The organism is Candidatus Zixiibacteriota bacterium, from assembly GCA_034003725.1.
GTDB lineage: Bacteria > Zixibacteria > MSB-5A5 > GN15 > FEB-12 > WJMS01.
In genome coordinates this window covers 343,758-394,630 of sequence record JAVEYB010000001.1, presented here as the reverse complement: position 1 = coordinate 394,630, position 50,873 = coordinate 343,758, and the positions used below count along the sequence as shown (strand labels likewise).

The window sequence follows — 50,873 nt, the reverse complement described above, 5'->3', positions numbered from 1 at the left end:
TGACACGCCTGCGGCGTGTCGCCAAGAAGTCGATCCGGATGGCACGGGACTGACACGCCTGCGGCGTGTCGCCAAGAAGTCGATCCGGATGGCACGGGACTGACACGCCTGCGGCGTGTCGCCAAGAAGTCGATCCGGATGGCACGGGACTGACACGCCTGCGGCGTGTCGCCAAGAAGTCGATCCGGATGGTACGGGAATGACGCGCCTGCGGCGTGTCGCCAAGAAGTCGATCCGGATGGCACGGGACTGACACGCCTGCGGCGTGTCGCCAAGAAGTCGATCCGGATGGCACGGGAATGAAACGTCTGCGGCGTGTCGCCAAGAAGTCGATCCGGATGGCACGGGACTGACACGCCTGCGGCGTGTCCTGGCTGGATACGGCGGGCGGCAGTCAATCACTCCTCAATCGAATCACGTTTGGTCCGCCGCACACAAAAAAAGGCGTGATGCCGGACCACTCGTCCGACATCACACCCGTTTTCGTTCCATTGGTAGGCGCTACGCGGCCACTTCGGCTTCGAGCCGGTAGCGCTTGTAGATCTTCGCGTACAAGCCTTCCTGCGCCATCAGCTCGGCGTGGGTGCCGGTCTCGACAATCCGGCCTTCGTCGAGCACGTAGATCATGTTCGCCTGCTCGAGCGTGTCGGGGCGGTGCGTGATCAGGATCGCAGTCAACTCCGGCATGACCTCGTGCAGGCGGTCCCACAGGGCGGCCTCGGTGCGTGAGTCGAGCGCCGACGTGCAGTCGTCGAGAATGAGGACTTTCGGTTTGCCGACCAGCGCGCGCGCCAGCGCGAGCCGCTGTTTCTGGCCGCCGGATATCGACATCCCGCGCGTGCCGATCATCGTGTCCATCCCTTTCGGGAAAGTCGCGATCTCTTCGGACAACTGCGCGACATCGACCGCCCACGTCAGCAGCTCCTCGGAGACGTTGTCGCGCCCGAACAGGATGTTGTTGCGGACGGAGTCCGAAAACAGCACCGGTTCCTGCGGAACGTAGCCGATCGAATGCCGAAGGTCTTCGAGCTTGTACTCGGTCAGGTTGTGGCCGTCGAGCGTGATGCCGCCGTCGGTCGGATCGACCAGCCGCGGAATCATGTTGACCAGCCAGCTCTTGCCGGAACCGACCCGTCCGACGACCGCGATCGTGTGCCCCGGCTTGATGTCGAGTGTGACCCGGTCGATAATCTGCCGCTGCAGCTCGGGGAACGTGAAGGCAACATCATCGTAGCCGATACTCGGTTTCATGCTGCCGTTGCCGTCGCGCGAACCGCGCTCGGTGACCATCGGCGGCACGAGTTCGAGTTCGGTCAGCCGGTGAATCGACACCGCCGACTGACGGCCCTTCACGAGGAACTGCCCGATATCAAACATCGGGAAGACCAGCCAGGTCGCATAGTAGATGAACGTGGCCAGGTCGCCGATCGACATGGTCGCGTTGAGAACCGCGTAGCCGCCGGCGATCAGCACGATCACGACCGCAAACTGCCATATATAATGGTACATCGAGTCGACCAGGGTGGTCACCCGGACGGCGTCGATTTCGGCCTGGCGCCGGTCGCGCGCGGCGTCGTCGAATTTCACTTTCTGCGCCTTCTCCTGCACGTAGGCGCGCACCACGCGAATGCCGGAGAAGCACGCTTCCATGACGTCGTTGAACCGCGAGATGCGCGACTGCAGATGGTCGTAACGCGTATCCAGCAGCGACGACGTCTTGAAAAAGACCAGAATCAAAAGCGGCAGCGGCCCGGCCGTGAACAAGGTCAGTTTCGGCGAGATCGAGAGCATCATGATCACAACGAAGATGATGTTCAACGACGCTTCGTAAAACCGAAAGATCCCCGAGCAGGCGAACCACGACAGCTTCTCGGCGACATCGTCGGTCAGCCGCGTTACCAGATCGCCGGTCCGGAACCGGTTGAAGAAGTCGGGGCCCTTCGTGGTGATCTTGTTGAACGCTTCCTGCCGGAAGAGAAACTCGAGACGGCAGTTCATCCAGGCACGGGTCGACTGGAACCAGGCATAAAGCGCCGCGGATACGAATCCGAACGCGATAAACGCAACGGCGAACGATACGACCGGCGACAGCCCCCAGCCCGCACCGATCTCGGTGAGGCTTTCGGCAAGCCAGTGCGACGGGGTCTGCCCGGACTTGAGTGTATCGATCGTGAAGCCTATCAGTCGTGGTATCATCACGGCGATCGCGGCCTGGACCGGGGTGGCCAGCACCAGCACCGCCAGCACCTTCTTGTGCTGTCGGTAATACTGCCAGATCCACGAGACTATATTACGCATGAGCGGTAACTCCGTTTTTGTTCTTGAACTGCAGGTGGAACAGGCGGCTGTAATACCCATCCTGCAGGATCAGCTCGGTGTGACTGCCGCGTTCGACAATTTCACCGCGCTTGATAACCAGAATCTGGTCGACATCGAGAATCGTCGACAACCGGTGCGCGATAATCAGCGACGTGCGCCCGGCCATCAGCTTCTTGAGCGAGGCCTGGATCGTGCGTTCGGTTTCCGGGTCGACCGAGGAGGTCGCCTCGTCGAGGATCAGCACGTCGGGATTGACCGCCAGCGCCCGCGCGAACGAGAGCAACTGGCGTTCGCCCCGGCTGAAGTTCGATCCTTTTTCCGAGACCTCGGTGTCGAAGCCGTTCGGCAGGCGCTTGATGAAGCGGTCGGCCGCAACCGTAGCCGCGGCATCGGCAATCGCCTCGCGGCTCACCGATTCAACTTCGAGGCCGATATTGTCGGCCACCGAGCCGGGGAACAGGATGATATCCTGCAGGACGAGCGCGAACCGTTTGCGCAGGTCCGCGGTGCTGATCGTGCGGATATCGATCCCATCGACCAGAATCCGTCCTTTTTGCGGATCGTACAGCCGCAGCAGCAGGCCGATAACGGTCGACTTGCCGCCGCCGGTGACGCCGGCGAGGGCGAATCGTTTGCCGGCCGGGATCTCGAAATCGACATCCTTGAGCACCCAGTTTTCGTCGTCGGTGTACGAGAACCAGACGTGTTCGAACCGGATCGAGTGCGTGAGGCCGTCCCACGGTACGGGGTTTGCGGGTTCCGTGAGTTTCGGCTTCAGGTCAAGCAGGCCAAAAATCCGACGGGCGCCGGCCATTCCTTTCTGGAAGCTGCCGAGCTGTTCGGAGGTACGGGCGATCGGCTCGAACTCTTTCCAGATCAGCAGGATGAACGTCACGATCGTACCCGCCGAGATGCCCCACAGCGAGCCGAGCAGCAACACCAGCCCGACTTTTACGAATTCGATATAGTGCAGGACGTTGAAAAACAACGTCACGGCGACATTGACAAACCGATCCTCCTTGAATTTCGCTTCGTTGACCTTCAGCACACGGTCGCGGGCGTAGTCGCCACGGTGGAAGATCTGCACGATCGACATGCCGTGCAGAAATTCCGTAATGGTGGCCGTGACCTCGGCCGCCTTCTTGCGAAGCGCCAGGAAGCGATGCGTGGTCAGCCGGTGGAAGAAGTAGCCCATGACGAACAGCGCGGGAATGGCCGCGAAGATCACCACGGCGAGCTTCCACTCGTACCACATCATGATCCCGTAGATGCCGAGTATCAGCATGAGGTCGCCGACCACGAGCACCACCGTATTGGTGAACAGCAGACGGAGCGATTCGCAGTCGGATTCGATCCGGGCCATGAGGCGACCCACCGGATGTTCATCGAAAAACGACGTATCCAGCGAGAGGATGTGATCGAACAGCTTTCGCTTCAGGTCCAGCATGATGTTTTGGCCGATGGTTTCGAGTTTGACGCGCTGGACAAACTGGAAGACAAGGGTCAACAGCTGGATCACGACTATTGCGCCCGCGATGTACATGAGGGGTGCGAAATCGCGCTGGTCGGCCGGCAGGCCGAGTTGTTCGACCAGTCGGTAGTCGATGGCGCGCTGGATCAGCACGGGCCATATCAACGACAGGCCGGTGATCGAAACCAGAAGTCCCAGACACAACAAAAGACCCCATTTATGGCGGGCGAGGAACGGCATGAGCCGTTTAAAGGCGGTCCCGACGCCGATTTCATGTTCCTTCGGCAGGACGATGTCGTCATCAAACATTTCGTGAGTCATCTTAATGCCTCATAGTACGTTACGTCACACGGAACTGGGTTGATCATGGTCCGGTCGACGGAACGAAAAAACCCGTCGAACCGAGGTGGTGCGACGGGTTGAGTACATTTATATGTGAACGAAGTCACAATCTGCGTAAACGCCTCCCGTCGCAGGTGCGGCCATTGGGTCGCTGAGCGAGATTGATGCCGATTTTGTTGCTCATCAAACGCTTCTCCTCGACAGGTTTACTGGATCATTCCATCACTATACGGCAGTCAAGGCCGCAAGTTTCGATAATATGACGCGAAATTGTCAGGTGTCAAACACTTTTTTCGCTCCGCCGGCAACTTTGAGTCCGAACTGCCGCCTGCAATCCGTCTACGGGTTAGATTCCTGATGGCGGTTTTCCGGTCCGCCGGGGTATCGAGGGAATGACAGACGACCCCGAGGTCCTGATTACGACTGCCGGGAAGTGTTGCACCCGGAGAGAAAATCCATTAGTTTCCGGTGAGCCACGTTGGGTCTTGGCTGTGAGCTGCAACTGCGAGTCGACAGGACAAGACATCAGGCGAGCGGAACGTCCGGGTGCCATAACACCTCAACGATGGGGGCCGCGCGTGAAGGTTCTTGTTATCGACGACGAGGAAATGATCCGGTCGCTGGCCGAAAAGATTCTGCGACGCGGGGGGTACGAAGTTCTATCGGCAGTAACCGGGGAAGAGGCGATTGAGGCGTTTTCCCGCGCCGAGGACATTGACGGCGTCCTGCTTGATATGAGCATGCCGGGGATGTCGGGCCTTGAAACGCTGCGACGACTGCGCGCAATACGTGAGGATATACCCTGCGTGTTGTCGTCGGGCCAGCCCGAGAGCAACGTGTCTATCGATGACACCCTGCGGAACCGGACCTCGTACCTCGAGAAGCCGTACCGGGCCCAGGCGCTGATCAAGGCGATTGATGAACTCCTGAAGTAGTGCAGCGGGCCGGGCGGCAGGCGACGGCACGACCAATCCCGGCCCGGAAACCTGCGCCGCTCACCCGCGAGCGTAGAATCGGGTTGACATCATCAGAGCCCCCGGCGTACCGTACACAGGTATGCCGTTTCATAAGAATATGCCCGGCCACTTCCGGCGACTCGTCTCTCGGGCGCTCGCGGTAATCTGCGTCTGCGTCTTTTCTTTGTCGACCGGCGCCGGCGCCGCCGCGGTGCGTCTCGGCGTGGTACAGGCGGGTGACTATGCGGGCCATGTCGCCATGCGGGGGGCGGTCCTGAACGAACTGCGGGCGATGCTTCCCGATTCCTTCCGTGTCGAGACCCCTCCTGACGCCTACGTGAACGCAGAATGGGATCGCGCCGGCTGTCGCGAGAGAATACGGAAGCTGGTTGACGACGACCACGCAGACGTCATCCTGGCCATGGGGCCGTGGGTCGTCGAAGATCTGTTGGAAGCGGGATTCCGCAAACCTGTAGTCGCGGCTTATCGGTTCGATCCGATCGCGGAAGGTCTGGTGGACAGCACGGGCCGCCCGATTGCAGAGAATCTGACCGTCACCCTGTATCCGGATCGGTATTCTCGCGATTTCTCGGCGCTTAGTTCACTGTTCGCGATAGACACGGTTGCGGTAATCTGCTTTGACTCCAACGGCGAAACGGAGCGTCTGCTCGAACGCATGCGGCAGTCAATCGGAGGGCAGAAGATTGAACTAGTCGTCTCGTCCGGATACACGCCGCGCGGTGAGTTCGCATTTTTCAATGCATATCAGAAGGTTCCTCCGGGGGCCGACGCCGTCTACATCTCGCCGCTGTGGGGCGTGCAGCCCGATGCAATCCGCCCGTTTTTCGAACGAAGCAACTCCGTCCGTCGTCCCGTCTTTGCATCCGATGGCGCTTATCCGGTGGGGCGCGGGGCGCTGGCGTCCGATGCGGGTCGAACGATGATGGCTGAAGCGGTGATCACGGCCTGGAAACTGAAACGGATAGTCGAGGGGATATCGCCGGCCGATCTGCCAACCGCATACGAGCAGGCCAGAGGGCTGACGGTGAACGCCGATGTTGCGGCCTCATGCGGAGTCGCGCTGGACGGTTCAGTTGCCGACGTTCTGACGATTCGCCCGGCCGCGGACAGGGGTGAGTTCTACGATTATACGGCGGCACTGGCGACCGCCTATTCACGTCGATCCCACGCAGCTTCGCCGCCGGATCGGATAGCTCTGGAGGCGGACGTCAGTGAGGCCTATCTGAGCCTGGCACACGCGCTCGAAACGGTCCGGATCGACGCCGAGGTACTGGCGGTTATCGACGTTTTCCGGGAGCGGGCCCACGGTGCGGCACAGGTCGGGCTGGCGCAGCCGGAGACTCTCACCCGCCTTCAGGCTCGGCGCGCCTTGTTGGAAGCCGCGCTCATAACGTCTCAGTCATCGAAGCGTACGGCCGCAGCGAGGCTGGCGGAGTCCATGGATTTCCCGCCAACCTATGCCCTGTTCATCGATACGACCGTTTTCTCAGAGCGAGTACAGGCATCCCTGTACGTGAGGTTATCCAGGCTCGTGTCACACGAACAGTTCCGGTCCGGGCTGCTTGAACGGCTCGCCGACGAAGCCGCGCGAACGGCAGCCGCCACGACGGGAGCAGATGATCTTCGAGGCGCAATTTACGCCGCCCTGCTCGAGATCGAACGCACCCTGCTGGCCGGCGTTCCCTTGCGTCGGGCCGAGGATGACAGCCGGAGCTATCTGCAGCGCCTGATAGAAGCGCCTTCGGTCTCGGACCGTGACAAGATCGATGCGCTGGACGCCGGGCGGGCGGCACGTATGGCGGCATTGGACAATCGCATGGCCTTCTTTCGGGCCTGCGCTCGTCTGGCTTACGTGGTCGGCTGGTCGATGAACGAACTCAACACGACTCCGGCGCAGCAGTTGCTCAGATTCATTTCAAGCGGCGAGTCCGGAGGGTAGGCGCCGATGGTCGTGAGCGTGCAGGATCTCGACACACCGTGCCTGCTGATCGATCAGCAACGCCTCGCGGTCAACATCGCGCGCATGCAGGCTCTGGCCGATCGACACGGCGTCAAACTCCGACCGCACATCAAGACGCACAAAATGCCGGTGCTGGCGCTGACCCAGATCGAGGCGGGCGCGATTGGGGTGGCGGTCGCCACGCTGGGTGAGGCCGAAACGATGGCGGCCGCGGGCATCACCAACATCCAGATAGCCTCTCAAGTCGTGGGTGCGGCGAAGTATCATCGCCTCGCCCATCTTCGTCGCCAGATCACCCTGTCCTGCGCGGTGGATTCCATCGATCACGTCCGGGAGTTGTCGGCGTTTTTCGCGACGCAGGGCCTGACGCTGGAGTTGCTCATCGAGGTCGATACCGGCCTGCATCGGTGCGGTGTGGCCGACGTCGATGCCGCGCTGGCGCTCGCCCGCGAGATCGAGCGGCTGCCCGCGCTGCGCTTCCGCGGTGTTATGACACATGCCGGGCACGCGTACGCCGCGGTCGGGCCCGATGACGTCGCGCGGATCGGCCGCGAGGAAGGCGAGCGCATGGTGGCGCTCGCGGAGCAGCTACGCGCGTCGGGGTTGACGGTCGACACCGTCTCGGTCGGTTCGACTCCGACCGCGCGCCACGCGGCGGCCGTGGCGGGCGTGACGGAACTGCGAGTCGGTAACTACATCTTCAACGACATGATGCAGGTCAGCCTCGGCAGCGCCTCCCTTGACCAGTGCGCGATGTCCGTTCTGTCGACCGTCATAAGCACACCGACCGCGGACCGTGCCGTCATCGACGCCGGCGCCAAGGCGCTGGCGCTGGACCGGGGGGCACACGGCAACAGCACACTGCACGGCTACGGTCTCGTACGGGAAAAAGACTGCACGATCTCGCGGCTGTCCGAGGAGCACGGAATAATCGACGAATGCGGCGGTTGCTTCGTTCGTGGTGAGAAAGTGTCGATCATCCCCAACCACGCCTGCGCCGTGGTGAACCTGTTCGACTATGCATATCTGGTCGACGGGGGGACGGTGGTGGATACGCTTCCGGTGACGGCGCGGGGGCGGGCGTAGCGGCTGGGGCGTGAGTCTGGGGCTAGCGGGGCTCTGATTCCGGCGTCCGTTCGTTCTTCCTCTCGTTTTCATACTTCAAAGCCCGTAATCCATAGAAATAGACGACTTCCGAGGCATGGACGAATGCGTAGGTCAGGGTGAGGGCCAGCACGAGGACGGAGATTATTATCGCCATCTGCGTGTATTCGGGAAAAACGGTCATGATAGGGTGAATTGAGAAGTTCAAGCCAATAATGGCTGCGACAAGGAGCAACTCTCCCATAAGATTTGTCAGCAGCTGGTGCTTTAGTGTCGGCCAGGCGTAGCCACGGGTCAGATCGGCACTTGCGCGAGCTGCGCGAATCGGTCCCATCCCGTGCAGCAGCGCGTATTCGTCGGCCCAGAACAGGCGAACGCCGGCGATGATTCCCGGAATGATCAGCATGACGGCGCCGATCAGTACCCCCAGAAGAAAGATGATCCAGGCGCCCAGGGTCCTGAAAAAGCTTCTTGCTACCTGAGAGTAGAGATTTCGTGTTGAACCGCCCGTGTAGATTCTGGAAGTCAGCATATTCATCGCAAAGATAACGAATGCCCAGCAGGCAAGGCACACAAGAGAGAGCAGTGTCCCCTTGAAGCCCGTGGCCTCGTAACTATACTGCCTCGCTGAGAGTCCACCCATCGATGCCAGGAGCGCCACGATGAGCGCAGAGAGAGGCAGTGCCACTTTCTGAATCAGCGGCAGGAAGGAACGAGAGAAGAGCCTGGCGCCGTTGACGAAGGGGTGGCGGAGATTCTCGATTAGCTGCTGGTTGGAGATCGGGGGTCGGTCGGGGGAGCCATATTCTGTTCGGTTCTGCGCAGTATAGCGCTGCAGGCAGGTGTCGGAGCAGAAGTCGAGTTCCCGGGCGATGAGCGAGACGCAGCATTGGTCGCAGACGGCGCGGCCACAGTGGTCGCAGGTGACAGTCGCAGGGATGCCGGGGTGGTTGCTGCACGATACCGGCGCGGCAGGTTTCTGTGACATGGTTCCTCTCCCCTGTGAGACGATAAAGTTCAGCTAGTCCAATAAATATACAACTTGATCACGAAGGCGACAAAGCAAATTCCAGTCGCGATTCTGAGGAGCCATAGCTGCCAGGGGGGGGCCTCTTCTGGTATCTCCTTTTCACTTCTCACTGCGAGAAACACCTGGGCGTAGGAGACAAGCGACCAGGCAATCATGATCAGGGTGGCGATCGTCGTGAGTGTGATGCCGAAATGGAAGCGGATGACATAGGAGCCGAGCAGGAAGGCGAGGATGCCGAAGGTGTATTTTCCGACCAGGTTGGAGGGGAGGGTGATTTTCCGTCCGCGCAGCAGGATCGCCCCGGCGCCCAGAATCAGCAGGTCACGACCCACGACCACGAGCGCCAGCCAGACCGGCAGGTCGCGGTACACCACCAGCAGAACAACGGTCGCCCCGGCGAATATCTTGTCGGCGATTGGATCGAGGGCAATACCCAGAGGGGAGACCTGGTTCAGGCGACGGGCAAGGTAGCCGTCGAGAAAGTCGCTGATCCCCGCCACGACAAACAGCGTGACGCAGATTGCCATCCCCGTGCCGTCATCGCGGGCAAGCCCGTACGCGACCCCGGGCAGAAGCAGCACGCGCAGCATGCTGAAAAAGTTCGGCCATGTGACAACGCCATGACTCATCGGATACCGTCGCTCCACGTTTCGATCCACTCGGATGAGCCGAAGGTACGCAGCGGTGCGCCCGGCGGCAAGGCTGCAGATACGGCAAACTTCGGCAGGTGTGTCGCGCGCAGCGCGTACACACGCGACGGTGGGATGGTGTGGAATCGGTCGGGAGGAAAAGCAGATTTTGCGTTGAGGACGAGATCGTTCATGGCCGAATGATTTGAGCGGTTGGGCCGGATGCGGGGCTCGCACACCGTTGCGACTGTGATACAGCCGGTTAGGTGGAAATATTTTCCATGCGGACCTAAACCACATGGGGGAATTGTCCGATACATCAAGTACGAGGATGTCTCCATTTGCAGGCGTGTGAAAAAGAGTTAAACGTTGACCGGGGATATTCTTGTTGACAGCTTAATTCCTTGGCGTGTCTATTTAGTGGATAAAAAAGGTATAGAAGTACATATGTCGATCGCAGAGAGGAGGTCAGTGCGTATAGGACATTTGGTAAGGAACGGTCAGATTTGTGGACTCCCCCGACTACAAGTACTACCAACCGTAATCTCGAGGATTGAGGAAGTATGAAGCTAAAACGTCTCTTTGCAGCGGTCGCTCTGATCTGCCTGCTGGTGACGGGATCCGCCTGGTCAGCGGTTACCGGTTCGATCACGGGTGTCGTTACGGACGCCCAGACGAACGAGCCGTTGATCGGCGTGTCCGTTGCCGTTGTTGGCACGAATCTCGGAGCGGTTACCGACGAAAACGGTAAGTACAAAATAATCAACGTGCCGGTCGGCACCTATACTTTGCGGATGACGGCGGTGGGCTTCGGCGCACTCGAAGTTTCCAACGTGCATGTCTCTGCGGACCTCGCGACCTATCAGGACCAGTCGCTGAGTTCTCAGGCTGCCGACCTGAATAAAACCATCCAGGTCACGGCCGAGGCCCCCCTGGTCGTCAAGGACAAGACGACGTCGGTGGAAGTGGTCTCGCGCGAAGAGCTGCTGGCGCTGCCCACCCGCGGATTCGAGCAGGTGGTCGGTATCCAGAACAGCGTGGTCCGGATGAACTCCAACGTGGATACGCGCCAGCGCGGCAATCGCGAGTCGCTCGCCCAGGGAACCGAAATCAACCTGCGCGGCGGCCGTCCGTCCGAGGTGGCGTATTACGTGGACGGGTTCTCGCAGCAGGATCCGCTCTCCGGTATCTCGACTGCGAATATCAATAACAACGCCATCAAGGAAGTCTCGGTGACCTCGGGCGCCTTCTCGGCCGAATACGGCCACGTCGCCTCCGGTATCGTCAACGTGACGACCAACTCCGGAACCGATGAATTCCACGGCAACTTCGAGGCGGTCTCGGACAATGTCGCCAGCCCCTTCGGCTACGACAGCTTCGATCAGAACTGGTACTCGGGCGACCTGAGCGGCCCGATTCCCGGACTGGAGAAGGGATACTTCTTCGTTTCCGGCGAGCGGCGCTACATGGGCGACAGGGAACCGTCGATCAAGACGAAAGACGTCTACGAAGAGTTCGGCATCAACGAGGGAGACGACAACCTGCAGCGGCTGCCGTACAACTCGCTGAAGGGCTGGTCGTACCAGGGTAAGATCGACTACAACTTCACGCCGAACTTCAAGCTGCAGCTGTCGGGCAACGGTTCGATCGACCGGTGGCAGGAATACCGCCACTATTTCTACAACCCGACGTTCCAGCAGCAGGTGAAACACTCGCCGTTGTACGAGGACAAGAACCTCGGATTGAACGCCAAGGTGACGCATACGCTGAACGCCGAGACGTTCTACAACCTGAGCTTGTCCTACTTCGACACGCAGCGCAAGCGCGGTGACGGCGTGGTGTTCGACGACATCGCCGCCTACGAGCGGGCGCTCCCGAACCCGGAATACGATAACTTCAACCTGTTCCGCGAGGGCAACGCGGTGATCGACACGGCCACCGGTGACACCGTCGGCTATGTCGAGTCCTACTGGACGAACTACTTCGACCGCCGGTCGTCGTATATCGGCCTGAAGGGCGATCTCACCAGCCAGCTCAGCGCCAGCCACACCACCAAGGTCGGGTTCGACTTCCAGCGCCACACCGTGCGCTATTACGAGAACCTCAACCCGACCCAGGGATTCTCGACCGACCGCGTGAACCGCTACGGATTCGACGAGGACGGCGAGGTCAGCGACGACGAAACGTACGTCAACGATACCAAGCACCCGATTAACCTCGGCCTTTACGTGCAGGATCGTTTCGAGTGGCGGGGACTCATTATCAACGCCGGTCTGCGCTTCGACTACTTCGATTACAAAGCGCTTCGGCTGATCGACGAGACCGCGCCGTTCGGCGATGACAACAGCTCGCTGGACCGCGCCGATCTCACGGATTCAGAGAAGTTCACGCGCCTGTCGCCGCGCCTGGGTATTTCGTTCCCGGTCAGCGACAAGACGCAGATGCATATCAACTACGGTATTTTCTATCAGCGTCCCGACCTGCGGCGGCTGTACAACGGCTATGACTTCCTCGAGACCCGTGTCACGGCCGGTTCGTACTACCCGTTCGCCAACCCGAATCTGGAGCCGGAGACGATTACCCAGTACGAGGTTGGTATCACGCAGCAGCTCGGTGACAATACGGCGTTCGATATCACCGCCTATTATAAGGACGTGAAGGATCTGACCCAGATCTTCCACCAGGCGGCGCTGCCGACCGCGTATGACTTCTATGACAACACCGACTACGGGACGGTGAAGGGCGTTGATTTCAACCTGTCCATGCGCCGGACCCGTAACCTCAGTATCGACCTGCGGTATTCGCTCAGCTACGCGACCGGTACGGGCTCGTACGCCAACAGCCAGTACAACATCGCGTGGAAGAACCCGAACGGAGCTCCGAAGTCGACCAACCCGCTGGATTACGACCAGCGTCACAGCCTCATCGGAATCTTCGACGTGCGTACCGGCAAGGGCGAGGGCCCGATGATCGGCAACTTCCGTCCGTTCGAGAACTTCGGATGGAACACCGTGGTCCAGCTGGCCAGCGGTTTGCCGTACACGCCGACGTTGATCTACGACGCCGTGACGCCGAACGCCGCGGTGACCCAGGAGCCGACCGGCGGCATCAACTCCGCCCGCATGCCCTGGCAGTTCACGATCGATATGAAGCTCGAACGCAGCTTCCGGATCGGCGGCAACCAGCTCGTGCCGTACGTGTGGATTCAGAACCTGCTGAATCGTGAAAACGTGGTGGCGGTGTACGAAGGCACCGGCAAGCCGAACACGTCGGGCTACCTCGAGACCGAGGAAGGCCAGGTTCGCGCTTCGTCGACCAGCGAATCCGCCCCCGGCGATGAGTTCGCGTACCGGTACGACTACGCCCAGAACAACCCCAAGAACTACGCCAATCCGCGTATGATCCTGGTCGGGTTGCGTCTGTCATTCTGAGGGAGAAGGGGTAACGTGTTATGAAATTGAAACTTTTGAGTGTTGTGCTGGTCCTGCTCGTGGCGCTGCCATTGATGGCGGCCCCGAGGCTTGACCAGACCCGAAATGCCGCGACATCGTCGATGCAGGTTGACAATACGACGTTTATCGACGCCAACCGCATCCTGATGTTCGTGACGAACCACGGTAACTTCGGTCGCGACCTTGCCGACTTCTTCGGCAACGACTACGGCACCTACTGGCCGTACACGTCGCTGGACGAGATCTTCAGCGGCGCCAACGTCCGCTCGCCTTTGTATGCCGGCGGTCTGTGGGTCGGGGCTACCGACGCCACGACCGGCGACACGCTGATTATCATCTCCGAGTACAGCGATGAGTACGTGCCGGGCCCGATGCAGAACGAAACGTTCATGCCGGACGTGCCAGAATTCCGCGTGTACAAGCTGGAACGGGAATTTCTGGGCCATCCAAACCCGATCTATAATGACTCCGATGTCACACCGGGTACGGCGGACACCCTGATTTTCTCTCCCAATCAGGAGTGGCAGGACTACATGGACTACGCCGTCGCGATGCAGGGAGCTCCTGAGCCATGGCGTATTGACACGACCTATCAAGAGGACAGCGTAACAATAGCGCATATTGATACGATTCCCTCGATCCTCGGTGATCAGCAACTCTGGTCGGTGTTTAACGACGCCGATCCGGCGCAGCACTCCAACGACGCGGGCGAAACGGATCCGCTCGGCCTGGAAGTGCAGATGACCGCATTCGGCTTCAACCGGGAGAACCCGCTCGGGAATATCGTCTTCATGCGCTTCCAGGTCTTTAACAATGGGCCGCGGACGCTGGAGAACTGCTATTTCGCGATCTGGAACGACCCGGATCTGGGCGGCGCGGGCGACGACCTCGTCGGCTGCGACACCAACCTGTCGCTTGGCTTCACCTATAACGCCAACAACAACGACCAGTACTACGGGACGACACCGCCGGCTTACGGCGTGGACTTCTTCCAGGGCCCGCTCGAGTTCACCGGCGATCCCGCCGATACTGCGAAGGCCTGGGGACAGTTGTGGCCCGAATATCGCAATCAGGCCATGTCGTCATTTAATAAGTATATCAACGGTACGGACCCGAACGACTACGTCGAGACGTATCGCTACATGAACGGTCTCACGAACGACGGCAACGACTATACTTACAACGGTGTCGTTTCGAAGTTCGTGCATACCGGCGACCCGGTAACGGGCGAGGGCGACCTCGACGTGGCGCCGGCCGACCGCCGGTTCATGATGTCGACCGGTCCGGTCACCTTCCAGCCGGGCGACTCGACCGAGATCCTCTGCGCGCTGATCGTCGGCCAGGGCGGTGACCGGCTGTCATCGATCTCCGTGCTGAAGTACTACGATGAATTCGCCCAGTCCGCGTACGACATCGACTTCGATATTCCCGAGCCGCCGGCGGCGCCGGTGGTTACGGTGAAGGAATTCGACGAACAGGTCGTACTCACCTGGACGAACGCGTCAGAAGTTGACCCCGGCGACTATCCGTTCCAGGGCTACACCGTGTACCAGGGCGCCTCGCCCAACGGTCCGTGGACCCAGATCGGCAACTTCGACGTCACCGACGGTATCGCGCAGATTCAGGACGCCGTGCTCGATCCGCTGACCGGATCGCTCGAAACCCGTTTGGTCAAAAACGGCAATGACGGCGGCCTCCAGCGGTACTTTGTCGTCAATCAGGATTACCTGCAGGGCGGCAATCTGCGGAATATCACGCAGTATTACTTCCGTGTCGAAGCGTACAGCTACGATCCGGCGGCCACGCCGGTCACGCTGACGTCGGCCAACCGCACGCCGATCGCGGCCCGTCCGCAGGCGCCGACGCCGAACGTCGATTACCCGTCGTCCGCGTATGACACGCTGGATGTCGAGCAGACCGCCGGCGGCTCCGACGGCGTCATCACTCCGCTGATCGTCAACCCGGCGGAAATGACCGGTGACACCTACGAGGTCCGGTTCGCATACGACACCGCAACCGGTATGTTCACCGATACGATTGTCGAGAACTGCGAGTTTGACACGACGATTACGCTCGATACGGTCATCTCCGGAGACACGACCTATATCATCACGCTTCGGGACATCGATACGGTTCCCGGGACCTGCAGTACCTGGACCGAGGAACACTTCGATACCACCATCACCACGGTGTGGAGTCTGGTCAACGTAACGACCGGAACCACGCTGCTGTCGAACCAGCTCAACCAGACCGGTGACGAGGACTATCTCATCACAGAAGGTCTGATGGTGAAGGTGGCCGGCCCAAATCTGGGCGTCGTGGCCATTCGCGAGGTAGCGACCGCCGCCGGACCGCTCGACCCATCGGACAACGTCATGTACTCGCTGAACTCGACGGGTGACTGGTATGTCGAGTCCGACCAGTTCAACAACTTCGCCCGATTGAACTGGCAGGGCAATATCGGCACCTACGACTGGGAATTCCGATTCACGGCCGCCGGTTCTGGGTACTACGACTGGAACACCGATCTGCCGTTTGCGGGCAGAGCGCCGTTCGAAGTGTGGAACATAGGCATCGGGACCCCGGATGATCCATCCGATGACGTCCAGATCAACTTCTCGATCCTCGACGACGATGGATCGGGTGGCTGGAGCTTTGGTGACCGCATCTATCCGTGGGAAGTTCCGTACGTGGAACCGATCCCGGCCGTCCCGCCATACAGCTTCCCGGCGGACTTCCGGATTGGTCGTATTAAGGTCTCGGACAACTCGGGTGCGCTGACTCAGCCCGAGGAAGGCACGATCATTCGGTTTACGACCGCGAAGATCAACACGGCGGAAGACGTGTTCCAGTTCACTTCGTCGGCCCCGATCGTGGTTTCCAGCGGCGACGAGGCGGACCTGAACGCGATCAAGGCCGTGCCGAACCCGTTCTACCTGTACGGACCATACGATCCGTCGCCGGGTAACAAGCAGATTTACTGGCATCACCTGCCCGAACGGTGCTCCATCACGATTTACAATCTGAGCGGTGAACTGATTCGGACGCTCGACAAAGACGACCCGAGCGCCCTGGCGTACTGGGATCTGCTGTCCGAAAAGGGTTTGCCGGTCGCCTCGGGCATCTATATCTGGGTCGTCGATGCGCCGGGCTTCGGCCAGAAGGTCGGCAAGATGGCGATCTTCATGGAACAAGAAGTTCTGCTAATTTACTAGGCGAGGAGGAGAGTAGTAATGAAACATAAGACGATACTCGTGTTGGTCGTTCTCCTTGCCGTAAGCGTAACGTCCGTTTACGCGGGGAACACACAACGCATCGGCACCGCCGGCGCCCAGGAGCTTCTGATACCGATCGGCTCCCGCGGCACCGCGATGGGTGGCGCCGTTCTTTCCACGACCACCGGTGTGGAGTCCATGTACTGGAATCCGGCCGGGCTTGCGTCGCTGGAGGGCACGGAGGCCATGTTCACCTATCTGCCATATATTGCCGACATCGACGTCAACTGGGTCGGTGTGGCGACCTATATCGAGGGCTTCGGTACCCTCGGCGCCGGGGCGAAAGTCGTTTCGATCGGCGATCTCGAGGAAACCACCGACGCGTTCCCGGACGGAACCGGCCGGGAATTCAGCCCGACGCTGTCAGTCATCAACGTGTCCTACGCGCGCGTGCTGACCGCCAACGTGTCGTTCGGCGTGTCGGGGATGTTCATTCACGAGAGCATTTTCGAAGCATCGGCGACCGGTATGGCGTTTGACGTCGGCTTCCTGTACGACCCGCGCTGGAGTGGCGTGACGCTGGGTCTGTCGATCAAGAACTACGGCCCGGAGATGGAGTTCGACGGTATCGGGTTCGATCGCGACATCGGCGACCGCGCCGGACGGCCGATCTCCTCGTCGTTCGACCTGCCGAGCTCGATCAATATCGGTCTGGCGTACGATTTCGTGGACAACGGTCCGCATTTCTCGAGCCTGTCCGGAAATTTCCGGTCCAACAACTATTCGGACGACTATTTCCAGGGCGGATTCGAGTATATGTACGACGGCCGCTATGCGCTTCGCGCAGGCTATAACTTCTCGGACCAGGATTCGTACATCTACGGGTTGACTCTGGGCGCCGGCCTGAACGTCATGTTCGGCGACACCCGGTTCACCTTCGAGTACTCCTGGGCTGAGACCGACGTATTCGACGACAATCAGTTCTTCACGGTGAAGGCCGCCTTCTAAGGGCGCGCGACCGGAAGGATTCCCAGCCGGGCATCGTTGTGATGCCCGGCTGTTTTTTTGCCTTGACGGCGCACGTCGGCGCGCGTAACCTTGGATAACACCGATACGGTGCCGTCCATGGGGACGGGTAATAGGGAAGGCGGTGGAAATCCGTCGCAGCCCCGCTACTGTAACGGCTACTCGCCGGGCACAACGCCACTTGAGTTGATCAGGGAAGGCGCCCGCTGAGGCCTGAAGCCGGAGCCAGGAAACCTGCCGTATCATCTATCGGTTTTGGTGTGCCATCAGCGCGGGCTGATCGGTCAACGACCACCTACGCCAGTGGCGCTCCATGGAGGTTCCATGCAGCGCTTTTTTCGTACCTTGAGGGATCGAAAGCACGATCCCCCCCGAAGGCGGTACGCCGTCGGCGGCGCCGCCCTCACCCTGCTTCTCTTGTTTTCCGCAATAGCCTATGGAGCGGCATTCCCGGATGGAACCACTACCCCGCTGGTGAGGGTATCCGGCGTGGTTCTTGACGACCGGTCCGGCTCAGCGGTGCCGTCAGCGACCGTGAGCCTTCAGCCGGCCGGTTTCGTGACCGTGACGGCTGCCGACGGCACGTTTGCGTTTCGTCTCGTGCCCGAAGGGCGGTATGAGATCGTCGTGCGGTCAGTAGGTTATGAGCCGCCGCCGCCGACCGGTGTGCAAGTGAGCTCGGATCACCCCGTACAGGTGGAGATCCGGATGACACCGACCGTGTATGATCTCGGCAGCGTGTCGGTTGAGGATGTGCGACGACCGTTAAGTTCGGCGCGCCCGCTGGTGATCGACAAGGAAGCCATCCGCACGAGCCGGGCGGGTTCGCTGACCGATGTGCTGCAAAGGGTCGATGGTCTTTACGTACAGGAGGCGGGAGGCGCCGGGCCGGTGGAGATACGGATGCGGGGGAGTTCATCCAAGCAGGTGCTGGTGCTGATCGACGGCCAGAGGCTCAACGCATCGGGGACCGGAGTCGCCGACCTGAGCGGGATTCCGCTGGAGTTGGTGGAACGGATCGAGGTGCACACGGGCGGGGCGTCGGCCGAGTTCGGCCCGGACGCGCTGGCCGGCGCAATCAACATCGTGACCCGGCCCGAGGCGTACGAACGCGATCGCCTGGTGAACCTGTACTCGTCGATCGGCGCGTACCACGCGCTTGAAGGCGGGGTCGATCTGAATAATCCGATTCTGCTCAATGGCGTGTCGAATCGATTCAACTACAGCCATCGTGAAGCCGACGGAGATTTTGAGTACGCGTATGCGGTCGGCGGCTCCGCTGGAGAGCCGGTCACCTACGAAGGCGTCCGTCAGAACAATGAAGTCCGGACCGAAAACTACTTCGGATCGGGGATGGCGCAGCTTGCCCGGCCGCTGTCGCTTTCGTACTCGGTTCATCATCATCGGACGCGTCGGGGACTGCCGGGTTCGGTGTCGCGTCCGGACACGACCGGACGGGCGCGGGACGACCGGCTGATCGGCACGGCGGCGTTGACGTATGCCGCGATGCCTTTGCACCAGCATGAGCTGTCGTTTGGATTCACGCAATTCGATCAGTCGTTCCGTAATCTCGACCCGGCAATCAGCCCGGCCTATCATTACGACAGCCGTTTCCTCAATGACCAGGTGTCGATCAAGCAGAGCTCTCAGGCACAGATCTGGCGGGGGAATCAGGTTCGCGGTCTGCTGGAGTACCGTCGCGACCGTCTGTTTCACGACGATTATCTTCGGTCCCGGTTTGCGATGGGACTGTCGATCAGGAGGAGCAGAGGCGCGGCGCTGATGGTGTCACAGCGCTTCGATGTCGCTCGTGGCATTCCCGTGGATCGCGTCGCGCTGGATGCCGCCATGCGGTATGACTACGCGCAGACGGAAGCCGATTATGTGACGCTGCTCGATCGCGGGGAGTCGCATGTATCGGAGTCGTGGTCACCGCGCATAGGCGCGGCGATATCGTACGGCCGCCGCTATCACTACACGCTTCGCGCGGGCTACGGCAAGTCGCTGCGGCTGCCGTCCATTAACGCGCTGTTCTGGCGCGGTGATGCGCGGTCGACCGGCAATCCGGACCTTCGACCCGAACACGCCGAACACTCCGACATTTCGCTCGAAATCGCCGGTGACCTGCTGGGCGCCGAGGTAGACGCCCATGTTACTTATTTCCACTCGAACGTGACCGATATGGTGGTCTGGATGGTCAACTTCCAGGACCAGTGGCAGCCGATGAATCTCGGAAGAGCCCGGATCACGGGACACGAGGAGTCTCTCGCCGTGTCGGCGCTGGGGAAGAGGATTCGTCTGGAGTGGCACAACGCCGTCACCGACGCAGTCAACAAGGTGCCCGACCACGCCACCTATAACAAACGACTCGTGTTCTATCCCCGGTATCTGTCGCGGCTGTCCGTGGAAGGGCGGCTTGGTGTTGTGTCGGCACGTTACTCGATCCGCTGGGCCGACAAGACCTACACCAACGACGCCAACACGAAGTACTACGGGGCGTACCGGGTCGATGATCTCGCGCTCGGGGTCGAGTTTTCGCTGGGTGCGCACTGGACAGCCGGCGGGACAGCCCGAATCGATAACCTTCGCGACCGGGACTACGTGCTTCTGGCGAACTATCCGATGCCGGGGAGGACAATCGGCGCCGATATTCGCCTGACTTTCACTCCGGGCAGCGGACGGACGAGTGCGCAGGCGGAACTGGCGGCCGACAATCGGGCGCACTGACGGACGATCCCGTCATCATGCAACGGAAATGGAGCAAACAGTGATACGCACATTGATATATGCACTGGCAGTCTTTTCGGCGTCTGCGGCTTTTGCCGCCGGTCCGTCGGTCTATGTCGTCAACGGTACGGGGGAGACACTGTCCCGGATCGCAGTCGATTCAAACATCGTTCACAACAACATCGTGTCGCTCGGCTCGGATATCAACGCCGCGCCGAACCAGATCGTGATCCGTGACACGCTGGCGTACGTGGTCTGTTCTGCAACCGATGAGATTCAGATGGTCAACCTCCGCACCAACACGACGGCTGGTTATATAGAGCTGCCGTCGGGCTCGAATCCGTACTGGCTGGCATTCTATAATGACAGTCTCGCGTATGTCTCATTGTTGACGGCGAACGCGGTGGCGCGGCTGAACGTCACCACGCATCAGGTGGTCGATCAGTTTCCGGTCGGGAAGACTCCCGAAGGACTCGTGATTGCCGATCACAAGCTGTATGTCGCCAACACGGGGTTTGACTTCAGCACCTTCATGTACGATCCGGGGCGGGTAACCGTGTACGATATCGGTCCGGATACGCTGGTCGCGGATATCGCCGTCGGGCTTAACCCGCAGTTTCTCGATGTCGATCGCGAGGGGCTGGTGCACGTGAGTTGTACCGGCGATTACTTCTCGGTCTTCGGGTCAGCACATATCGTGGATCCGCAAAGCGACACGGTCATAGACTCGGTACTGCCGGGAGGATCTCCGGGACAGATTGCCGTCGGCGTTGACAACATCGTCTATATGGCGGCAGGCGGGTTCACCGAAGACGGGTTCGTGTTCAGCTACGATGCAACCACCGGCGCCGTCTATCACGGCAGCAGCGACCCGCTCGAAGTTGATCAGAACTGCCTTTCGGTAGCGGCCTATTCGGACAGCACGCTGTTTACGGCTAGTTTCACGGATTTCGTCCAGCGCATCGATGCCGACGGGACAGAACTCGGTCGCTGGGCCGTCGGTGACGGTCCGTTTCATATCGTAGTTGACTACCGACCCGGCGACGTCAACGGTGATTTCGAAACCGATCTCTCCGATCTCATCTATATGGTCAACGAGCTCTTTCTGGGTGGCCCACCTGCGGTGTGGCCGACCTGGCGCGCAAATGTCAACGGCGATTTCAACCGCGATCTCTCAGATCTCATTTATATGGTCTCCTTCCTCTACCTCGGTGGTCCGAGACTGACTCCGGGCCCGACCTGGATGCAGTGATCTGCGACGGCAATTGTCGCCGGCCATCCGCTGCCCGGCTCCGCGACCACGGGACCGGGCGGCGTTTCTGTGCTTACCTGTTCGGATGCAAGCAGATGAGATTCGGGGCAGGATTTGGCACCTTCTCGAAACAAGAGTAAAATGGCAGTCCTTGAGAACTTTTTCACTATACCTGTCAGGAATAATGCCGATAAAGTAAGTATAGATTACCTAACGTAAAGGAGTTACGGGGGATAAAAGTCTACAAAATAGTACAATATGCACTGAATAAACCCCTGTTTCCAGAAGAAATCACTTGCGTGATCGACATCCAAGATGTATTTACTCCTGAAGTTGGAACATGACATTAGCATGACAAACGATATAAGTCGGGTGAGGTGTTGTATGGCAAAAACTCCTGGGTTCAGCATACCCACCGCAATCAGAGCAGGGGGCGCGCTTCTCGCAGCGGCGCTCGTGCTGGTTTCGGTCGTGGTATCACAGGAATCCCAGCCGGATGATGAAACCTGTCTCATGTGCCACGAGGGCATGGACGCGGGACTTGCGGCGACGGCTCACCAGCTCAGTGCACAGGTGAACAAGCCGTCTCTCCAGATTTCCTGCGTCAGCTGTCATACCGGCGCCGCCGTGCACGTGGACGATCCCTCGGTCGATAACATCGGCAATCCCGCGCGGATGTCAACGCACGAGCAGAACCTCGTTTGCTCGTCCTGTCATCAGCCGCACAAGGAGCAGGGGACGCTCGGATTCGATCCGCACATCGGACAGGACCTGGCATGTGGTGATTGCCACGGCGTCCATGACGCCGGCGTCTCGCTCTTGCTGGACGATGACGGCGAGTTTTGCGGTCAGTGCCACGTGTCGGTTGTCAACGGGTTCCGTCAGCGGTCCAATCATCCGCTCGTGAGCGGCAACGTATCCTGTATGTCCTGCCATGATTTTACGGGCACGGCCGAGCCCATGTTCGGTCACGGCGGTTCGGCCAACTGTCTTTCCTGCCATCAGGAACTGGCCGGTCCGTTTGTCTACGAGCATGAGGCGGGCAGTTCGTTTACGACCGAGGGCGACGGATGTGTGACGTGTCACGCGCCGCACGGCAGCCCCAACGAACGGCTGCTGAATCAGCCGGCCGCCAGCCTCTGCCAGTCCTGTCATGGCGTGCCCGCCGGGCACCTGACCACCCACAACGGCATCGGCTCGCAGTACACCTGTATGGAGTGTCACAGCGCCGTGCACGGTTCTCACGACAATCGTGGCCTGCTCGACTCGCAGCTCGGCACCAAGATCGGTGACGGCCCCGGCTCCTGCTTCTGCCACAATGTGCTGGATTGAGGAGGGTGGCAATGAAACGAATACTCATACTGCTGGGGTTGTCGGCGCTGTTGTCGGCCGGGACGGTTCTCGCAGCGGACTTCCGCGGCGACGCCAAGGTCGGGTACGTTTACCTCGACCAGGAAGGCAACCAAGCGATGAATCAGCCGACCTTCAACCTGTATGAAGGCGGCGTCCTCTCGCTGGAGAACTTCCGCTACAGCTGGGACAACGGCCTCCGGCTGTTCGGCGATTTTAATAACATCACCATGAACAACCGTAACCTCGCGCTTGGCGTCCAGAAGAGCGGTCTGGGAGGCGTGTCGCTTCGGCACGACAAATACCGCCGGGTGTACAGTTTCGACGGCGAGCGCTATACCCGCCGCGAGCAGACGGCCGGACAGGTTTGGGTCAATCCTGTCGAGCACGTCAAGCTGTTCGGAGGCTACGGGCTGACCCGCAAGGCCGGGCAGATGGTTGACCTCGTGGATCCGGCAGGCTCGGCGGGCCTGAACGACGTCGACTACTCGCAGTCGTACTACAACGCCGGGGCGGAATTCACCTACAATCGCAGCCGTCTCGAAGTGGAGTACCGCGGATCGAGTTACGGTGACGATATCGACGATCTTCGCGACCGCGATACCCGTCGTCTCCGGGCCACTGCCGTGACCCCGCTGCCGCGGTACGAGAATCTGCTGCTCAACGGCGGATTCCAGAATTACCGGGGTCGGCTGGTCAACCGCGACGATACGCTGACCGCCAACACCGCGTGGCTCGGCGCCCGGTGGTTCTACGGCGACGGCTACACCGTCCGCTACAGCTTCGTCTTTGACCGCGCCCGCCGCACGGGTGATCTGACCGCCACCGACAACCTCGTCAACGCCCTCTACGCCGGCAAGACCTGGCGCGGCAAAGGCGGCGTGCAGGCAGGCTACCGCCACCGCATCAACGATGACGTCGCCGACGAAGTCACCGACAACGGCTATGTCCTCTCGGGATGGATCAACGCCACCCCGGACCTGCAGCTTCGCGCCGGCTTCGGATCGGAGACCTCAGAGGTGCAGGAAGGGACCACGCTCACCGGCGATCAGGATCGCACCCGCCTGTGGGGACAGGTTCGCTACCGCCACACATACGGGACGATCCGCCTGAAAGGCGAGAGCCGGTCTACGGAGAACGATGATATCGGCACCAGCGCCGACTTTTTCCGCCTCGGAAGCGACCTGTCGGTCAGCCTGACGAAGTATGGGACCGTGAGCGCGTCGTACGCCTACAGCGACGGTGAATACGAAAATGTGGAGGGCGTCTTCCAGCTGCGCCAGCACGTCTTCAACGGCGACTTCCTGTCGGTCGTATACCGGAAGGCGCAGGTCGGATTCGGCGGCACCTATGTCCGGTCGCAGCGCGACCTCGACGTGGAGAGCTTCTCCGTGCGGATGTCGGGCCGATACGAGTTCATTCCGAAGAACAAGATTGAGGTCATCTATTCGGCGCACAATTTCGACAACTTTGCCGACACCGTCGGCCTTTACACCGAGTATTACACGGCGAACGTGGTTGAGGTCAACCTCATCCATGAGTTTTAGCCGGTTAGGGAAGAGATCACAGCATTATGAAACGCATTATGCATATGGAGCGCAGTCTCCCAATGGAGGTAGCTATGGTACGCATCAAATGGGCCGCGTTCGTGTTCGCCGCAATGGCGCTGGTCATGCTTGCCCTGACCGGATGCGAACGGGAAATCACGGGTGACGTCAAGGCGATCACCGACAACAGCGCGCAGAACTGCTTCAGCTGTCACAGCGGGCAGATGGACGCCCAGCAGGGCGAGTGGGCAAACTCGACGCATGCGTCGGGCAATAACGTCGACTACACCAACCGCGGCGGCAGCGACTGCACGGCCTGCCACGACCATGAAGGTTTCGTGCAGTTCATTACGACCGGAACGCTTCCGAGCGAGCCGTTCTCGACCGTCAGCGCGATCGGCTGCTTCACCTGCCACAATCCGCATGAAAGCGGCGACTTCACGCTGCGCACAGCCGAGCCGTACACGCTGATGAACGGCGTCGTGTTTGACCACTTCTCCGGCAACCTCTGCGTCAACTGCCACCATTCGCGTACCGACGTGCGCACGATCGGCGACAACCAGTCGGTGAACTCCCGTTACGGCCCGCACCACGGCCCGCAGGGTGAAATGGTGCAGGGGACCGGCGGTTACGAGTTCCCGGGCGAAGGGTACACCTTCCCGAGTTCTCCGCACGCCACCCAGGTGCGCGAAGCGTGCGTCGGCTGCCACATGGGCAATCCGCAGGCCCACGACGGTTACAAAATCGGCGGACACAGCTTCAATATGGTTGACGATGAGAGCGGCTACGACCTCTCCGGTGTGTGCGCCAACGCCTCCTGTCACCCCGGCGTGAATACGTTCGACTTCACCGCCGATGCGGATTACGACAACGACGGTTCAATTGAAGGCTATCGGACCGAGACCGAGGGTATGCATGACAGTCTCGGAGTCCTGCTGCAGGCGGCCGGCGTTCTCTCCGGCACCGGCACGCCGTTGAGCGGCACGATCGCCGACGGCAATGTCGCCGGCGCCCTGTACAACTATGTCTTCATCATCGATGATCAGTCCGTCGGCGTGCACAACTTCAGCTACTCGCGCAGTTTGCTGGAGGCGTCGATTGATTATATGAACGGCGTCCTCGCCAGCGGCGCCACGACGAAGACCACCGACGGTCCGGCCGTGGTCAAAATGGTATCCTCGCACTGACCGACATCAGGGTAATCAAAAAAGCCCCTTCCTGCGAAGGGGCTTTTTTGTTTGCGGACCTGCCGCCATCCATGGTAGCACGCGGCCGCTCCAGGGGAGGGAGGGGGCTGTTCAACACGACACACCATCGCTGCGCCTGGCTTCGGCGCCCGGTTCCGGCTGGGAATCGAGGCACCGCGACCAGATACTGTACATCTCTTTTTCGCTCGTACGGGAATTGATTACCGGGTCGGCGGCCCCCTGGCGGATCATGTCGGCGAACCGCTTCAGCAGCATGGGGTCGAACGACGTGCCCGATTCTTTTTCCATCATCTCCAGGGCCTGATCCGGCAGGTAGGCGACGCGGTAGACGCGGTCCGACGTCAGGGCGTCGAACACGTCCGCTATCCCGACAATCCGCGCTCCCAGCGGTATGTCCTCGCCGCGCAGGCCGAGCGGATAGCCGCTGCCGTCGATCTTCTCGTGGTGATACAGAATGATCGGCTTGATGTCCCAGGGAAACTCCCGATCCGCCAGCAGGTCGAGGCCGGCCTGCGCGTGGGTCTTGATCTGGCGAAACTCTTCGTCGGTAAGGCGGCCCGACTTCTTCAACACGGCGTCGTCGATCGTGAGCTTGCCGATATCATGCAGCAGGGCGCCCGCCACGACAGTCTTCAACTGCGACGTGCGAAGTCCCAGTTCCTGACCCAGCAGCAACGCCAGCGAGGCCACCCGGTCGGAATGTCCCTTGGTATACGGGTCCTTCTGGTCGACCTCGACCGCCATGGCGTTGAAAATCTCGAGGTACAACAACTCGATGGAACTGATAGCCTGTTCGGTCTGCTCGCGGCGACCGGTCGCCTTGAGCGATGCGTACAGGTGATACGACGCCTCGAGATCATTCAGCGCGTCGTAGGGTCGGCCGGCGGCCCGGTGCAAAAGGCCGCGCTCCAGCATGACATCGGCCTCGAGAAACCGCGAACCGATCTCATGGCACATCGCCAGCGCTTCGTCAAAGCAGCGCATCGCCGTTTCGTGGTCCCCGCGCGCCGCCGCTATTTTGCCGGCGATCTTGCGGACTTCCACGAGATGGCCGTTGACAACACCGGTCTCCCGGAGCTGCTCGTGCGCCTTGGTGCAGTGCCGATCCGCATCGGCCGCGAACCCTTTCTTCAAATACAGGTCGGCGAGGTTGATATCGACTATCAGGGCAAGCGATGCGTCCTTGATCTGGCCCGCGATCGCGTAGGCCTCCTGGAAGTGATCGAAGGCCTCGTCGTTCAGGCCCCGTTCCAGCAGGGTGATCGCGACGTTGTTGCGCGTGTACGCGGCCTTGCGGATCTCATTGAATTCACTGTAGGTGGTCAGCGACTCGCGGTACAGTTCGAGCGCCCGCCGCCAGTTGCCGCGCATGTTCTGCACCGCCCCGAGGTTGTTCACCAGGTCGGCGCAGAGCATGCGGTTGTCAAGCGTCCGGGCGAGTGTGATGGCTTCCTCCAGCGTCACCTCGGCCTCTTCGAATTCGCCAAGCTCCACGTAAATGACGCCGAGGTTTCTGAGGGCCTTGCAGGTCCCGGTGGTGTCATCGAGCCTGCGGTAGGCGCCGATCGCCCGCTGAAGGTAGCCGAGGGCTCGGTCGTAGTCACCCTGTTTGCCGAGCAACTGGCCGATCTGAGTGAAGGTCTCGGACTTCACCTGCAGGTGACTGGAGTCGCGACAAAACAACAGCACTTTCTGGTACTCTTCGATAGCCTGCTCGATTTTACCCTGTGATGCGAACGCCTTGCCTTTTTCGCGGTGGAGGTCGATTCGCAGGTCCAGCGAGTACTCAGGAATGCCCTTGGAGTCCCAGATGTCTTCGACCGACTGGAGGTAGTCGATCGCTTTGTCGAATTCGAACGATGCGACGGCCTGTTTGGCCAGTCGCATCAGGTTGTCGATGGTCTCCGACCAGTCAGGTCCGGCGGCGGACCGGGTCAACGTATCCGGGGAGCTAGTCGACGGTGTTCGTTGCAGTGTGGTGAAGCCCATGGTGTGTTCCCTTTACCGGTCCGTCCGCCGTTTCAACTGCTCGATAGCCTGGATCGCATCCTGGAAACCCCGGTCCACACCGAGCTGTCGGTATTGGGCAGCCGCGGCGTTATACGTGGCTTCGGCGATGTCGATCCGGCCGGACTCACGGTGCAGGTGTCCCTGTTCGCACAAAAGATCCGCCTGCAGGGCGGCCAGTTTGTGTTCGACAGCCTTGCGGTAGCTTTCTTTGGCCAGCTGTTCGGCGGCGTCGAAATCACCGCTCACGCGAAGGATACGGCACTCGATCAGGGCCAGCTCGACTTCCAGCGCCCGTGAATTGAGCCCCGGCAGGATCTTGCGGGCCGTGTCGATGACCGATCGCGCGAGGACGGTTTCCTTTTGTTCGAGATAACAGCGGGCGATATGCTGGTAGCAGATTTCAACCAGCGTGAGGTCTTTCTCACTCAGCGCGATCGCCAGCGCGTCGTTGAGGCTGTCCACGGCGGCGGTGAAGTCGCGCAGTTCGATTTCGGCCAGCCCGATATTGAGCAGGACATATCCCTGGCGGATCAGGTTTCCGGAGGCCTGGAAATCGGCCAGGCAGAGCTTGAACGACTTTAACGCGCCGCGGTGGTCGCCGGTGGCGGACTTGATCGCAGCCACGGTGTTGAGAATGGTGGCGCGGAGTTCGTGCTGACCGGCGGTCGACGCCCAGCCGAGAGCCTTCTCGCACAACTCTTCGGCGTCGCGGTAACGGCCCTGCTGGAAGCACATGTTGGCGCGGTTGCGGGCGCATTCCGACGCCCCTTTGCAGTCATCCAAATCCAGGAAGAGCCGCTCGGCTTCCACGTAACACCGCTCGGCACCCGTCCAGTCCGATTGCATCATGAGGGCGCGTCCGGTTTCCTTGAGGATTCCGGCCCGGACCGTGCGGTCGTGGTCGGCTTCGGGCGTGTCGAGGGCTGACTTGAGCAACTCAAGTGCGACCACCGGGTTGCCCTGCTTGAGCCAGCCCCGCGCCAAGTCCAGCAGTGCCGCGCCGTCGCGAATGCCCGAGCGGTAGCTCGTTCCGGTTTGTTCTTTCGTCAGCGTTTTCATTGTCTCATCCATCGTTTTGAGTCTGCGTTGACATTCCTATCGTCGTCTCAGTTTCCGCCGCCGGGGTTGTCGGAAATCAGGCCGTACGCAGAGAAATGATCCAGCTGGGCCGTGACCAGCATGTTCACCGGGTCTACCGTGCAAATCATATCTTCCCACTGGCCGGACTGCTCATTGAAGTAGCCGATTCGAATCGACGAGGCGTCGACGCCCGTCAGATCGGCGTCGCGGTAACTCATCGTCACTGTTACCGGCTTATCGAACACCAGGCCGCTGGTTCCGAAGTCGTTGTAGAATTTGCTGAGGTCGGGAATCGAAATACTGAAGAGCGTATCGTTTGGCACGGCGCCGGCAGGTATGTCGAGCACCACATCCAGCAGCACCAGGCGACCACCCTCCGCGGCGGAGATCACGCTGTCGGCATACAGCTCGCCGACCAGACTGGCCGCGGCAAGAGTGCTCGATCCGCGCTGCAGCAGAACCGGTTCCGTGGTTGCCGACGTATCACCGATCGGTGACCGCGAGCATCCCGTTACCAGCAGTGCCCCCGCCAGTACCAGCATTGCCCCCGCAAGCCAGACATTGTGGTTTTTGAATCGTGACATCAGACATCTCCTTCGAGTGGTAGTGGGCCGTGAATTTTCCATCTGCGGAGATACCACGCAAGCCCGATGCCGACGCCGCGACATCCATGCAAGTTATGACATGACCGTTGGTTACGGCAGTCTGCCGACCTACTGATCGATCGGCCGGGAGAGCGTTATCGGCACGAAATGGACCACGCCGAAAACGCCGAAACAGTTCAGGTGAATGAATGACAGGAGATTAGCGTGATTGGGGGAAGACTGGAACGAATCATACCACCGTTACGGTTTCCGCCGATTTTGTTCCAGTCCCGCCCCGTCAATAATCCTGCGCAGACGCGGGCGGGAGATTCGAAGCAGTCGGGCGGTCTCGGACTTGTTCCAGTCGCACATATTAAGGATCTGCTTGACGATATTCTGCTCGATCTCATCGAGGCTGATTCCCTGGTCCGGAAGGTCGACCACGATCTGCCTGCGGTCGGCCGCCGTGATACGACCCGTCCGCAGCGCCACGTTGACGTCGTCGGGACCGATCGCGCCGCTTCGCGTCAGCAGGACGGCCCGCTCTATGACGTTGCAGAGCTGTCGTACGTTTCCGGGCCACCGGCATTGCTGCATCGACTGGACGGCCTCCGGCGTAATCATCAGTCCCGGCTTGCCGTAATTGGTGGCGTAATAGCCGAGGTAATACTCGATCAGTTCGGGAATGTCTTCCGGCCGTTCGCCCAGCGGAGGAATACGGATGGTGAGGAGATTCAGCCGGTAATAAAGGTCTTCGCGGAAAGCGCCGCGCTCGATCGCGCGTTCCAGATCGAGATTGGTTGCCGCCACGACACGAACGTTGATATCCTTCTCATCGACCGTCCCCACTTTGCGCAGCTTCTTGTCTTCGAGAATTTTCAGCAGCTTCGCCTGCGCCGAAGCCGACAGGTTGCCCACCTCGTCGAGAAACAACGTGCCGTTTTCGGCATACTCGAACAGCCCCGCCTTGTCGGACTTGGCGTCGGTGAACGCACCGCGAACATGACCGAACAACTCCGACTCGAACAATTCATCGGGGATGGCGGAACAGTTCACTTCCACGAGATTGTGATCCGCCCGGATACCCGAGTTGTGCAGGACCTTCGAGATGAGACTTTTCCCGGTGCCGGTGTCGCCGAGAATAAGCGCGCTGGGGAAATCCACGTCGGACAGCAGCCTGATCGTCTTGCGAATTTCGGCGATGGCTGCGGAGGAACCGATCAGCGCCTGTGTATTGAATTTGGTGGTCACCTGTTGCTGGCGGCGCGGCGCCTCCTCCAGCTCCTGCAACAACGCCCGCAGTCGTTCCAGGCACTGCGCTTCGGTCAGTATCTCCGACACCCCCAGCTTGGCGACGCGCATGGCGCTTTCGAGCGACGGGCTTTTGGCCTTGCCGATTATTTTCACTTTCTCTCCGGCAGTGGCCACCGAAAGCAGAAAGTCGGCGTCGGCATACAACGGGTTGTCCAGATCGACAAAGACTGTCAGCGGAGCGCTGTCCGCATCAAACAGCGTCAGATCGGAATACCACGTGAGCGTCTCGGCCGCCGGTCCGAAACGTTCACCGATCGATACCTTATCCTTCTCGCTGACGATTTTACCGTAGACGATTGCTCTGCCCGACATGGTCGCTCCTTATAGCGACTGTATCGGAACGATCCAGGCAAAGCTGTAGATGAACAGCGCCGGGAACTTCGTGTTGAAGAGAGGTGAGCCCCGATAGCAGGACAAAAAAATTGGAAAGCTCACTCAATGACAACCAAGATTGAGGAGCTTTCCAATCACTTGGTAGCGGTACGGGGAATCGAACCCCGGTTTGATGGCTGAGAACCATCCGTCCTAACCACTAGACGATACCGCCGATTCAATGCGCAATGCTAATAAGCAACAGCCGGAATATATGAGGGTTTTATATCGTGTCAAGAGAGCTAAGTTCTTGTACGCCAATATAGTCTTGTCGGCGGCCCGGTAATAGTCTGATCGACAGGGGCTTACCAAATCACACATTTTGTCCCTTTTAGCGTATTTTTCTTTCACAATTACAGGCCGATTTGGCATGTCAAAATGACCGTATGCGGCAAAAACACCACTCCACGCTCACAACCCCCCATACGGTAAAAAGTTATCCCGCCCACCAACCCGACCCAACCGCTCCGCCGTTCGACACCAATCCCGAAAAATACTCTGCCGGCTGCGCGGCGCCGCCGACCGTCAGGTGATTACCCATCCGACTTGCATACCCGGTGCACGGCGTCTATATTGCCCGAAACGTTTCCCCGCGCACGGAGGACCGCATGCCTGCCCGCAAGAAAGCTCGTTCATCAATGCCGCGACCACTCTCCTTCAAAGAACTCGATTACTCGATCACATATAAACCCAGAGGTATCCGTTCCAGCGACAGTCTCGACGCGTGCGATGAGATTATCGGACAGGACCGCGCTATCGAGGCCATCCGGCTTGGACTCAATGTCCGCAGTCGCGGATACAACATATTCGTGACCGGTATGCTCGGCACGGGGCGCACCACCACGATCAAACACCTGCTCGAGAAGCTCGACCACGATGACCCGTCGCTGAGCGACGTGTGCTACGTCAACAACTTCAAAAACGAAGACAGTCCGAGGGTGCTGACGTTTAAGGCCGGCGAGGGGAAGCGCTTCAAAAAAGACATGGGCTATCTGATCGACTCGGTGCGCAAGGTGGTTCCGAAAATCTTCATGTCGGAGGACTTCAAGGATCGCAACAGCCGAATCGTCCGCGAGTTCGAAAACCGTCAGAAGGAACTGATCAGCGAGTTCGAGGAGAAACTCACCAACGCCGGTTTTGTCATGGTCCAGATTCAGTCCGGTCTTGGCGTGCGCAACGAAATCCAGCCGCTGATCGACGACGAGCCCAACTCGCTCGAGAAACTGGAACGCCTCGCGAAAGAGGGCAAGTTCCCGCTGGCGCGCCTCGATGAACTGCGCCGCAAATGGGATTCGCTCCGCCGCGATTTCGACACCACCACGATCGAATCGAAAAAGCTCACCTCGAAGCTCGAGGACGCGCTCGACAAACTCCGTCATTCCATGGTGGCGCCGCTGGTATCCGACAAGGTCAACATGCTCAAGAAACGATACCCGGACGACAAGGTGGTGGATTATCTCGACGAGGTTGCCGAGGCGCTGGTCGGCGATCTGGACCGCTTTCGCGAGGCTCAGCCCCGTCGCGGCGAAGAGGAAGCGCCGCCGTTCCGCAAGCGCGAGCCGTTCGAGGAGTTCTCGGTCAATCTCGTGCTGGACAACTCCGAGCAGACACAGGTGCCGATCGTCATCGAAAAATCACCGACCTACAAAAACCTGTTCGGGTCCCTGGAACGCGTGGTCGACCGGTTCGGCTACTGGCGCACCGATTTCACGCGGATTCACTCGGGTTCGCTCTTGAAAGCGTCGGGCGGGTTTCTCGTGCTTAACGCGCTGGACGTGCTCAGCGAACCGGGGGTCTGGTGGCCGTTGAAACGCGCGCTGCGCAACGCCGAGCTGGAGATCGCCGCCTACGACCCGTTTTACATGATGGCCGGTTCCGGTATCAAGCCGGAGCCGATTCCGCTCAACGTCAAGGTGGTCCTGATCGGCGAATCCCGGATCTATCATTTGCTGTACAATCTCGACGAAGACTTCAAGAAGATCTTCAAGGTCAAGGCTGAATTCGACAGCGTGATGGATCTCACCGAGAAAAACATCTTCGAGTACTACCGATTCGTTCGCCACTGCGTGGACATGGATTCGCTGATCTCGTACGATTTGAGCGGCATGCAGGCGGTCGCCGAATACGGCCGCCGCGTGGCGGGACACCGCGAAAAACTCAGCGTCCGTTTCACCGCGATCGCGGACATCGTGCGCGAAGCGGCTTTCTGTTGTCAGCAGCGCGGGGGCAAGACCGTGACCCGGCAGGACGTCCACTCTGCCGTCGCCAACAAGCGGCGGCGCGCCAATTTGGTCGAAGACAAAATTCAGGAGATGTTCGAACAGAAAACGCTGCTGGTGGATACGAAAGGCAGTGCGGTCGGCCAGATAAACGGCCTTGCCGTCTACAGCTCCGGCGGCGAATACATGTTCGGACGGCCGACCCGCATCACGGTCAACACCTCGCTGGGGAAAGCGGGGGTGATCAATATCGAACGCGACGCCGATCTGTCGGGGCCCATCCACAACAAAGGCGTGGGCGTGCTCACCGGCTACCTGCGGCAGATGTTCGCCCAGGATAAACCGCTGGTGATGTCGGCGTCGATCTCGTTCGAGCAGTCCTACAGCGGCGTCGACGGCGACTCGGCCTCGTCAACCGAGATATACGGCATTCTCTCGGCGCTGACCTCAATCCCGATCAGGCAGGGCGTTGCGGTCACGGGTTCGGTCAATCAGAAAGGGGAGATCCAGCCGATCGGCGGCGTCAACGAGAAAATCGAAGGGTTCTACGACGTGTGCGAAGCGCGCGGACTGACCGGCGATCAGGGCGTGATCATTCCTCACCAGAACGTGCAGGACCTGATGCTTCGGCCCGACGTGCTCGAAGCGATCCGCAAGAAGAAGTTTACGATCTGGCCGGTCGCGACGATCAGCGAGGGAATCGCCGTCCTCACGGGCGTACCGGGCGGCGAGCGACTGCCGTCGGGCGGATTCACGAAGGGGTCCGTGCTGGCGCAGGCCGATGAGAAGCTTCGGCAGATGGCGATCGCGCTGCAGGAGTTCGGTCAGAGCAAGAAGGACGACGACAACAACAGCGAGTCGCAGCCGAAGAAGAACTCGAAGAAGAAAGCGCCTTCCCGGTCCCGTCGCAGTCGGACCTGAGGGTGCATGTCGCACGCTCAATGGTGCGGCGGCGATGCAGAATGCACTTGACAGTATTTTGCCTCGCGCGTTAATTGCATTGTTTGCGATTGGTTCAATGCGCAAGGCTAATTAGCAAACGATTTCAACGCGGTCGATCCCTCGGCCGCGTTGCTTTTTCCCCGCACAACGAAAAAGCGGGTGGCACGCCACCCGCCGTCACACGCCGCTGCGGACGTGTCACTGTCTAGAAGTCTGCGCCGAATGAGAAGTACGATGTCGGTCGGTCGGAGACGGTGGCGAAATCGGTCGACCACGCCAGGTCGTAGCGCAGCAGGATAAACCAGAGATTCGCACGCAGGCCGAAACCGAACCCGGTCTTGATGTCGTTCAGGCGCCCCGGGCCGTCAGTGCTTGTCCCGCCCTTGAAATTGTCGTCGGTCCACGCCGCTCCGACGTCGGCGAAGACGGCGCCGTTGACGTTGGCCAGAAACAGCGGCAGGGGATACCGCATGATGAAATACTGGATCATGGGGAAACGGAATTCCCAGTTGACCAGTCCGAAGCGGTTGCCGGAAAGCTCATAATAGTCGTACCCGCGCAGCGGCGTCACGACATCCGAGAAGTACAGGTTTTCGACGTCGTACACCTTTGCGTCGAGCGTACGGGTGCCTATCCAGTTGGTGGTTCCGCCGAGGAAATACAGCTTGGGCGTCTCGCCTTCAGACGCGCCGAACGCCACCCGAAACGCCATCGAGAACGTCTTGGCAAAATGCCAGTACTTGCGGTAGTCCCCTTCGACCGCGTAGTACTCGACGTCGTCCGAGTCAAACAGATTGACGCCGGCGTTGACCGATACCTTGGCGCGCCGTCCGTTGACCGGCCCCGTGTTCCCCCAGAGTATGTTGTCGGTGATCCACGAGAAGTCGGCGGTCGTCACTTTCGAGCTCCGGTCGTTGCCGAAATTCGGGTCCGGCTCGTCGTAGTACTTGCGGTCGATGAAGTACTGCGACAGCGACAGCTGCAGACGGCTGAAAATAGAGAAAGGCCTCGAAAAATACGCCTGCAGTCCGTAGAAGCGGTCGCTGAACAGGAAGTCATTGTTGTCGAGATAGAAATTCTTGGTATGGAAACCGCCGATTCCCCAGTTGATCCGCTTTCTGTAATTGAAGTAGAACAACTGCACGTTGGACTGGTCGATCGTGTTGACCAGGTCGGTGGCAAGGTATATCTGGTGGTTGCCGAGGTAATCCGAGAACACGAAGTAGGACTGCCCGCGCAGACCGAAAAAGGTATCGTACGACAACCCGCCGCCCACGAAATCCGGCGTAAACTTCACTTTGTACTTCTGGATCTGGTACTCGCCGCTCGGCAGTCGGGGGGGGATGGAATCGAACGACGCCGGTTCTTCCATCGGCGCCGTGCGATACTCCGTGCTGCCGCCCGTGACGTCTTTCATGAGCGTGTCGAGCGGGTCGGATTCCATGGAATCCGATCGGAATACGTATTCGTCGTCGACAAACTCCCCTCTCGGAGCGCCGTCGCCGTCGTTTCCTGTCGTATCGGTAGCAGCCGCCGTCGTGGCGGTGTCGGCCGCTGCCGTATCGGAACCGACAGCCGGCAGGTCGGCTTCCGATGCATCGGCCAGCTGTGCGGGCGTTTGGGCCTCGGTGCTGTCGGTCGAAACGACAGCCGTATCGGTCACCGGCGTCGTGACGTCAGAGGGCGGGGCCGCATCTTCGGCCGACACCACCGTTTCACCGGTCCGCTCGAACGGTTTGTCGTACTTGCCGAGCACGTAGTCCGTGGGTTCGAGCACACCGTTCTCTCCCGCCGGCGCGATATCCTTGAGGACAAATATGTCGAACCGCCCCTTGTGGAAAACCGACATCGCTATCCGGTCGCCCTCGGGTCCCCAGCTGTGGTGAATCACGCCGCCGAGGATATTGGTCGCCGCAAAGAAGTTTCCGGAGTCGAGAAATCCGACATACAGGTTATCGATGCCGTTGCGCGCGGATATAAACGCGAGCTTCGTGCCGTCCGCTGATACTTTCGGCACCGTGTTGGGGCCGGGACCGACATCGACCGGCGAGACCCGCCGCGTCTCCAGAGTGACCCGAAAAAGATTATAGGAGCCGTACACGAATCCGCCGGGCATTCCCTCCGCCTCGTCACGCTGCGGGTGGCCGACCGCGTTGAGCACCGGGTTGGCCGGGTGGGGACGATCGGACGAGAAGATCAACTCGTTCGAATTCGGCAGCCAGGTCGGGTCGGAATCATCAAAGCGGTCGTCGGTGATTTGCGTCACGCGGTCAGCGGTAATATCCCACACATACAGGTCGCGCTTGTGGCCGTCGAGGGCCGCGAAAGCTATTTTCGTGCCGTCGGGCGACCATGCCGGTCCGACAATATTGTAGTAGTCGAACCGCTTGCGCAGGTAAATGTCGTCGTTGTCGAGGCTGTACAGGTAAATGCCGTCAGTGCCCCCGGATTTTGCCACGAAAGCCAGCGAGCGCCCATCGGGGGAAAAAGACAGTCCGCTGACATACGAATGCAGCGATTCCAGATCTCCGGAACGCGACGCTTTCACCAGGCGCTTGAGATGCTCGCCGTCGATCGCTGAAATAAGCACGATCTCGGTGTAGTCGGATCGATCCGTGAATATGGCCAGCTTATCGCCGTCGGGTGAAAACGCGGGCTTCTCGTTGAAATACGAGCCGTCTTCGCCCGAGCGCGTCAACTGCTTGGCAAACTCATCCGGTTCCTTACGCTTGTTGATCTCCGGCCAGTACCGGCGTTTCATCTCCTTTTCGAAGTCCTTCCAGAATTCCTCCTGGTCCTGGTTGATCGAGGCCTTCATGGCCTTGTCCATGGTCAGGTAGATCTTGCCCTTCTGGAGGATCTCGCCGATTTTCTTGTCGCCGTACCTGTCCGCGAGATACTTCACCATCGACTGTCCCTGTCGATAGGCGAGATACCCGCTGATGTACAGCGGCGGCGTCAAATAGCCGTTGATGGTCGCGTCGCGCATGAACATGTCCGACCAGTAGTCCCAGCCCCGCATGGACAGATACTCCGCCATTCCCTCCGAGAACCACAAGGGCATATCAAACAGGCGCTGGCGCGAGATCAGCGACGTGAACATGTTGCCGTAGAGCATGTCGTACTGGAAACCGTGGACAAGCTCGTGGTGCAGCGTATGACGAAAGTCCGAGTAGGATCCGTTGAACGGAAGCACGATTCGGCTCTTGAATGCTTCGGTGAATCCCGCCACCCCCTCCGGCAACAGGCCGGAGATGATGTTCGTCTGCTGAAAATCGTTATGCGAGTTGTACACGAAGACCGGGATACGCCGCTGCAGGCGATAGATCAGCGCGTTGGAAATCTCGACATACGATGATTCCATCACGGCGGCCGCAAATTTCGCCGTGGGGTACGCGTTTTCGTAGAAATAGATGTCGAAGTGCCGGGTCTGGATATAACTCCATTCGAAATCTTTGTACCGAACCTTGTTCTTGCCGAAATAGGTCTCCTGTGCCTGCGCAGCCGCAGACAACAGCAGGGCCAGGACCAAAACGTATGTCAGTTTCTTCATCATGTGCCGTGTCCTTTTGCATAACGACGACCGAACCGGCGAAAACGTCTACCGGCAGAGTCGTCTTTCTGACCTGTCCTTAGCCCATGTCGGTATAAGAACCTCATCTTTCCTGTTATCGGTTACATCGGCTGTCGACTTATGTCCGCGCCCAGTCCGGCCAGTTTTTCCTCGAGCCGGTCGTATCCCCGGTCAATATGATAAACACGGAGAATCTCGGACTTGCCTCGGGCGCTCAGGCACGCCAGCGTGATGCCGGCTCCGGCGCGAATATCCGGCGCCATAACTTCCGCCCCCTGCAGATACTCAACGCCGTTGACAACCGCCTCCGAACCGGCAACCTGAATGTCTGCCCCCAACCGCCGGAACTCCATCGCGTGGGAGAACCTATCTACGAAAACAGTCTCTTTGATATGGGATGTTCCGGAGGCCGTACTCGCAGCCGCCACCATGCACGCCTGCAGATCGGTGGGAAACCCCGGAAAGGGGAAGGTTGTCAGATTGACGGGAGCCAGCCGCTTGGGGCCCGTCACCCTGATACGTTTCTTCTGCGACACAACCGACGCCCCCATCTCGGCAAGTTTGCGCAGGACCATAGTGAGCTGCTCCGGTTCAATCCCGGACACTTCGACATCGCCGCCCGTCATCGCCGCCCCGATCAGGTACGTGCCGGCTACCAGTCGATCGCCCGAAACGGTATACTCGACCGGCTTGAGCGAACGCACCGGCTCGACCGTGATCGTTGGTGTGCCGGCGCCGTGTATCTTCGCTCCGGACTTATTCAGGAAACCCGTGACATCGACCACTTCCGGGTCACAGGCAGCGTTGATAATGGTCGTTTTGCCCTTCGCACATACCGCTCCGTAAAGCAGATTCTCGGTTCCCGTATGCGACGGCCGGTCGAAATAGATGATATCACCTTTCAGCGGCTTGCCTCGGGCGATGATATAGCCGCCCTTTTCCTCGATCTCCGCCTGCATCGCCGCAAACGCTTTGATGTGAAAGTCGACCGGGCGTGCACCCAGCGAACACCCCCCCGGCAGCGAGACCCTGGCCTCGCCGAGGCGCGACAAAATCGGACCGAGCACCAGAAACGACGCCCGCATCTGCCGCATCAACTCGTACGGAGCCGTGTTGTTGGTCAGCGTGGCGGCGTTGATCGTCACCACCGCTGCGCCCGGATCGTACGTAATCTTCGCCCCGAGGTGTTCGAGCACCTTGATAAACGTGTTGATGTCGCGGAGCGGCGGGACGTTTTTGATAACGGTCTCTCCCCGTGAGACCAGCAGCGCCCCCGCCATGATCGGCAGGGCCGCGTTCTTCGATCCGTCCGTCCGTACACTGCCCGACAACACCGCCGGACCCTTGATCACAAACTTGTCCATGTCTGTTTTATCCCCGTGCGACGGCGCGCGCCGTCGAATGAAATCCGTTGCTTCTCAATACCGCGCAGTATGTGCCTCGCGCCCGCCAAAAAAAAGAGAAAAACTCAGGTCGTGTACCGGAGAGTAACCCGTACGTACATCAGGTGTCGGCACTGCTAATCGCCTGCTGTCTCCGGCCGGCCGCTCGCCAGCACGATCGTCAGGCTGACATCCTGCTTCTCCGCCGTCAGCATCCGTTCACCCGGCGGCCCTCCCATGCCGCCCGGTCCTCCGGGCGGACCGCCGCCGTCAAACGTTCCGCCCCCCGGTGGGCCGCCCATCATGCCGCCGCCCAAGCCGCGACCGGGACGGTCCTCGGGCATCCCGCCCCACTCGGCCCTCAAACCGATTGCGGCGCCCGGAGCTGCCCCCAGTCCGTAATACCGCACCTCGGTTTCCGCCAGGGGAATACTGCATTCATAACAATACATGCCGTGATCCATCGCAAACGCCACCATCGGGCCCACCGACCCGTCCGAGGCTATCGGCATTCTGGCTATCCGGTCTTCGATCTCGATCTGCAACTGCGGCTCCCGTTCGCGCACCGGCAGCTCATCGGCAGTTTCGTTACCCGCTGTCGTCCGCCGTCGGGAGCCGTCGCCTTCAACGCCCGGCCCGAGCGCCCGAAAGTGCTCCGGCGAGGGTCCCCCGTTGTAGTTCAGCGTGACCGTGTTGTCGCCGCCCTCCGGATCGAACCGCAGCGTCAGTCCGGACATCCGGATCGATCGCGCCCACCGGGGATCGCCGAACCGGAAAAGGATATACAGCCGCTCCGAGTCGTTGGCGAGGCCGAGCACGATTTTCTCTTCCTCGAAATACCTCGTTGTCAGATCGCGCCAGTCCGATGACTGTCCGTCGACCGTAATCGGCTCATCCGCCCAGTGCACCGGAATGGCGCTCTCTTTGCAGCCCGAGGTCGGCGCCACTGTCGCCGCCAGGGCAACGGCCGTCACCAGCCGACCGACCCTCATACCCATAAGCATCCCCTGCGTGTGTTTGGTGTAGAGGCTTTCCTGTTATACTCCGGCGGACATGACGCGGCGATATCGGCATCCGGATTACCGATATAGACAGACTGGCGCCGCGTTTGGATTAATGGGAAATCGCGCCGGGGAAAACTACCGGTTGATCGCTTCGGCGGCCGTGTCCCTGACCATATCGAACGCATTGCGTACCCGCGCGAAAAATTCCAGCGACTCCGGGTGACAAAAGTCCGGGTTGGTCCAGGGTAGACCGACATAGCGACCCCGCGCATAGATCAGCTCGATCTGGGCGAACACCCCCCGTCCGAGGTAGAGCCGGTAATTGTACTCGTGCGACGAGGCCATCACTACTTTTTCCGAACTCATGATCCCGGGGTCGACATTGACCGCCCGGAACAAGTGTTCGCCCACATGGTCCGCAAACGCCGCTTCGATCTTGTAGCAGGCTCGTTTGAGATCGACCAGCTTCTCCCGGTCGACCATACGATGAAAGGAGAAAAAACGTCTCGACAGCGGGTCGCCCATCTCTTCGGTATGGCGCGGCTCGCCGGTGAACGGAATATCGACCGTCTCAAACTGTACGTCGCCGAATTCCTTCTCGAGCCGGGTGAGACAGTCGGCGAGCGCATCGATATGGCAGTATGCGACCGAGATAATCAGCCGCCCCGGAGGTGGAGTTACAAATCGTCCCATGCAGGGAGTCTGCACACGGGAGAACAGAGTGTCAACAAAAAGCGGGGACCTGCGGGCTTTTCCTATCCCGCCAACCGTCCTTGCGTGCGTGGTGTACGTCGTCGTGCACAGCGTAGCAGGGCGGGTCCGTCTTTGAGCCCGCCGCTACAGTATCATTACGAACCGACCTTCCCGCCCGTCCCGGGTGGGATCAACTGTCCCCACCATCCCGCAACCGAGTAGCCCACCGCTCCGGGGTGGGGTCAACTGTCCCCACCATCCCGCAACCGAGTCGCCCACCGCTCCGGGGTGGGATCAACTGGCCCCACCATCCCGCAACCGAGTAGCCCACCGCTCCGGGGTGGGATCAACTGTCCCCAATACCGCACAGAACTATCACCAGCCGGGGTCGCCCACGGCCTGCTATGGGTTCCCTGATTTGACGCTCGTTCTCTCCGTCGTGACGCACGCGTCTCCTCGACTCAATCCCCCCGCACTTTCGCTACACCATCGACGGTAGAAACGGCGCCTCCTCCTGTGCAGAGACCGCGGTGCCGCATGGTCGCCACGCCCCCAAAAGAGGCAAACAAGAAATGGGGACCCCCATAATATGACAAAACGAACCTATGTGGGTCGGTTCCGATACCGATCGTGTCCCCACTTCACTCGACGGGGGCCACTGTGAAAACGTACCGAAGCGGCTCGGCCCCGGTATTCGTCATGTTGTGAATCGTGTGCGGCGGCATGTAGACAATCGCCGGCGCTCGGAACGACAGCGGCGACGGTATCGACTCCGCCCGCGCTTCACCTTCGCCCTGCAGGACGACAATGATCTCCTCATTGCCTTGTGTGCTGTGCTCGCCGACCGACTCTCCCGGCTGCAGCGTCACGTAGCCGGAGTGAAACCGTACACTGTCATCCGGCTTGATCAGCCGGACATATTTGTCGGCGTCCTTCGGGAGCGGCGTCACGAATGCTGTGCGTGGCATACGGCGTGTCCTTCGTTGCGTAATGATTCAGGTTCCCCATGGCGCCTGGCGCGTTCAGGTTCCGACGCTGTTCGGCAGTGGGAAGCGCCCGCCACCGCGGCTGCTTCCCGCATGAACTCCGAACTGCTCAGAATCGTATCGACAACGCCAGGCCGACAGCTTTGTCCTGCGGCTGGTAATACGGCGATGCGGAGAACAGCACCTGGTCCTGACGGGCGTTGTATTCGTCCACCGACTTGCCGATCCGCGCAATGTCGTAGATCGAATAGCCCAGCCATGCCAGCGCCCCGCCGACCATGACGACGGCCGAGGCCGCTCCGATGTCGTCATCATCCTCATCGTCGTCGAAATCAAACGTCGATGCAATTCCGACCGCGGCCGCCGTAAGACTGGCGGTGATGCACAGGGCGCGGATCGCCGAGCCGCCCACGAACCGTCCGGATTGGTCCGCGTAAAGGTGTCCCGCACCCGGACCGAACGTCATGGCCGACAGGTTGATGATCCATCCTGCCGCCAGCGTGCCGTCATCGTCGTTTTCGTCGCCGCTGCCGATCAGCACGCTGCCGATAATCAGGGGGGTAACCGTCGTCCCCAGTGAGATCAATCGACCGGTAGCGGCCGACTTGTGTGGGTGGTCCTGTGCGAACGAAATGCCCGCCAAGGTTAGGAGCAGCCATGCGATTGCAATCGCGCGCCCGATCGAATTGAGGTGATGTCCCATACTTCCCGTATCCCTTTACTTGTGTGGTCTGTGCCCGGAATTGTCCAGTCCACGAAATTCCTTCTTCAGTATCCCATACCAGAAATAGTCGTGCCAGTGACCCTTGAGATATTGAACGTGCCGGAAACAGCCTTCGCGTGTGAAACCATTCTTCTCCAGCATAGAGTATGACGGTTGGTTGGCCGTTGATGTGCGAGCCTGTACCCGAATCATTTTCAGTTCGGTGAAAGCGAACTTCAGGATCAGCCGGAGCGCTTCGGAGCCGTACCCCTTGCGCCAGTGTTTGCGGCCGAGCCAGTAGCCGACCTCGCAGTGGCGGTGAGCGCGTTCGATATGGTGCAGACCAATGCAGCCAATGATCTGACCGGTTTCAAGGAGTTCGACGCCGTAGAGGTACGTCTGTTTCCGCCGTGCCATACGCTGTGTGAAGGCGATGTAGCTGAAGGCATCCTCAAGTCGGTATGGATAGGGTAGAAAGAGGTAGCGGGAAACGTTTCGGGCGTTGGCGTTCGCGCGCAGCGACTCGGCATCGGAGCGCTTCAGTTGGCGAAGGCGGATGTTATCGCCGTCGAGAGTGGGCAGCATCGGCATAGTACTATCCCCCAACTTCGGGTCAATGTCGGAATATAGAATCTTCTGCCCACGCAAACAAGTCTTGTTGTCCGATTGACTTGGGGCGCACCGCGGCCTATATTCGGCGCACGAACGCATTGATTTCAGGGAGTATGTGGTATGGCCACCAAAGCACAGGTCTGTCGAGCCCCTCGGGGTGTCAGATTATCCTGCAAGAGCTGGCACCAGGAGGCCGCGCTTCGCATGATAAACAACAACCTCGATCCGGAAGTCGCAGAGAAACCCAAAGAGTTGATCATCTACGGCGGTCTGGGCAAAGCCGCCCGCAATTGGGACTGCTACCATGCGATTGTGAAGTCGCTCAAAGCGCTGGAAAACGATGAAACGCTGCTGGTCCAGTCCGGCAAGCCGGTCGGGATCTTCCGCACTCACGAGTACGCCCCTCGCGTTCTGATCGCCAATTCCAACCTCGTGCCGAAATGGGCCACGTGGGAGCATTTCCGGGAACTCGACAAGTGGGGCCTGATGATGTTCGGTCAGATGACCGCCGGGTCGTGGATCTATATCGGCACACAGGGGATTATCCAGGGGACGTTCGAGACATTTGCGGCTATTGCGGATCAGCACTTCAAAGGCGATTTGCACGGGAAGTGGATTCTGACCGGTGGAATGGGCGGGATGGGCGGCGCCCAGCCGCTGGCCGGGACGATGGCCGGTGCGTCGGTGCTCTGCGTGGAAGTCGACGAGGCTCGGATCAATCGCCGGGTCAAAATCGGTTACTGCGACAAGAAAGTACGTTCGCTCGACGACGCCCTGAAGGTCATACGCGAACACACGGCGAAAAAGGCGCCGATCTCGGTCGGCCTGGTCGGCAACTGCGCCGACGTTTTCCCGGAAATCTATCGCCGGGGAATCGTTCCCGATATCGTAACCGATCAGACATCGGCTCACGACGAACTCAACGGCTACGTACCATCGGGCTACAGCGTCGCGGAGGCGACGCGGCTTCGCAAACAGAATCCCCGGCAATACATCACGCTGGCGTACGAGTCGATGGTGAAACACTGCGAGGCGATGGTCAATTTCCAGAAGGCCGGGGCGGTGGTGTTCGATTACGGCAACAATCTCCGCGGTCAGGCCGAAACCGGCGGGTTCACGAAGGCATTTTCGTATCCCGGATTCGTGCCGGCCTACGTGCGGCCGTTGTTCTGCGAAGGTCGCGGACCGTTCCGCTGGGTGGCGCTGTCGGGCGATCCGAGAGATATTCACGTGACCGATGATATCGTGCGGAAGAACTTCTCCTATAACAAGATGTTGATGCGGTGGATCGACCTGGCATCGGAGCGGATTCCGTTTCAGGGGCTGCCCGCCCGGGTGTGCTGGCTCGGCTATGGCGAGCGAGCGAGATTCGCGGATATCATGAACACGTACGTCAAAAAAGGGAAGATCTCCGCGCCGATCGTGATCGGTCGCGATCACCTCGATTGCGGTTCCGTGGCGTCGCCGTACCGGGAAACCGAGGCCATGCGCGACGGCTCCGACGCGGTGGCCGACTGGCCGCTGCTCAACGGACTGCTCAACGCGGTGTCCGGAGCGAGCTGGGTCTCCATTCACCACGGCGGCGGAGTCGGCATGGGAAATGCCATTCACGCGGGGATCGTGATTGTCGCGGACGGGACGAAGGAGATGGCCAAACGGCTCAACCGTGTGCTGACCAACGATCCCGGCACGGGGATCATGCGGCACGTCGACGCCGGGTATAAAGAAGCGAAGACGTTCGCCAAAAAGGCAGGGGTGAAGATCCCCATGCTGAAGTAACGGCCCGAAGGTAGCCTATGTCCGAAACGACAACAACAGTGCTCGTGCGGAATATCGGTCAGTTGATTACGATGGCGGGGCCGGTGCCGCGCCTCGGCGCTGATCTGCGCGAGCTTGGCCTGGTCCGCAATGGTGCGGTTGCCCTGTCCAATGAAGTCGTTACCGCGGCCGGACCCTGCGACGAGGTGGAGCGCTCTATCTCGCCTGCGGCCGACTGTGTCGTTATCGACGCCGATGGCGCGGTGGTGACGCCGGGCCTTATAGATCCGCACACGCACCCGGTGTTTGCGAAAACCCGTGAGATGGAATTCGAGATGCGGATTCTGGGGAAATCCTACATGGAGATAGCCGAAGCGGGAGGCGGCATCCGATCATCCGTGCGGGATCTTCGTACCACACCGCGCGACGTTATCGTTGAGAAAAGCCGCAAGCGGCTTGACCGAATCCTCGCCCACGGCGTGACGACAATAGAGGCCAAGTCCGGGTATGGGCTGTCGACCGAGTCGGAGATCATGACGCTTGAAATCATACGGGAGCTCAACCGGTCGCATCCGCTCGACCTCATACCGACCTTCCTCGGGGCACATGAAGTTCCGGATGAATACCGGGGACGGACCGATGAGTACATCGATCTTATCAACCATGAGATGCTTCCCCGGGTTGTGCAGGGCCGACTGGCTGAGTTTTCGGATATTTTCACCGAGACCGGTGTGTTTGATATTGAGCAGTCACGGAGGGTGCAACAGGCGGCGAAAGATGCAGGGCTGGGACTCAAGTTCCATGCCGACGAACTCACGCCGCTGGGAGGCGCCGAACTCGCGGCGGAAATGGGGGCGGTTTCGGCGGACCATCTGGTGTACATCACGGATAGGGGCATTCGGGCGATGGCTGAGTCGGGGACTGTAGCCGTACTGCTTCCGGGGACGACGTTTGCGCTCGGTCATACCCAATACGCACCGGCACGGCGCATGATCGAGGAAGGGGTGGTTGTTTCGCTCTCGACCGACTGTAATCCCGGCTCGAGTTACACGGAGAACCTGTCACTGATCATCTCGATCGCTGCCTTGCGGATGAAAATGACGGCGGCTGAGGCCATCTCTGCGGTTACCGTGAATGCCGCAGTTGCGCTCAATCGTGGCAACCGTCTCGGGCAGTTGCTTCCCGGCCGACAAGCCGACCTGGTGATCTGGGATATGCAGGACTACCGGGAATTTCCGTATCATTATGGTATCAACCCCGCCCGGGTGGTGATCAAACGGGGCAAGGTGGCGGTAAACAACCAGTTGACGGGAGTCGTTCATTAAGATGGCGGCGATGAAGAGAAAAACGTTGGTTCTGGCGATCCTGTCGGGGGCCGTGACTTTGTTCATCGTCTCCTGCGGTGTGTATACATTTAATCCCCGAGGGTCGTCGAGTATCCGAACGATAGCGGTCCAGCGGTTCGAGAACAAAACCGACCAATTTGGTCTGACCGACCGGTTGACCGAGATTGTGATTGATGCGTTCATCGCCGACGGTAACATCAAGGTGGTGTCCGCCGAGGCCGCCGATGCCGTTCTGGTGGCGACACTGACCAGCTACAGCCGGGTGGCGTTCCAGTTTGATGAAAACGACAACGTTCAGACGTATAAGGTTTTGCTGGATTTCGACGTTTCGCTGATCAACCCGTCGGACCAATCCGAAATCTGGAAAGAGCGCATGCCCCAGGAAGGGATCTACGCCGCCGACTCGGAAACTGAAGAAGACGGCCAGCAGCGGGCCGGGCAGCGACTGGTGGAGTCGATAATCAACAAGACGACCAAGGCGTGGTAAACTGTGCTTGGTTAAGTCCGATCGAAAGGGTATATATAGAAACCGTTGGCAACGCTGAAGCTGAATAGAGTTTCCAATCGAAGGGCTGGCGCATGACTGTTACCTGTGTACGTCGGACAATCTTACCGGTACTTGGTGTGTTCCTGTTGCTGTGCGGATCGCTGATCGCCCGCGAAGCCAACTCCAACGCCGGGACATCGGGATTCGCTTTTCTGAAAATCAACACCGGGGCGCGCGCCACCGGTATGGGTGGGGCGTTCACCGGACTCGCCGACGATGAGACCGCGCTCTATTATAACCCCGCGGGAATCGCCTCTCTCGAAGGGCGTCACTACCTCGCCGAGTACCATAATTACTTCAGCGATCTGCAGAACGGAATGGTTGGCTACCTCCATGAGGTCCGGTACGGGACTGTTATCGGAGCATACCTCAGTTATCTCGACTACGGCGAGTTCACCCGCACCGACGAAGCGGGCAACGTTCTCGGCGAATTCGGAGGGGGGGATATGGTGTTGGGACTGTCGGCGGCGACAACCCGAGGCGAAAGCTATCGGTTCGGCGCAACGTTGAAGTTCATCTACGAGACAATTGAAGATTATTCCGCAACGGGAGTCGCGCTCGATCTGGGGGCGAGGTACAACACGTTCCGGGGCCGCTATACAGCCGGCCTGGCCATTCAGAATCTCGGTGTCCAGCTCTCCAGTCTCGGCGAACAGAAGGATGACCTTCCGCTGATGGTGCGGGCCGGCGGCTCGGCGACCCCCAGGGGGCTGCCGATGACGATTGCCGGCGATGTGATTGTCCCCGTGGACAACGATATCGATTTTGCGGTCGGAGCCGAGTACTTCGAGTTCAAGCCGTTGTATATTCGGGCCGGCTGGAACAGCTTTGGTTCAAACTACAAGGCCGACGGAACGGAAGATACGTGGGCGGGTTTCGCCTTCGGCGCCGGTTTTGATCTCAGAAAAATGCATATTGCCTACGCGGTCACGTTGGCCGCGGATCTGGGCGAAAGCCACCGGATAACCTTAACGGGGGGGTTTTAAGACCATGACATACCAAAGACGACTTTCTGCGGCCGTTTTGTGCTCGGCGGTGTGCGCTATGACACTGCTGGGCGGATGCGGCGGCGCCTCATCGCCGGACAATCCCAAGGAAACGGTGATTGCCGTCTTCGGGGCGATGGAGCGTGATGACAAGGCCGCGCTGGCCCATCTGCTCGACCTCACGGAACTGATGCGCGACACCGGGCAGGACTATGCCCTCGGATCGGACTCGGCGCGCGTGTTTACCTCACCGCAGCAGATTCTGGATGATCTGACCGGCGAGGGACTCACCAAGCGACGCTGGTTCTCCATGCAGCGTATTATCAACGAGACCGAGGTTATGGGTGAAACCGCGGCTGTTCAGGTGACCTTTCAGGACAAAGAGCGCGGAATCGCCTATCTGACCAAATTCGGCGTTCATCAGGTCAACGGAAAGTGGAAGGTCTACTCGTTCAAGACCGAGTCTGCCCCCGCGTTGGAATGACGACGGTCGAACAAAACTCATGACGCGCGCTCTCCGGCCGCCCGATTTGATGCGGGCGGCCGCTCTTGTGAAGTCTGTGGCGCCGTGCCGACGATCGTAGTCAGGAGTGTCGAATCACCGGAAAGCAATCGGATAAGGTCGTCTTTCTGTTATGAACAATGTGGCGTCGGCGGAGGAGTCTGGCCCGATGTTCGCAGGTTGACGGTGCAGGAGCTGTGGATTCCTGCTACTCGATTCGCGCATAGTGTGTTATAGTGTCGGCCCGGGTACCGCTCAGCAGCGTTTTGTTCTGCACAGTCGCGGTCCGGTCCTCGTCATTATGGATGAATTTGCGCGTACTTTTCTGTTGTGCGGGCAGAGCCGCAGGCATATATTGGCGAATTATTGTGCTCGAGATTTGATAGGGAGACTGGGAACATGAGAAGACTGGTGGTCGTGGCTCTTCTGTTGGTGTTGATCGCCGCGTATGTGGGATGCCGCGACGATGTTTTTGTGGAACCGCCGCCTTCGCTGACGGGCGATTACGAAGGCACGTACACGTTGAGTGTACCCAGTCAGCAGGACCGTATCGAATTCGTCCGTTGGCAATTCCGTGCGGACTCGTATATCATGCGGTTCGACACGACGGTCGACGGCAACGACCCGATCAGCTGCAATTCACTGGGCAACTATACGCTGGCGAACAATGTCGAGCTTGAAGTGCTCGATCCGGACCTTGACGGTGGTATCGCAGGATCGGCGTGCGACCAGTCGCTGGTTCCCCAGGGTGTATATGGTCTCGATCAGTCGACAGCGGGCGTTGTGTTTATGCGTCAGGTGAGGGGCGACACCACGTTCGAGATACGGCTCGAGGGTCCGCTGAATTAACCTGATTCGCTCCGGTAGATAATTTCAAACCCGGCCACCATGGCCGGGTTTTTTTTACGCCCATCATTTTCACTGACGTCCCCTGTCAGTGCGGTCCCCGATACTTCCTGCGAAGCCGGCACCGTTGGCCGGTTCAAACCAGAGGTGACAGGGGAACGTGCTATGTTGGCGAGGATAATTTCGGCCGCTACGCTGGGCGTGGAGGCTTACGAGGTGGAAGTGGAAGCCGATATACAACAACAACTTCCGGCATTCGTGACGGTTGGGCTTCCCGATGGCGCGGTACGCGAGTCGAAAGAACGCGTTACCGCCGCCATCAAAAACTCAGATTTCATTTTTCCGGCGAAGCGCATTACGATCAATCTCGCTCCGGCTGACATCAAGAAGGAGGGGTCGGCCTTTGACCTGCCGATCGCGGTTGGTATTCTCGCGGCGACGGGCCAGATTCTACGGGAGACGATCGATGATTTCGTGCTGGTCGGAGAGTTGTCTCTCGATGGGAGTCTTCGTCCAGTACCCGGCGTGCTTCCGATGGCGATGAATTACGGCCGGAACAATGGAATCAAGGGGATCATGGTGCCGCCGGAGAACGCGCGTGAAGCGGCAATGGCGGACTCAGTTCCGGTCTATCCGGTCAAGTCGCTCAAAGAGGCGGTTCACTTCCTCGAAGATGAATCGACCATCCGGCCGTTTTCCGTCGATATCGGATCGGTGTTCAACGATGCGCGGCAGTATCCGGTAGACTTCGCCGATGTCAAGGGGCAGGAATCGGCCAAGCGAGCCCTGGAGGTGGCGGCGGCCGGTGGGCACAATATTGTGATGATCGGACCGCCGGGGTCCGGGAAGACCATGCTTGCGCGGCGCGTGCCGACGATTTTGCCGGATATGTCGATATCCGAGGCGCTCGAAACCACCAAGATACACTCTGTGGCGGGGCGGCTGGCGCCGGGATCCGCGCTGGTGGCGACTCGCCCGTTTCGCTCGCCGCACCACTCGATTTCATACGCCGGGTTGATTGGCGGAGGGACGATCCCGAAGCCGGGGGAGGTCAGCCTGGCGCATCACGGCATCCTGTTTCTTGACGAGCTTCCGGAATTCAAGAAGGACATTCTGGAGATGCTTCGACAGCCGATGGAGGACAAGCAGGTGACAATTTCGCGGGCGCTCACCACGCTGACCTATCCGGCGTCATTCATGCTGGTGTCCGCGATGAATCCGTGCCCGTGCGGGTATTACGGCGACCCGAACCACGAATGCAACTGCTCCACCAGCGAGATTCAGCGCTACATGTCGCGCATTTCGGGTCCGCTGATGGACCGGATCGACATACATATCACCGTCCCCTCGGTGAAATTCAAGGAATTGTCATCGGATCGACGGGGGGAGGAATCGTCGATTATTCGTGCGCGGGTCAACGCGGCGCGGAAACGACAGCTCGAGCGGTTTTCCGGCGAGCCGGGGATGTTCTGCAATGCGCATATGGAGTCGCGCGATATTCGGCGGTTTTGTCCCATCGATGACAAGGCGCAATCGTTGCTGGCGCTGGCCATCAACAAGCAGGGCCTGTCGGCACGGGCCTATGATCGGATTTTGAAGGTCGCCCGGACGATTGCCGATTTGGCGGGTTCCGGCGACATCGAGACCGGTCATGTTGCGGAGGCGATCCACTATCGCACGCTGGATCGCCACCTCTGGTTGTAGCCTCGGTGGTGGATGCGGGCGCGGCCTCTGGGTTCCTACCCCCTCCCCCAGCGCACGCTCCGCCGCCGCAGGCTGCAAAGAAGGAGGATCGTTCCGGTCA

36 protein-coding genes, 1 tRNA gene and 1 riboswitch (1 of these 38 only partly in view) are annotated in these 50,873 nt (G+C 59.8%); of the genes, 19 read left to right on the top strand and 18 right to left on the bottom strand.

From position 1 onward, the window contains the following. Positions 1-501: 501 nt before the first annotated feature. Entirely contained in the window at positions 502-2,298 is a 1,797-nt protein-coding gene (locus RBT76_01745; protein MDX9856492.1) for an ABC transporter ATP-binding protein, read from the bottom strand. Beyond that, the gene (locus tag RBT76_01740) at positions 2,291-4,111 is read right to left on the bottom strand and encodes an ABC transporter ATP-binding protein (GenBank protein ID MDX9856491.1); all 1,821 of its coding nucleotides are present in this window, start codon (positions 4,109-4,111) and stop codon (positions 2,291-2,293) included. Before RBT76_01740 ends, RBT76_01745 begins: the two co-directional genes overlap by 8 nt. A 599-nt stretch (positions 4,112-4,710) precedes the next feature. On the opposite strand from RBT76_01740, the gene RBT76_01735 reads away from it, so the two are divergent. From RBT76_01735 to RBT76_01725, 3 genes are all read left to right on the top strand, one after another. Continuing rightward, positions 4,711-5,067, top strand: a complete 357-nt coding sequence (locus RBT76_01735; protein MDX9856490.1) for a response regulator — start codon at positions 4,711-4,713, stop codon at positions 5,065-5,067. Between the two features lie 121 nt (positions 5,068-5,188). Beyond that, positions 5,189-7,048, top strand: coding sequence for an ABC transporter substrate binding protein (locus tag RBT76_01730; GenBank protein MDX9856489.1), 1,860 nt, complete (start codon positions 5,189-5,191; stop codon positions 7,046-7,048). 6 nt (positions 7,049-7,054) lie between these two features. Then, positions 7,055-8,155: an alanine racemase gene (locus RBT76_01725; GenBank protein ID MDX9856488.1), complete on the top strand. Its 1,101-nt coding sequence runs from the start codon at positions 7,055-7,057 to the stop codon at positions 8,153-8,155. A gap of 22 nt (positions 8,156-8,177) precedes the next feature. Here RBT76_01725 and RBT76_01720 read toward each other — a convergent pair whose 3' ends face one another. The 3 genes from RBT76_01720 to RBT76_01710 are packed head-to-tail and all read right to left on the bottom strand — an operon-like array spanning position 8,178 to position 10,026. Beyond that, a complete protein-coding gene (locus tag RBT76_01720; protein MDX9856487.1) occupies positions 8,178-9,161 on the bottom strand; it encodes a hypothetical protein in 984 nt (327 codons plus the stop codon). Positions 9,162-9,190: 29 nt separating this feature from the next. Continuing rightward, entirely contained in the window at positions 9,191-9,832 is a 642-nt protein-coding gene (locus RBT76_01715) for a CDP-alcohol phosphatidyltransferase family protein (protein MDX9856486.1), read from the bottom strand. After that, a complete protein-coding gene (locus RBT76_01710) occupies positions 9,829-10,026 on the bottom strand; it encodes a hypothetical protein (GenBank protein MDX9856485.1) in 198 nt (65 codons plus the stop codon). Before RBT76_01710 ends, RBT76_01715 begins: the two co-directional genes overlap by 4 nt. Before the next feature lie 369 nt (positions 10,027-10,395). Between RBT76_01710 and RBT76_01705 the strand changes: the two genes are divergently transcribed. From RBT76_01705 to RBT76_01670, 8 genes are all read left to right on the top strand, one after another. Beyond that, on the top strand, positions 10,396-13,263 hold the full coding sequence (locus RBT76_01705) for a TonB-dependent receptor (protein MDX9856484.1): 2,868 nt from the start codon (positions 10,396-10,398) through the stop codon (positions 13,261-13,263). 20 nt (positions 13,264-13,283) lie between these two features. Further along, on the top strand, positions 13,284-16,499 hold the full coding sequence (locus tag RBT76_01700; GenBank protein ID MDX9856483.1) for a hypothetical protein: 3,216 nt from the start codon (positions 13,284-13,286) through the stop codon (positions 16,497-16,499). 18 nt (positions 16,500-16,517) lie between these two features. Beyond that, positions 16,518-17,507: a PorV/PorQ family protein gene (locus RBT76_01695; protein MDX9856482.1), complete on the top strand. Its 990-nt coding sequence runs from the start codon at positions 16,518-16,520 to the stop codon at positions 17,505-17,507. An 89-nt stretch (positions 17,508-17,596) separates the two neighbouring features. Further along, a riboswitch (cobalamin riboswitch) is annotated at positions 17,597-17,782 on the top strand. A 67-nt stretch (positions 17,783-17,849) separates the two neighbouring features. Beyond that, on the top strand, positions 17,850-20,252 hold the full coding sequence (locus tag RBT76_01690) for a TonB-dependent receptor (protein MDX9856481.1): 2,403 nt from the start codon (positions 17,850-17,852) through the stop codon (positions 20,250-20,252). Positions 20,253-20,292: 40 nt separating this feature from the next. Beyond that, positions 20,293-21,504 carry a hypothetical protein gene (locus tag RBT76_01685; GenBank protein ID MDX9856480.1) on the top strand — a complete coding sequence of 404 codons (1,212 nt, stop codon included), beginning with the start codon at positions 20,293-20,295 and terminating at the stop codon, positions 21,502-21,504. A gap of 384 nt (positions 21,505-21,888) precedes the next feature. Further along, on the top strand, positions 21,889-22,836 hold the full coding sequence (locus tag RBT76_01680; GenBank protein ID MDX9856479.1) for a cytochrome c3 family protein: 948 nt from the start codon (positions 21,889-21,891) through the stop codon (positions 22,834-22,836). Between the two features lie 11 nt (positions 22,837-22,847). Beyond that, the gene (locus tag RBT76_01675; protein MDX9856478.1) at positions 22,848-24,401 is read left to right on the top strand and encodes a hypothetical protein; all 1,554 of its coding nucleotides are present in this window, start codon (positions 22,848-22,850) and stop codon (positions 24,399-24,401) included. 74 nt (positions 24,402-24,475) lie between these two features. Continuing rightward, positions 24,476-25,588 (top strand): hypothetical protein, encoded by a 1,113-nt coding sequence (locus tag RBT76_01670; GenBank protein ID MDX9856477.1) that lies wholly within the window; start codon positions 24,476-24,478, stop codon positions 25,586-25,588. 111 nt (positions 25,589-25,699) lie between these two features. On the opposite strand, the gene RBT76_01665 is transcribed toward RBT76_01670, so the two are convergent. The 5 genes from RBT76_01665 to RBT76_01645 all read right to left on the bottom strand — a co-directional run bounded on the left by RBT76_01665 (position 25,700) and on the right by RBT76_01645 (position 31,144). Then, on the bottom strand, positions 25,700-27,598 hold the full coding sequence (locus RBT76_01665) for a tetratricopeptide repeat protein (GenBank protein ID MDX9856476.1): 1,899 nt from the start codon (positions 27,596-27,598) through the stop codon (positions 25,700-25,702). A gap of 12 nt (positions 27,599-27,610) precedes the next feature. Further along, positions 27,611-28,678 (bottom strand): tetratricopeptide repeat protein, encoded by a 1,068-nt coding sequence (locus RBT76_01660; GenBank protein ID MDX9856475.1) that lies wholly within the window; start codon positions 28,676-28,678, stop codon positions 27,611-27,613. 47 nt (positions 28,679-28,725) lie between these two features. After that, positions 28,726-29,283: a hypothetical protein gene (locus tag RBT76_01655; GenBank protein ID MDX9856474.1), complete on the bottom strand. Its 558-nt coding sequence runs from the start codon at positions 29,281-29,283 to the stop codon at positions 28,726-28,728. A gap of 261 nt (positions 29,284-29,544) precedes the next feature. Further along, positions 29,545-30,909: a sigma-54 dependent transcriptional regulator gene (locus RBT76_01650; protein ID MDX9856473.1), complete on the bottom strand. Its 1,365-nt coding sequence runs from the start codon at positions 30,907-30,909 to the stop codon at positions 29,545-29,547. A 160-nt stretch (positions 30,910-31,069) separates the two neighbouring features. After that, a tRNA-Glu gene (locus RBT76_01645) sits at positions 31,070-31,144 on the bottom strand. A gap of 433 nt (positions 31,145-31,577) precedes the next feature. On the opposite strand from RBT76_01645, the gene RBT76_01640 reads away from it, so the two are divergent. Then, the gene (locus tag RBT76_01640; protein MDX9856472.1) at positions 31,578-34,109 is read left to right on the top strand and encodes an ATP-binding protein; all 2,532 of its coding nucleotides are present in this window, start codon (positions 31,578-31,580) and stop codon (positions 34,107-34,109) included. A gap of 226 nt (positions 34,110-34,335) precedes the next feature. Here the strand turns inward: RBT76_01640 and RBT76_01635 are convergent, their stop codons facing one another. The 7 genes from RBT76_01635 to RBT76_01605 form a co-directional block, all read right to left on the bottom strand. After that, the gene (locus tag RBT76_01635; protein MDX9856471.1) at positions 34,336-37,686 is read right to left on the bottom strand and encodes a hypothetical protein; all 3,351 of its coding nucleotides are present in this window, start codon (positions 37,684-37,686) and stop codon (positions 34,336-34,338) included. Between the two features lie 119 nt (positions 37,687-37,805). Further along, the gene (gene murA / locus RBT76_01630) at positions 37,806-39,068 is read right to left on the bottom strand and encodes a UDP-N-acetylglucosamine 1-carboxyvinyltransferase (GenBank protein ID MDX9856470.1); all 1,263 of its coding nucleotides are present in this window, start codon (positions 39,066-39,068) and stop codon (positions 37,806-37,808) included. A gap of 155 nt (positions 39,069-39,223) precedes the next feature. After that, positions 39,224-40,078, bottom strand: a complete 855-nt coding sequence (locus tag RBT76_01625; protein ID MDX9856469.1) for a hypothetical protein — start codon at positions 40,076-40,078, stop codon at positions 39,224-39,226. Between the two features lie 147 nt (positions 40,079-40,225). Further along, positions 40,226-40,783, bottom strand: a complete 558-nt coding sequence (locus RBT76_01620) for a DUF4416 family protein (protein ID MDX9856468.1) — start codon at positions 40,781-40,783, stop codon at positions 40,226-40,228. A 641-nt stretch (positions 40,784-41,424) separates the two neighbouring features. Then, entirely contained in the window at positions 41,425-41,751 is a 327-nt protein-coding gene (locus tag RBT76_01615) for a cupin domain-containing protein (protein ID MDX9856467.1), read from the bottom strand. A 127-nt stretch (positions 41,752-41,878) separates the two neighbouring features. Further along, positions 41,879-42,472: a hypothetical protein gene (locus RBT76_01610; protein MDX9856466.1), complete on the bottom strand. Its 594-nt coding sequence runs from the start codon at positions 42,470-42,472 to the stop codon at positions 41,879-41,881. Positions 42,473-42,487: 15 nt separating this feature from the next. Further along, positions 42,488-43,063: a GNAT family protein gene (locus tag RBT76_01605; GenBank protein MDX9856465.1), complete on the bottom strand. Its 576-nt coding sequence runs from the start codon at positions 43,061-43,063 to the stop codon at positions 42,488-42,490. A gap of 141 nt (positions 43,064-43,204) precedes the next feature. Here RBT76_01605 and hutU point away from each other — a divergent pair, with 141 nt between their 5' ends. The 7 genes from hutU to RBT76_01570 all read left to right on the top strand — a co-directional run bounded on the left by hutU (position 43,205) and on the right by RBT76_01570 (position 50,773). Further along, the gene (hutU, locus tag RBT76_01600; GenBank protein ID MDX9856464.1) at positions 43,205-44,863 is read left to right on the top strand and encodes a urocanate hydratase; all 1,659 of its coding nucleotides are present in this window, start codon (positions 43,205-43,207) and stop codon (positions 44,861-44,863) included. 17 nt (positions 44,864-44,880) lie between these two features. Then, positions 44,881-46,167, top strand: coding sequence for an imidazolonepropionase (gene hutI / locus RBT76_01595; GenBank protein ID MDX9856463.1), 1,287 nt, complete (start codon positions 44,881-44,883; stop codon positions 46,165-46,167). A gap of 10 nt (positions 46,168-46,177) precedes the next feature. Further along, positions 46,178-46,675, top strand: a complete 498-nt coding sequence (locus tag RBT76_01590) for an LptE family protein (GenBank protein ID MDX9856462.1) — start codon at positions 46,178-46,180, stop codon at positions 46,673-46,675. Positions 46,676-46,812: 137 nt separating this feature from the next. Beyond that, a complete protein-coding gene (locus RBT76_01585) occupies positions 46,813-47,721 on the top strand; it encodes a PorV/PorQ family protein (GenBank protein ID MDX9856461.1) in 909 nt (302 codons plus the stop codon). A gap of 58 nt (positions 47,722-47,779) precedes the next feature. Beyond that, on the top strand, positions 47,780-48,205 hold the full coding sequence (locus RBT76_01580; protein MDX9856460.1) for a hypothetical protein: 426 nt from the start codon (positions 47,780-47,782) through the stop codon (positions 48,203-48,205). A 417-nt stretch (positions 48,206-48,622) separates the two neighbouring features. Next, positions 48,623-49,072: a hypothetical protein gene (locus tag RBT76_01575; GenBank protein ID MDX9856459.1), complete on the top strand. Its 450-nt coding sequence runs from the start codon at positions 48,623-48,625 to the stop codon at positions 49,070-49,072. 162 nt (positions 49,073-49,234) lie between these two features. After that, entirely contained in the window at positions 49,235-50,773 is a 1,539-nt protein-coding gene (locus tag RBT76_01570) for a YifB family Mg chelatase-like AAA ATPase (GenBank protein MDX9856458.1), read from the top strand. A 97-nt stretch (positions 50,774-50,870) separates the two neighbouring features. On the opposite strand, the gene RBT76_01565 is transcribed toward RBT76_01570, so the two are convergent. Beyond that, positions 50,871-50,873, bottom strand: partial view of a hypothetical protein gene (locus RBT76_01565; GenBank protein ID MDX9856457.1) — the end only. It continues 384 nt past the right edge of the window; the window shows 3 of its 387 coding nt (coding positions 385-387); its start codon lies beyond the right edge, outside the window; the stop codon is at positions 50,871-50,873.

Excerpts from the sequence above, each read along its gene's own strand:
- RBT76_01725 (MDX9856488.1), top strand. The coding sequence starts at position 7,055 with ATGGTCGTGAGCGTGCAGGATCTCGACACACCGTGCCTGCTGATCGAT.
- RBT76_01730 (MDX9856489.1), top strand. The coding sequence starts at position 5,189 with ATGCCGTTTCATAAGAATATGCCCGGCCACTTCCGGCGACTCGTCTCT.
- RBT76_01670 (MDX9856477.1), top strand. The coding sequence starts at position 24,476 with ATGGTACGCATCAAATGGGCCGCGTTCGTGTTCGCCGCAATGGCGCTG.
- RBT76_01580 (MDX9856460.1), top strand. The coding sequence starts at position 47,780 with ATGACACTGCTGGGCGGATGCGGCGGCGCCTCATCGCCGGACAATCCC.
- RBT76_01695 (MDX9856482.1), top strand. The coding sequence starts at position 16,518 with ATGAAACATAAGACGATACTCGTGTTGGTCGTTCTCCTTGCCGTAAGC.
- murA (MDX9856470.1), bottom strand. The coding sequence starts at position 39,068 with ATGGACAAGTTTGTGATCAAGGGTCCGGCGGTGTTGTCGGGCAGTGTA.
- hutI (MDX9856463.1), top strand. The coding sequence starts at position 44,881 with ATGTCCGAAACGACAACAACAGTGCTCGTGCGGAATATCGGTCAGTTG.
- RBT76_01620 (MDX9856468.1), bottom strand. The coding sequence starts at position 40,783 with ATGGGACGATTTGTAACTCCACCTCCGGGGCGGCTGATTATCTCGGTC.
- RBT76_01590 (MDX9856462.1), top strand. The coding sequence starts at position 46,178 with ATGAAGAGAAAAACGTTGGTTCTGGCGATCCTGTCGGGGGCCGTGACT.
- RBT76_01650 (MDX9856473.1), bottom strand. The coding sequence starts at position 30,909 with ATGTCGGGCAGAGCAATCGTCTACGGTAAAATCGTCAGCGAGAAGGAT.
- RBT76_01740 (MDX9856491.1), bottom strand. The coding sequence starts at position 4,111 with ATGACTCACGAAATGTTTGATGACGACATCGTCCTGCCGAAGGAACAT.
- RBT76_01720 (MDX9856487.1), bottom strand. The coding sequence starts at position 9,161 with ATGTCACAGAAACCTGCCGCGCCGGTATCGTGCAGCAACCACCCCGGC.
- RBT76_01705 (MDX9856484.1), top strand. The coding sequence starts at position 10,396 with ATGAAGCTAAAACGTCTCTTTGCAGCGGTCGCTCTGATCTGCCTGCTG.
- RBT76_01655 (MDX9856474.1), bottom strand. The coding sequence starts at position 29,283 with ATGTCACGATTCAAAAACCACAATGTCTGGCTTGCGGGGGCAATGCTG.
- RBT76_01570 (MDX9856458.1), top strand. The coding sequence starts at position 49,235 with ATGTTGGCGAGGATAATTTCGGCCGCTACGCTGGGCGTGGAGGCTTAC.
- RBT76_01715 (MDX9856486.1), bottom strand. The coding sequence starts at position 9,832 with ATGAGTCATGGCGTTGTCACATGGCCGAACTTTTTCAGCATGCTGCGC.
- RBT76_01660 (MDX9856475.1), bottom strand. The coding sequence starts at position 28,678 with ATGAAAACGCTGACGAAAGAACAAACCGGAACGAGCTACCGCTCGGGC.
- RBT76_01605 (MDX9856465.1), bottom strand. The coding sequence starts at position 43,063 with ATGCCGATGCTGCCCACTCTCGACGGCGATAACATCCGCCTTCGCCAA.
- RBT76_01615 (MDX9856467.1), bottom strand. The coding sequence starts at position 41,751 with ATGCCACGCACAGCATTCGTGACGCCGCTCCCGAAGGACGCCGACAAA.
- hutU (MDX9856464.1), top strand. The coding sequence starts at position 43,205 with ATGGCCACCAAAGCACAGGTCTGTCGAGCCCCTCGGGGTGTCAGATTA.
- RBT76_01690 (MDX9856481.1), top strand. The coding sequence starts at position 17,850 with ATGCAGCGCTTTTTTCGTACCTTGAGGGATCGAAAGCACGATCCCCCC.
- RBT76_01710 (MDX9856485.1), bottom strand. The coding sequence starts at position 10,026 with ATGAACGATCTCGTCCTCAACGCAAAATCTGCTTTTCCTCCCGACCGA.
- RBT76_01635 (MDX9856471.1), bottom strand. The coding sequence starts at position 37,686 with ATGATGAAGAAACTGACATACGTTTTGGTCCTGGCCCTGCTGTTGTCT.
- RBT76_01700 (MDX9856483.1), top strand. The coding sequence starts at position 13,284 with ATGAAATTGAAACTTTTGAGTGTTGTGCTGGTCCTGCTCGTGGCGCTG.
- RBT76_01665 (MDX9856476.1), bottom strand. The coding sequence starts at position 27,598 with ATGGGCTTCACCACACTGCAACGAACACCGTCGACTAGCTCCCCGGAT.
- RBT76_01625 (MDX9856469.1), bottom strand. The coding sequence starts at position 40,078 with ATGAGGGTCGGTCGGCTGGTGACGGCCGTTGCCCTGGCGGCGACAGTG.
- RBT76_01610 (MDX9856466.1), bottom strand. The coding sequence starts at position 42,472 with ATGGGACATCACCTCAATTCGATCGGGCGCGCGATTGCAATCGCATGG.
- RBT76_01745 (MDX9856492.1), bottom strand. The coding sequence starts at position 2,298 with ATGCGTAATATAGTCTCGTGGATCTGGCAGTATTACCGACAGCACAAG.
- RBT76_01575 (MDX9856459.1), top strand. The coding sequence starts at position 48,623 with ATGAGAAGACTGGTGGTCGTGGCTCTTCTGTTGGTGTTGATCGCCGCG.
- RBT76_01680 (MDX9856479.1), top strand. The coding sequence starts at position 21,889 with ATGGCAAAAACTCCTGGGTTCAGCATACCCACCGCAATCAGAGCAGGG.
- RBT76_01640 (MDX9856472.1), top strand. The coding sequence starts at position 31,578 with ATGCCTGCCCGCAAGAAAGCTCGTTCATCAATGCCGCGACCACTCTCC.
- RBT76_01675 (MDX9856478.1), top strand. The coding sequence starts at position 22,848 with ATGAAACGAATACTCATACTGCTGGGGTTGTCGGCGCTGTTGTCGGCC.